Origin of the sequence: Zhongshania antarctica (assembly GCF_014202945.1) — a bacterium.
Lineage (GTDB): Bacteria > Pseudomonadota > Gammaproteobacteria > Pseudomonadales > Spongiibacteraceae > Spongiibacter > Spongiibacter antarcticus.
Genome location: NZ_JACHHW010000012.1, coordinates 1 through 57,671 on the forward strand (window position 1 = coordinate 1; position 57,671 = coordinate 57,671).

Consider the following 57,671-nt stretch of genomic DNA (forward strand, 5'->3'; position numbering starts at 1 on the left):
GTTTACAAAGCTACCGAGAATATCGGACGATGAGGAATTGCAGGCGCGGCTACCCAGGAATGCGTCGCTCGTATAGGGTGTGGTTAGCTGATCGCGGACATAAAAAGTCATTATATGTTGACATATATACTTACCACTGACACTATTGAGTGCAGCTCAGTTTTAAAAAAACAAAGTCTCGTATAAAAAACAGTCGTATCTTAGGTGCTGGATAGATCAGCATACTTATTTAGCCTCAAATATATACTGAGTAGAAATCAATAAGAGGGGTTCGCAACTTGAAAGCAGCAAGTAACACAATCAGCCTCACCGAAAACACCCAAACTCCGGATAGCGCTCTGATTGAAATCATTCTGCAGTGACAGCTTTCTAGAAGAAGGATATCCGAGCCTTCAGGTTCGTCTCGACCGCCTGGCCGGTCTACTGCAAGACAACATGTCAACGAAGTGACTTCAGCGCCTAAAAAATTACAATAGCTACACGCTGAGTTTTAAAGCAAAAGGGGGGCAGGACAAAAAGCAACCCCTCTAATTGACAACATGTTAGCTCCGCAGAGGTAGGGGGTGAAGTCTCATTTTAGTTTCGAATATTGCCACAGAGGAGAAGTACCATGCTAAAAATAAACGTAATTGGATTTGACCAGAGTAAGTACGTGATCGAAGTAGAGCCAGGCACATCCTTAATGCAGTGCATTGTGGATGAAGGCGTGCCGGGAATCGATGCCGACTGCGGAGGAGCATCCGCTTGCGGGACTTGTCATTGCTTTATAGGGGATGAGTGGATTGAGGCTACCGGGGCAGCAGGGGGAATAGAGGAGGAGATGCTGAGAATGAGGCCCGACCGCGCTAAAAATTCACGCCTCAGTTGCCAGATTGATATCACCAATGAGCTTGATGGCCTAGTAGTCAACATCCCAGAATTTCAAATGTAAAAAATAGGAAAATTTGAAAAATGAATCAGACTAAAAAGTTACTTGAAGCATTCGATGTCCCTCTAGCGAAAATAGATGTCAGCGATCCCCTGCTATATCAACAAGACGCGTGGCGCCCCTTCTTCAAACGGTTACGGGAGGAAGCTCCAGTACATTACCTCGATCAAAGTCCTTTTGGCCCTTTCTGGTCAGTTACAAAGTTTGCAGACATCGTTGCCGTGGATAGTAATCACCGAGACTTTTCTTCAGAACCAATTATTACGCTTGGTGATCAACCTGAGGATCTAGCGATAGAAAATTTTATTGCAATGGATCCACCCAAACATGATGAGCATAGAGCCGCAGTTCAATCTGCCGTTTCCCCGAAAAATTTGTCAGACATGGAGTCTCAAATTCGCGCTCGTGCGGTGAAAATATTAGAAAGCTTACCTGTAGGTGAAACTTTTGATTGGGTTGATAAAGTTTCTATCGAATATACAACTCAGATGCTTGTCACGCTGTTCGATTTCCCGTTTGAGAGCCGACATAAACTAACTTACTGGTCTGACCTCGTTACAGGGGACCCAGGAATGACTGGGGGCACGTGCAGTGAGGAAGAACGAAAAGCCGGCCTGATGGACTGTATTGCAACCTTTGCTTCTCTCTGGGAAAAACGTAAGCAGGAGGGTTCTAAGGATAAATTTGACCTGATATCGCTCTTGCAGTCAAATCCAAATACCGCCAATATGATAGATAACCCTATGCAGTTTCTTGGAACGCTTGCACTATTAATCGTAGGCGGTAACGATACAACCCGTAACTCTAGCACAGGGGGAGTATTAGCCTTAAATGAGAATCCAGTCGAGTACAACAAGCTTCGCAATAACCCCAGCCTGATATCTAGCATGGTCCCTGAAATCATCCGCTGGCAAACACCACTTACTTATATGCGTCGTGTAGCAACGAGAGACGTAGAGCTAGGTGGGGAACTGATCAAAAAGGGTGATAAAGTTGTCATGTGGTATATCTCTGGCAACAGAGATGAAAGCGTTATTGAAAAAGCGGATGATTTTATTATCGACCGAAAGAACCCCCGCCATCACCTATCATTTGGATTTGGCGTGCATCGCTGTATGGGCAACCGTTTAGCTGAAATGCAATTGCGCATTCTGTGGGAAGAAATCCTGCAGCGGTTCTCTTTTGTTGAGGTCGTTGGCTCACCAGAACGCGTGCACTCGAATATCGTCAGAGGCTACTCCTCGTTACCGGTTAAGCTTCACCCTCTTTAAGGGCCGCCAGAGGTATTTATAACAGGAACAGCGTGAGCTTTACTTTTTAAGAAAACATGTCAGATCAGGTCTGGAGCTCTAGAGCTAATAACCCAGGCCTGAATTCAGTTTGTAATGGATCCGCTTAATGCTAGACCACGAGCCAGTCGTGGTCACCGATCGCCAAATGAGTTATTTATGGGGCAGCGAGAAGACTTACTCGCTGCGTGAAAGGATTGCACTTATTGCTTGGAACCGCGCCGCGCTATCATCGTATAGTCTTAATATTGCTGCGATGAAGTGTTTTGGTTGCATTCTACCAGTAAGCGATCAATAAACACCATTTAATAGTTTTCCGCTGCGGCTTTACTCTTCAGTTTTTAACTGGAGAGCTATTCATGAGCACAATAAATAAAGCACAATTCTGGCAAGACCACATCGCCGCCTGGCAAGGCAGTGGACTATCTCAAGCCGCGTATTGTAAACAGCACGAAATCAAATTCCACAACTTTGCCTATTGGCGTAATCGTTTAAGTCCCGCAAAAACGCAGTCAGCAAAATTAATGAAACTGGGCGCCATGCCAGCTTCATCCCGAGTGGTGATGAATTTACCGCTGGGCGTCAGGTTAGAGTTATCCGTCAGTGATTTGCCTGTCGTGTTGCCCGCGGTTCCGTATATCATTCGGGAGTCAAGCTGATACTACGACCGACATCCAATGTTGAGGTCTATTTGTACATGGCCCCAGTGGATATGCGCAAGTCTATTAACGGCTTGGCCGCGCTGGTTGAAAACGAGCTGGCGCTCTCGCCGATGATGGAGGTGTTATTTGTATTTTGTAATCGTGGCCGAATTAAAATCAAACTCCTGTATTGGGAGCGAAACGGTTTTGTCGTCTGGTATAAGCGCTTAGAAAAGCAGCATCTGTTTGATAAGCGTGACCTGATGGCTCTCCTAAGGGGGGATCCATCTAATGACAGGCTGCCTGATATTAATCAGTTGAAGCTCATATGAAATTTAACGAGACAGCAGTGAGATGGGGTATATTGATCGTTTACGCGTTTTGACGGGCATCCATGCCCTTGGTGTTTGCTAAAACATCAAGGGCATCCATGCCCTTGGTGTTTGCTAAAACATCAATATTCTAGACCCATTTAACATACGGATTTAATTATTTTTCCCATCGCGACGGGGGATATACTATAAAACATAGCTGCTGGGTCAGATGCAATGGCTATACAAATTGCGTCTTGCTTTTCTTCGCTGACGTCCCAACGTTTGAAGTTGGTAGTACAGCCGATGCGTTGTTGGAAGTCCTTTAGAAATTTAATGCAGTTCCTTACCAGCTCTTGATCGCTGCCGTTTTGAGGTAAATTCAGTGCTTTGGCAAGCCGCTGTCCTTTACCCGCGTAAAATTCAGGGCATGCTTCCATCACTATAGGAAGCAGTGCTGCATTGGCGTCGCCGTGGGGAATGTGGAACATCCCGCCAAAAGCGTGAGCGCAGTTATGTATTGGTATTGCGTTCAGGCTGCCACCAAAGGCATCGATTGCTAGGCTGCTCGCCTGTAACATATTTGAGCGCGCAACAACGTCCTTGCCATTATCGATTACCTTGGGTAGATTTTCGACAATCATCTGCGCAGCCTGAAATGCGTGGGCGTCGGTCATTGCGTTCGGGGTTGGGGATGCGACTGCTTCTATCGCGTGGGTTAGTGCATCCATACCAGTGGCTGCAGTGAGAAAATCAGGAAGTCCTAAGCATAAATTACCATCTAAAACAGCCATGTCTGGCTCAAGAAAGGGCGCTACTAGGTTAGTTTTAATGCCTAATGCTTCATTGTAAAAGACCGCTACCGGAGAAACCTCCGCCCCTGTACCTGCTGTTGTGGGTACACCTATATGAGGGATGCCTGAGTGCTGGCTACTTGGCCAAGCGTCGATTTTTATTCCATTCTGTAGTAAATCTGTTATATCAGTTGCCCCGTGCTGCAGAGAGTATTTGACACCCTTTGATGCGTCAAGAACACTGCCGCCACCGACCGCGAGTATTGCATCAGCGGCTACCGATCGAGCGTAGGCAGTTGCGGCATTTACGGACTGGCAGGCTGCGTCTTGGCTAATGCCGGTGTAGACGCCTACCAGCATTGCCTTATTGCTAGAGCAACTGGCAAATACCGCTTTTATTTGGTCGACGATGCCGGCTTGTTCAAGGCCAATATCGCTGAATAACACAACTCGTTTGGCGCCCATGCCTTCGAATAATGCGGGTATACGAATCACGGATCCCGCGGCACAATGGATCGTGCTGCGCATATTGTATTGATAATAATGTGAACTAGACATACTGGTATCCTATTAATAATTGACGTTCAGTTAGCTGGGGCGCGGGGTTCAAAACGTATGGACCAATTGATATGTTGACTTCTTCCTCGGGTCGCGCTCGAAAGCCGTGGAAATCGATTTCAATTCTGTATATGAGTTCAGGCTGTTATGACTCATTTCCCGACCATAGCCACTCTGCTTCATTCCGCCAAAAGGTGCGTCGGTACGCATCATGTGCCAATCATTAATCCAAATCGAGCCGGCCTCGAGTTGGCGAGCAACCGCTTGAGCGCCAATGACGTCCTCGGTCCAAATACCTGCCGATAGTCCGTATATTGAATCGTTTGCGATGTTTATGGCTTCGTCTAGCTCGGTAAATTTAATAATAGATACAACTGGGCCGAAGATTTCTTCACAAGCGTGTTTCATGTCATTCTGGCAATTGCTGACAATGGTTGGCTCAAGAAAATAACCATTTTCGAAGCCGGCAACAATTTTCCGTTTTCCTCCGGTAACGATGTTGGCACCTTGTTCTTGAGCTGATTTAAGATAGGCCTTGATTCGATTAAACTGCTGCTCGGAAATAATAGGGCCCATGCCGGTTGCGAGATCGAGCGGATTGCCGACAACTATTTTCTCGGCTAAGATCTTCATCTTGGCGATGAGTTCATCGTGAATGTCGACATGGACAATTAATCGACTACTTGATTCACAAGCCTGTCCAGAGTTCATCATAATGCCGAAGAGGGCGCCATGCGCCACCAAGTCGATATTGGCGTCAGGCATTACGATTGCCGCGCCTTTGCCTCCAAGCTCAAGGGTTACTCGTTTTAATGTCGCAGCCGCTGCAATCTGAATATTTCTGCCAGTTTGCGTGGATCCGGTAAAAGAAATTTTGTTGACTTTGGGGTGTTTTACAAGCGCATCACCTACGTCCACACCGGTACCGCTTACTAGGTTCAGCACGCCAGCGGGTAGGAAGGTATTAAGTAGCTGGATTAGACGAAATGTTGATGTTGGTGTTAATTCGGATGCTTTAACTACTATAGTGTTTCCCGCCGCTAAAGCAGGTGCGATTTTCCACGAAAGTAAAAGGAGTGGAAAATTCCAGGCAGTAATAATGCCACACACGCCAACTGGCTCTTTTACCACCATAGTATGAACTTGTTCTGGCAATATTTTTGGGGGTAGGTTTTCGATAAATGGATAGGTTTTTATCGATTCGGCAAGAGTAAAGAATAAATCTGCAACGGCCAGAATATCTAAACCCATTACTCGCTTGATTGTTCCGCCAGATGCTTGAACTTCCAAAATAGCAAGTTCTTGAGCATTCGCTAATACCGTGTTTCCTATTTGATACAGAATCTTTGAGCGCGCTAAAACGCTGATACCTTTCCAATCATTACTTTTAAAAGCAGAGCTGGCAGCATTTACAGCTAGGTCAACGTCAGTTGCGTTGCCGTCGGCAGTCTTAGCAATTAGATTTCCGGTAGCTGGGCTATATACATCGATATATCGTCCGGAGCTAGGTTCTACGATATTTCCGTTAATGATATTATTATAAATCGGTAATTCATTGGCGTCGTTCATTTAATGTCCTTGATATTAGGTTGTATGGATTTAAATGGGTTTTATTTTTTTCGATATATAGATAGCTAAATATGTGAATACAGATGTACATTGTTTATTGATTTTTTTCAACATATTTTTAATGTTCGCGATCTCGGCCAAGATTACAAAATACAAATAGCACCTCCATCATCGGCGAGAGCGCCAGCTCGTTTTCAACCAGCGCGGCCAAGCCGTTAATGGACTCGCGCATATCCACTGGGGCCATGTACAATTAGACCTCAACATTGGATGTCGGCCGCAGCATTAGTTTGATTCTCGAAGGATATGCAGCACCGCGGGAAATACGACAGGCAAATCACTGGCAGATAATTCTAACCTGACACCGAGCGGTAAATTCATCACCAATCAGCACTGCTGTCCCGTTAACTTTCATATGAGCTTCAACTGATTGATATCGGGTAGCCTGTCATTAGATGGGTCTCCCCTTAAGAGAGCCATCAGGTCACGTTTATCAAACAAATTAAGCTGCAGTAGCCGTAATATCTGCTGCATACTTTTTGTAAGCTCTGACTGAAACGCAAGAAATGCAATGAGCAGATAAACGCACATGGCTATCCATATTTGTGTCATTACCGCATTCTTGCTCGTGCCTACAAATGATTTGATTTTCAGGTTTTGTTTTATCCATTTGAAGAACAACTCGACTTGCCACCGAGCTTTGTAGATATCGGCAATCGTCTTGGCGGCTAGCTTGAAATTGTTCGTTAAAAACACATAGTGTTTGCCCGTATCCGCGTCTTTATAGCCTACCCGACGCAATTGAACGGGAAATTTTTTAGAGACCTGCGGGTCGGTGAATTCTATCGTTTGATCACACGTTAAGCCTTTGTTTTTCAACACGGCTCGACGATCAATAATACGGTATTTTGCATTGTCCTTAAGCAGGGTAACGAAGAAAATATCCTTTTCTGTCAATTGCTTATACCAAACATAATCATTGTACGCCTTATCAATGGCAACCATGCTCCCTTTAGGGAAGTTGAGCATGCGACCCACGGTCACATCGTGTTTCTTTCCCTCCGTAATGGTCACAAACTCCGGTAAATAACCGGCATGATTCAAGCCGACGTGCAACTTAATCGCGCCCTTAGTGGTGCGAAAATCAGCCCAGGGAAACGCAGACAAGCACAAGTCGATAGTAGAGGCATCCAGCGAATACAAGGGGTGGTTAAACTTGAAATTATGATCAGGCGCTACGCCTTGGCAGCGCATTAACAGCTTTCCAAACAACGCTTCGTACAGGGCATAGGGTTTGTCTTCATTGATGCGCGACAGGTTAGATCGCGATAGTTTGGCGCTGCCCAAGTGGTAGAGGCGATGCATTTGCGCCGACATATTATCAACGATGTCACGCAAGCTGTTTCTCCCAGACAATTGAGCCATCGTCAGTGACACGAACTGCGACCAACGGGAGGCTGTACGAAAGGCACTACCTGAATGGTGTTGTTTTGCAAGGGTCTCAAATTCATGTCTCGGAACAAGTTTTAGTATTTGTGAAAGAATGGTATTACAATGTGCCACGGCCTGATACCCTCTATTAATACAGTGTTTTCTAGATAATCTCATTGTATCAATTGTGGTGGAATCAGGCTTTTTTATTTCTCCTTAACGGGACAGCAGTGACCAATCAGGATGAAAATGGCATGGCGCCCAGTTTCATTGATTTCGCTGACGGCGCTTTTGCGGGACTTAAACGATTACGCTAATAGGCAAAGTTGTGGAATTTGATTTCGCGCTGTTTGCAATGCATGGTTTGATAAAGGCGGCTGCCTTGCCAGGCAATGATGTGGTCTTGCCCGAATTGTGCTTTATTGACTGTGCTCATGGATGGCTCTCCAGTTAAAACCTGAAGAGTAACGCCGCAGCGGAAAGATTATTAGGTAGGGTTTATTGATCGTTTACGAATGCCGCGGCTTCCTTTGCAATATCTCTCGCTTCAGTAATCCTGCGTAGCTGGGCTTTTAGTCGTCGCATTTCTTCTTGTTGCTCAGTAATAGTTTGGTGCTGAGAGCCAGGTTAACCGAATTTTTTGCCCCCGTCGTGAAGACTCTTTGCCTCTCGGCTACTTCGCATTTTTTGCGCTAATTATACTGCCATCAGGCCTCTACAGTAATAGAGGCTTGCCATTTCGGCCTTTCGTGACGGGAAAACAGGGGGCGTTAGAGGGGTGTTTGTTGAGCGCTATCTTGTTGACTATGGGTCAGTAAGCTATGCCTTTTGCTCTGCAAGGTTGTTTTTGGTTGGGTGTAAATTATATATCTTAGTGTAATTTGCCCTAAATATGTTGCTTGTTATGATTGGTTGTTTTAGTCTTGGCGGTGCCGCAGTTAGTTGAGCGTTGGTCAATAGGTGGTCTGTTTCGGCGATTGAAGAGCTTTTTGAAAAATATCGCTCTGACTATGTATTTAAAGAATTAAATATTATAAGCGATGGCTAATTACTTATTAAGTAATAGAAGAATAATTAGGGAGAGTGTTAATGCGACAGATGTTGAAACTAGTTTTAGTTGGGGCAAGCCTTGTGGCTAGCTCAGTCACCTACGCAGAGGGCGAAGAGGACCGAAATGCTGGTGGCAAAAAAAAGAGTACAAGTCGATTACTTGAGGAGGTAATGGTTACCGCTCAACGGCGCGAAGAAAATATGCAAGAAGTCCCCATTTCTATTCAGGCGTTTAGTAATGAAAAACTAGATGCTATGGGTGTCGAAAGTGTAGCGTCTTTGCCAAAAATCGTTCCAGGTTTAACTGTGACCACTCAGGTGGGTTTTACGGTAACTTACTTGCGGGGGTTAGGCTCTGATGCATTTTTATTTGCTGACCCGAGTGTGGTGAATTACACCGACGGTGTTTATTCCCCGTATTCTTTAGGGCAAACGACTAATTTTGGTGATGTCGAACGTATTGAAGTTCTTAAGGGCCCGCAAGGTACTTTGTTTGGTCGAAATGCCATTGGTGGTGCCGTTAGTATTACTACTAAGAAGCCTTCGCTGGAGGGAGTGGATGCGACGTTCCGGGTTTCTCGGGAGTCTTATGACAAAGATAGTGCGCGAGGTACAGTCAGTTTTCCGCTTATTGAAGATAAGTTGGGGGTAAGCCTTTCCGGCATTTATAGCGATGCACTTGGCCATATTGACGGTAGAGTTAACACTAGTGAATTCCCGGACGGGGAGGAGTTACCTCGTGAAGAGACGAATGCATATCGAGGCAAGGTACTTTGGGTGCCTACTGATTGGATGGAGATTCAACTGAATGCCTATAAATTAGATCAGCGGGGAGCTGGCACTCTTTACTCCGTTAATGTTAATCCGAGTGATCTCGGCGAAGCTCTTGGAATCAAGCCGGAAGATCCATATAAAGGTGTCAATAATGAAGATACCGCTTTTGAGCAGACTGCAGATACTTACTATGGCCACGTAAGTATGTTTTTTGATCAATTCGATCTTAAGTTTTTTGGTAGCGATCAGTATATTGAAGTATATCAACGTTATGATTTTGATGGGTCGGCTCAGCCGATAGTATACTTTGAAATTGAGCCTGGGAGTTCTGATGCTCAGACTGGAGAAATTCAGATTATTTCTAATGATAGTTCTTGGGGGTCAGATTGGCTTGAGTGGATTGTTGGTATGTACTATTTCGAATCGGTAGCCGGCTTTGATGTGTTAAAACTTAGGTTTACCGGCACCAACCTTGATAATGGAGACGTGGTGGGTTTACCACTTGTACCGGGTGAGCTTGCTGGCCTGCTTGCTACCTTGCCACTACCAACGGGTGATCTTGAGACGAATTCAATGTTGGGTACGGAGTCCTATTCTTACTATAGTCAGGTGACCGTGGATTTTGACGAGCAATTTTCATTGACTCTCGGTGGTCGTTATCAGGAAGAGCAGCGTAGAGTAATTAGGTCGAGGGCTGGGTTGCGACAGACTGATGGAGGCTTGCTCGTCTATCAAGATCAATCTTTTGAGACAAATCCAGAGTTAGAAACTACGACATACGCATTTAGTCCCAAGGTAACCTTCAATTATCGACCAGCTGGCGAGTGGGCGGGAACTGACGCGTTAATATTTGCCACATGGCAGCAATCAACCAAGAGTGCGGCTTATAACGTAATAAATTTCTTGGATTTCGAAGCGGAGAAAGTTCTTGCTGAGGAAATTGACGCTTATGAAATTGGTGTGAAAACTTTGCTTTTCGATGACACTCTTACGTTAAATGCGTCGGCTTTCCATTACACTGTAGAAAATCCTCAGGTCCAGATCGTCTCTGTGCTGGAAGGTGGTGTGGTTAATTTCGAAAATGCAGGGGAGTCAGTGATTCAAGGATTTGATATCGATATTCTGGCGCAAATTCTACCGAGTTTCTTTAATAGCTTGGTACTCACAGCAAACATGGCATATCTGGATACGGTGTACACTGATTATAAAAACGGCACGGGATTTGATGAAGATACGGGAGCTCTTGAAAAAGGTCAAGATTACTCAGGGAGTGAGGTTGTGCGCTCTCCTAACTATTCGGGATCCGTCGGCTTGACCCAAACATTCATGACCAATTCTGGGCCACTGGAGCTTAGCGTGGATTATTATTATAACGATGGATTCTATTATCTCGCAAGCAATGCATCGACTTCTCGTGAGGAGAGCTACGGAGAGATAGGTGCGCGTGCAAGTTATCTTTTGGAAGATCAAAATTTAAGAATAAGTGCCTTTGGTAGAAATATTGGTAATGCGGAATATAACATTAGTCGCTTTATGACCGACTTTGGTGCATTGGATTCGAGAGCGCCGCTAGCAAATTACGGCCTTAGCCTAGAGTGGAGTTTTGGTCGCTAGCATTCCATTGTTTGGTTTTGGTGCCGGAGGTAATAAATGATGAATTCGTCGCGAGAGCAATGGACAGTTTTATTACGCTGTGTCACAACGAAAAGTGAGTTTTTGCGTTTGTAATTAGATTGTTAATCTTGTTGGAGTTGGATATGAATAAATATTTTCTTGTGCTTTGCCTATGCTTGTTTTCCTTGTCGGGTAGTATTCATGCTCAAAATTTCGTGAGTGCTCTTTCTATTGATGGGCGCGCTCTAGGTGGTGGATTGCCTTATGCTGGTGACGGTGATCTGGCGTCCCGGGTTGAACCGCTTTCACGCTTAGGCAGTTCGCTCTTGGGGGTTGACGAAATTTCATCAGTGGTGAACGGTATTGCCCTGCCAGTTGCAGAAAGCGCGGTTCCGGTATTGACGGTTTTAATGAACAATCCTGGTGAGGTCGGCGACTATTTTTCTAATGGAGGCGTAATTCTTATTCCCGCTATAACGTTAGTTCCAGCTATTCCCCTGGTGAATGAACCTTTATAGGGACCCTAGTATTAGAATGTATCGAAAGCAATTTCACGTCCTAAAGTATTGGTAGTGCCTTTATATAACGCGGATTTGAATCCGCGTTATATATTTTTAATAAGGAGATCCGTTGTGGTTAGCGGAAATAAATTAACTTAAAGAGTTCGGCTTTATTCTGGTCATCGGGAAAAAGTGCTGTTGGGTGCTGCCTGTTCTGGTTTTTAGGGGATGCAATCGGCGATCCTATCTCAAGAAGCTGATTTTATGCCCGATAAATCACTAGGGATAACTGGGTAGAGCTCACACACACTTCGGCTTCATTAAAAAGCTCGGTCTGACCATCCGGCTTCTCACTGCTGGCAGCAAAGCGTTTATGCTTTAACAAACACACCTGCTCTTCCAATAACGAGATGCGTTTATCCTTCTCGTTGAGGCATCGACCTTCTCCAAGAGCAAAGCTTTGAGGCTGTGGATATCGTCGGAAGAAGGGGTTGTTCAGTGCAACACCCGAGGCGCCCACGCCAGCGCCGCTATTTATAGTTTGATCGAAACCGCGAAGGCGAATGGCCTTGAATCTTACGCGTATTTGCGGGAAGTGTTTACAAGACTGCCAAGCATATCCAGTGATGACGAATTGCAGGCCTTGCTACCCTGGGGCGTGTCGCTAGTATAGGGTGTGGTTTGTTGGTCGCTTACGGTTAATATTGATGTAAACTCAATATTAACCCAAAAGGAAAAATATTTTCCAAAAAAGTCATTGTTAGTAACACAATCATAATTGATTGTAGCTCAATAGTGTTGTAATCTATTTTGAGCTAGAATCCCTCAAAGACAAATAATAGCGGCAATGATTCAAGTCTGCTCATAAAGTAAATAGCTTGTCCGGCCAATAATACCAAGCTATTGATATATGGAAAAAATTTGAATTTAATGTGAAGCACTTATATAAGGAATAAGTATGAGCAATGAACTTCAAACGGTTCTCGATAGCGTCGGAGTTTTTACAATAACTATGAATCGTCCGCATGTTCACAATGCCTTCGATGATAAGCAGATAATAAGGCTCACAAAGGCCTTAATCGAAGCTCAAAATTCAGAAAAAGCCAGGATTGTCGTTATTCAATCGCAGGGAAGTAGCTTCTCCGCTGGTGGTGACTTGAATTATATGAAGCGCATGGGTATGAATAGTTACCAGGATAATCTCGAAGACGGAAAGCAGCTCGCGGCCTTGATGAAAGCCCTTTACTTTCATCCACTTCCAACAATCGCAAAAGTTCAAGGCGCTGCATTCGGTGGCGGAGTGGGGCTAGTTTGTTGTTGTGATTACGCGATAGGCACACCAAAAGCCAGATTCGCTCTGTCCGAAGTAAAGCTTGGCATGGCACCGGCGACGATCGCCCCCTATGTGGTCCGCGCAATCGGCGCACGCGCCTCTCGGCAAATGTTTATGTCGGGTAGGCGAACCGATGCTCAAAGAGCACTTCAGATAGGCCTCATAAGTGACCTTGTCGAAACTGACAAGTTAGACGCAGCGGTCGATGATCTTGTGAGCGATTTGCTCAACAACGCCCCCAATGCGATTAAAATTTGTAAAAGGGTAGTACAGGAGGTATCCGGTGGTGGTATTACAGAAGACATGATTGGACACACTATAAAAATGATAGCCGAAATACGTGAGTCAGAGGAAGCACAAGAAGGCCTTTCTGCATTTCTGGCAAAGCGCCCCCCAAATTGGTGAATGCAAGATTTTGTTAACATACTTAGTGAAATTCAGATTCTAGATAAAGCTATGTAACTGTTTATCACTGAGTGACCGTATTCGCTTGTGGATTCAAATAGGCAGTTGGATTTTGATACTATGAATACTGAGGAAGAATTAATCGATTTAAATAAATAGGCTGCTCGTATTGCTTTAAGTTATATGGGAAGAGTAGCTTGGCTGACATAGCGCTAACATGTTTTGTCTTTAGTCGTTTTTGTTCTCGGCCTGACGCTTTTTTCAAATATTGAGAAAAAATAATTTAATTTTCGTCTAAGCGAAATAAGAAAGGGACCGATACGTGCCGTGTTGACAAAGCTTTGGTTCTTTTATGCGCAAAATGCTTTTTTTTGTAAAAAATAAGTAAGCAATGGGATGGACTCCTCCTCACCCTAGCAATTCGGCGTTATTGCGCCAGAATGGTAAGTGTCAACTAGCCATTCAGATGATGAGGAGAAACCCAAGATGAACATTACAAGAGTTGGAGTAGATATCGGTCGTGAGGATACGCCGGATCCACCGCTAAACTTGATGGATGATTACGCAGGCTGTAGTCACTTTCTGGTGATGGGTATGCTGGCTGCTTTGCTAAAGGCAAAAACTTCTGGTGTGGGGCAGATGATTGACGCTGCCATTACCGATGGCTCCGCGAGTCTGATGCCGATGCTTTACTCGATGGACAAGCTTGGCGCCTGGGGACCAAAGCGCGCTAGTAATTTGCTTGACGGTACGACGCACTTTTATGATGTGTATGAAATACTCGATGGTGATTTTGTTTCCATCGGCTCAAACGAGCCACAGTTTTATGCGCTGTTGATTGAGAAACGGGAACTTGATCCCGCTGCCTTTGCCGGGCCGATGAGTGGCCGCTGCTGAAAGAGACATTGGCGGCCGTATTTAAAACCAAAACTCAGGCACAGTGGAGTGGTGCGAGACTATGGAAGGCAGTGACGTTTGCTATGCGCCGGTATTGGATTATCACGAGGCGCCCAAGCACCCACACAATGTCGCCCGCAAAACCGATATTGAGTTTGCCGGTCAGGTTCAACCGGCACCTGCACCCCCGATTCAGCCGCACCGTGTTAGAGCTGCAGCAACTGAATGAGTAAGGCGTGTTAACGTAATCGACGGATGACGGTCACTGGCGGACCTGCTAGTTATACCGTTCAGGGAGAACGTATTTTTTTTGCAAAGAAGGAGCTTTAATAATTACAGGATTCTTATATGCTAGAAAAATATGCGGACTTTCCCGGCTTGCATCTAGATCTTAGTGAACTTCAGCGGTTGAGCTTTCTCACGTTGTCGCGAGTTGGCGTTGTCTGCACAAAGTGCCACGGGGAATGGCCATCCAGTGATAGTGATACCACCGTTCACCGCGGCGGATTGGTCAGCCACGGTGTTGCGAAAATACCTTAAGAATATTGGTTGTCAGAGTTATTGCTGGGAGCGGGGTGTTAATGTATTTAAAACTCTATAGCTTCAGCGACGCGAGGGCTGATAGTAGCAAGAATTGAGCGTGGTTAAGATGCTCCTTTGTATACGTAAGGTCGATGTGACTTGTGAGGAAATGTTGACGTGCATTGTAGCCACGGTGTCGGGATTATTATAGTCTCAATTGCGGCCAGCCGAGGGCCGAGAATTTTCGAGTTGGCACCAGTCATATTGGATTTGGCGCCAACCCAGAAATATTCTGATTGTCAGCACATAGATTCTGTGTCGATGGGGCTGATTTTTAACAGCAGGCAGTATCATGCTCCTGTATTCTTAAAATAAAAGAGAAGTATTTAGTCATGCATATTAGTCAGATTGTTTTCCGCGCGGCACAGCAGCGCGGCACCGCCGAAGCCATAGAGTATCAGGGCAATGTGCGTAATTGGACGCAAACTGAGCAGCGCATGTGTGCGATGGCGGGAGCGCTTGCTCAACAGGGACTGGGTATCAACGACAAGGTGGCAATACTTAGTTTGAATAGTGATGTTTACCTAGAGTCGCTGTTTGCCATTCCCCATATGGGAGGCGTGATGGTGCCGCTAAATACGCGCTGGGCCCTTCCTGAGTTTCAATACCCACTGAGTGACTCCGATAGTAAGGGGCTATTGTTTGATAGCAATTTCATCGCCGTGGTTGAGCAACTGCGCAGTGAAGACACCGCGATTGAGCACTACTTTTATATGGGCGCGGCAGAAGATTGTCCCGCTTGGGCGCAGTGTTTAGAAAGTTTGATGCAAGAAGCCGAGCCTCTGCTGGATAGCGTATTGGCTGATCGGGAACTCGCCGGCATCTTTTACACCGGTGGCACAACCGGCTACCCCAAAGGAGTGATGCAAAGTCACGTAGCATTGTTTACTAGCGGCCTCAGTCTTGCTGCGGCCTCAAATGCCGATGAAAATAGAACCGTGCTGCACTGTGCGCCAATGTTTCACATGGCGGATTTGGCGACGGTGTTTATGTATTCAATACTAGGTAGCAAGCACGTTATTGTGCCGGCCTTTGAGCCGCTGGCCGTCATTGATGCGATTGCGGAGCTGGGGGTGAGTGACACCTTAATGGTACCGGCCATGTTGCAAATGATGCTTGATCACCCTGAGTTTGATGCTGGCAAGTTACAGGGATTAAAGGCGCTGTTGTATGGTGCGTCGCCGATGCCCGAGGGCCTGCTGCGCAAGATTTTGACAACCCTGCCGAATTTGGAGATAACCCAGGCCTATGGCCAAACAGAAATGGCACCGCTAATAACTATCTTGTCGGCGGAAGACCATCGGGCTGCGATCCGTGGCGATGAAAAATCCGCGCGCCTACTGCGGTCTGCAGGCAAATCTGGCTACTCGGTACAAATTAAAACAGTCGATGAGCAGGGCAAAACTTTGCCGCTGGGCAGTGTCGGTGAGATCTGCACCCGCGGGCCAAATGCGATGTCGGGGTATTGGAATAAACCTGAGCAAACAGCGGCAGCCCTTAAAGACAATTGGGTACACACCGGCGACGCCGGTTATATCGACGAAGAGGGTTATTTGTTTATTGTCGACCGGGTTAAGGATATGATCGTTACCGGCGGTGAAAATGTATTTTCCTCCGAAGTGGAAAGCGCGCTGTCTACCCACCCCGCTGTGGCGCAAGTTGCGGTAGTGGGTATACCCCATGACGATTGGGGTGAGGCGGTGCACGCGATCGTGGTTGCCCGCCCCGGCGTAGCATGTACGGAGGCGGATATTATCGCTCATGCCCGAGAGAAAATTGCGCACTACAAGTGTCCCAAATCGGTGAGTTTCCGCGATGAGCCACTGCCGCACTCGGGCGCTGGTAAGGTACTTAAGCGCGAACTTCGGGCGCCTTACTGGGAGGGCCGAGAGCGTCAGGTGAATTAGCCGCGGCCGGGCTAGTTGAGTATTTCTTGCGACGCTGCGAGCTGATCGCTCTCCTGCTTGGTGGTGGCGGTCATCGCTGTCACCTCATTATGCATTTTTCCCACTGCGACTTGAGTAAGGCGCGTGGGCCAGCTTCATCGGTGGGAATGCCTTCTGCCTTTACCAGCCAGTAGCGTAGACGCACCGTGGTGTTCATCCAACTGCCGTTAAATAGACTGGCAAAGTCAGCTGATCCTTCAAAACCGGTGTGGGCAAAAAATAATAAATCCTTATGGGGTGTCGCCTTTTTTACGCAGTATATCTAGAACACGCTCGTGTTTTTGCGATGAAAAGCGCGTGCCGCCCCATGTAGATTGCCAGCGCCGTTTCGTCATTGCTGCCTGCCTTTGCCGAGGTGTCATTAAGCCGATCATGAGCTCATCAGGTAAGGGGCAAAGCTTGGTGCGTCGTCCCGCCGAAGTTGACGATTCTTTGATCCACGCTCAAGAAAGCGGTCGCGCCGGTGCGGGCCGTGTGATCGTAGAAGGTTTTGTCGATTTCGATTATGAAATTACCCAGCTCGCCATTGGCCATCGCGGCGCCGACGGCGAAGACACGGCAACAAGTTTTTGTGCGCCGATTGGTCATTTGCAAAAAAAACGGCGATTATCAAGAGTCGTGGCAGCCGCAAGCTATGCCTGAAATTGCATTACAGCGCGCGCAGCAGATGGCGGAGCAAGTTACAGCAGCGGTGGGCGGCTGGGGGCTGTTTGGCGTAGAGCTATTTGTAAAAGGCGACGAGGTAATCTATAGCGAAGTCTCGCCCCGTCCCCACGATACTGGTTCGGTGAGCTTAATCCCCCAAGACCTTTCCGAGTTTGTGCTGCATGTGCGCACCATACTTGGCTTGCCTGTTCTGGTTGAATGAACCGGACACTTTAATAAGAGACAATACCCGTCAATTATTGGAGTGTCATCATGGTACAGAAACGCAGTTACAAGCAGTACTCTAAAGAATTCAAAGAAGAAGCTGTAGCGTTGATTCGTGATCAAAGCTATTCGGTGGCTGAAGCGTCTAAATCATTAGGTGTGGCCAGCAATATGCTGTATCGCTGGAAAAAGATCAACAAGAGCAATTGTCGGCAGGTACGTAAGCAATGGGATGGACTCCTCCTCACCCTAGCAATTCGGCGTCGTTGCGCAAAAATGGTAAGTGTCAACTTAGTTGTATTTATGTCTCTTTTAGAGTGTTAACTAAGTATAATTCGTGTAACTTTTCAGCGGGGTAATGGCATTGGATTTCGAAGAACTTAACTGTTTCATTGAGACTATTCTTGCCGCCAATGACGGGGACCATTTTACGACGCTGGGGATTCGTCCTGAGTATGTTGAGCGTCACAGGGCTGGCCTGTCGATGCCTTATGATAAAGCCTTGGTGGGGGATCCGGATACCGGTGTGATTCACGGTGGTGCCATCACTGCCTTATTGGATACCTGCTGTGGCTTTGCTGCCGCGACTGCATTAGATGATTTGGGGCTAACCCCAACAATTGATTTGCGTATTGATTATATGCGTCCAGCAACGCCCGGCTTAACCGTGTACGCCGATGCTGAAGTTTATCGCGTTACTGAAAGTGTAATCTTTACCCGCGCCATTGCTCATCATGGTGATACTGAGCGTGCCATTGCATCGGTGGTGGGCAATTTTTTCCGTATGGAGTTGGATTTGTTTGCAGGTATGCGCCGAGATTTTCGCGCAGCACAGGTATTGAAAAATTCAGAGCTAAAGGCAGGCGGTAGTGGAAATGAATGATGTGGAATTACAGCAGCTTATTAACCGAGTTCCCTATGCGCGCACCCTAGGAATTGAAATAGGCGAGGAGGCGGGCTGTTTTTTGTTACCGGTAAAAAAGAGTAATATTGGTAATCCGACTCTTCCGGCTCTGCACGGCGGTGCTATCGCTGGCTTTATGGAGCTGTCTGCAATGATTCATGTCCTGCAGCATAGTCATAGTGAGAAAATTCCTAAGGTCGTTGATTTCGCCGTGGACTATGTGCGCGCTGGGAAATACGTGACAACTTACTCGCGCTGCAAGCTGGTTTACCTTGGTCGGCGGATGATTAACGTGAGCATTAGTGCTTGGCAAGATGATGAGGCGGCCCCTATTACGATGGCGCGAGCACAGTTTTTAGTCAAGGATTAGCGTGCTGAAGTAAGCCTAGTGTTTGTTTTTCAGGTATTGCTTTGGGGTCATTTCAAACCAGCGTTTAAATGCCCTGTTGAATGAGCTTTGTTCATTGTATCCCAGTAACCCAGCTATTTGTGACATTGGTATGGCTTCATGTGCAAGGAGTTTTTTGGCCTCTGTAATTCTTATTTCGTCAACAAGCGATTCAAAGGTGCAGCCCTCAGCTTGCAATTTCCGATGAAGAGCGCGCTCGTGAAGGTTCATGTTTTGTGCGATGACTGGTCTTGAAAGCTGGCCGGTTGGCAGGAGTTTTTGGATTAGATGGCGGGCTTGATCGCTAGCTAGTAAGTTCGGTTTGCTGGTGGAACTCGATTTAAACTCTACCATCGACAGATAGTTGGACACTAAACCATGTAGCTGCGGGTTGTGAGAGCTTAGTTCAATATCTAAAAAGTCAGTATCAAGTTCAATTGAATCATATTTTTGATTGAATACTGTCGGGCAGTTAAACGCGCTTTGGTATTGCTTTTCAAGAGCGATTTTTGAGTGGCGGAAATGCACGGCCCGCGCTTTAAATTTTCCTTCAGTAAGTAGATGGATAATGTGGAGTGTACAGCCCACGGCGTGCTCAACTGCCTGTTGACAGTCATTTGGGTTTACGTCAATTAGATCTAAGCAGGCGTAGCTAGGTTGATTGTCGCTTTCTTTAAGTGTAAGGGAAATTGCAGGGGTAAAGTGGTACAGAAATTTACCTACGCTTGTTAACGCGGATCTTACGTCGTGCGCCGATAGTGCTAAAAATGCAACTGGACCGAGAATGGATTGGTCCTGCCGCATTGCTAACCTTAGTCCAATGTCAGGGAGATCAAGGCTAGCTGCACTCAATTCAAGTAGGTTGATAAAACTTTGATAAGGGAAAGAATAATCCTCATCCTCTAATTGCTTGTAATCGATGCCGGCTTTTAAAAATAAATTTTCTGGATTTCCTTGCAGTTCTTCGACGAGAGCTACGAAGTTGTTCAAGCAGGTAAGAAAGAATTTCCGCCTGGCCGGGGTAACGCTCGGTCCAGTTCCACTCCTGCTGCAGCTCGTTGTCGAACTGATAGGAATATTCTAGGCTTTCAACATCACATCTAGCACCAGGGTAACAGTTCCAGTACCGGGTCCTGCCCTTTTTCGAGAACAACAACTTTTCCCCATGCCTCGAAACTTATATAATGCATATAAGCCGGCGAACCCTGCTCCGATCACTACGACGTCGATTTCCAGTGCTGAGTCGATAGCCGTTTTATTATGTTGTTGTACTTCCGAACTATCCATATTTAGTACCTTTTAGTAGTATAATCAACATTCAATTCACTGAATTACGGCGTCGATGTAATCGCCATTTACGTATTTTTCGCGAAGCATGAACTTTTGAATTTTGCCTGAGCCGGTAAGGGGCCAGTCGGAGACGCCAACCCAGATCGCTGGCATTTTCTGCGCAGAAATTCGTTCTCTACAAAAGATTACAAGGTCCGATCGAGTTAGCGCAGCTCCAGGCGTAGAGCGGAAAAAACACGCTACAACTTCACCAAATTTTTCATCTGGAATACCAACAACAGCAACTTCCACTAAATCCGAATGCTCGAGCATGGTGTTTTCGATCTCAGCCGGGAACAGATTTTCGCCCCCTCGAATAATCATCTCTTTTAACCGCCCCGATATGTGGAGGTATCCGCGATTATCCAGCATCCCTAGGTCGCCAGTATGCAACCATTGTTCTTTGTCTATGGTCTTTGCCGTTGCTTCTTTCTGGCGGAAGTACCCCAACATATTCATCGGGCCTCTTGCACAAACTTCTCCGACCTCGTTAACAGCAAGTGTCTGGCCCGTTTCCGTGTCCAGCACTGCTAGCTCTACATGAGGCAAAGGCTGACCTACAGATTCAGTCACGTCTTCGATCTCATCGGAATCCCAAACCATTGTGAGGACTGGAGATGTTTCGGTCTGTCCAAATATGATTTGAAATTCTGCATCAAAGGTTTTTTTAGCTGCGCGAACCATTTCCGGGGCGACCATCGCGCCTCCAGCAATAACATTTTTCACTGTAGACATGTCACAGCCGAGAGTCTTCTGTACATCTACCAGAGCTGTCAGCATCGTAGGTACACCGAATACACAGGTAATTCCCTCAGATTCAATTGCCTTAAGCGTATGCTCCGGATCAAATTGCGCGAACAGCACTACCGTGGCTCTAGCAGCTAGCGGCCCTAACGTAAGTACGGCACACCCCGCTGTATGGAACAAAGGCATCACATTCATGATGACGTCGCCCTTTCGCATACCACCTCGTTCAGCATGGAATCTAGCATTCTCCGCCAATCCCATGTGATGCAACAGCACCCCCTTTGGCATTCCTGTCGTACCAGAGGTGTACTGGATTTGCGCGGGATCATTAGACTCAACTTCTGGAAGGACGGCCATCTCTGACGACCTCTTATAGAGCTCTTCAATACATGTCATGTCTATTATGGATTGAACCTGCGGAAGCTCGGATTTAATCTCTTTAGCAATAGCTTCAATTGGATTACCACGCACTGAGGGCACGTAGTAAATTGCTGTCGACTCGGATTGCTCAACGATATATTTTGCTTCTCGCAGCTGAAACGACGGATTTACCGTCACGATAGTCAGCCCTGCGTAGGCTGCCGCATATTCGAGCAACACCCACTCTGGGATATTGTTTCCCCATATCGCTATATTGGAGCGAGGAGGATGACGATTGACGAGAATCTCCGCCAGCCGCCTCGCGTCAGATTGTAGTTCTACGTAAGTCCACTTTCGAGCAACATTACCTTCTATAGTGACTTCTGTCAGAGCTAGCGAGTTTTTAGAATCGCGTGCAGCCTCATCAAGCCTCTGGCCGATCGATTCGCGCTGAATATCGCTATCGCACACTGGGCTCCAATACGATTTATTTAAAGTCCTACTGTAAGAATTATCTTGTGAATTATTAGCTAAACTCATTTATCAACCTATAACAGCAATCGGGAATGATTATTTTTACAATCTTAATAATTAAAATTATATTCGAGGCTAATACCGTAATTTGCTAGCGGTGCACGTGCATCTAGTGAACCTAAGTCTGTTACAAAACGACTATAGTTGTATTCTGTATCAGTCAGGTTACGGCCATATCCCGATATCAATTCCAAGGCTCGATTAAGTAACTTTGGCTTTATTGAAACTTACTGAGTCAAACTACTATAATGGAAAATAGGCGGTATAGTCACATGCATGTCAGATGGGATCCGGCAGCGCACACGGGCTGCTCTTGCAATAAGAGAAATCAGCGCCACCCCATAGATAGCCATCAGCTGAAAGCTCTTGAATAAGATATGAATCCGACATGAGGCCCCTCAATGTTTTATTTCGACAAAAGTTGAGGCACCGGCCACGATAAGGTCAGGAGTGGAAATCAGTGCCTGTATTGAATTTAACTCAATATCTACGATAATTCAACTCCCATTATGGACTATAAAACAGTCGCGCAATGTAAGGACATGACAGCTTCAGGATTAATGCAATAGAAATAACCACTGATTAATAAAAAGTCATTACCTAGTACTATTTTTAGAAGACTTCTGAAAAGAATCAAAGTATAAAACTGCACTCATCGAACAATGATTTATCGCCGATTCAGTATGAGAAATTAGCAAATTAATGTGTCCGGTTTTGTTGACCAGAACATTCGGCACTGGCTGCTGCGAGTGGTTCTAGCGCGGCCATTCCACTAGCTGCGGGTGAATTCGTGCGTAAAATACGGGGAGATCCGTTAGGGCCATTTTTCCGGTTTGGTTCGTCGTTTCGAGAAGCATTCCGTGCGCGTGCTTGGCAAATGTATCTAAGTCCGGAGCGCACTCGGCAGGCACGTGAGCAACCTTGCTGGCAAGGGCATGTCGACAAAGTCGCTACATTTCCCAGTGACGCTTTGCGCCTAAAACATGGAGACAAGCTGCCAGGGTTCGACGACTGGTCTGTTATTCACACGCCGGGACATACATGGGATTCGATCTGTTTTTGGCATGCCGAAAGTGGCAGCCTCGTGACAGGAGATACGTTGCTTGGTAGTGGTGAAAACGCGGTGCCGCCGGCAATTTACGCTAATCCTTTTCAAACTCGGCGCACCCTTAGGCGTATTAATGATCTCGGTGTAAGTAAATTGTATCCGGGACACGGCAGTGTCATTTCTATGCATACAACAGGTCAACTTAATGCCATATAGCAGACGAGCTAGAATTCAAACTAGAAGCCAGAAGTTATTGTATTGCGCGCTGCTCAGTGCATCGCTGTGTTCTTTCAGTTCGGTAATTGCGGCTGAGAAATCCACCGCAGTGAGTGTCACGATGCCTGAGCGTCAAACCTTACGTCAAACTGCCAAAGCCTTGGGAGTGATAGAAACCGAGGACTCGCCGTCGATCGCGGCGGAAATTTCGGGTCGTATCGTTAAGATCACTGTAGACGAAGGCGCGAAAGTGACGCGTGGTGATGTAATGGTTGAATTAGATAACCGGCAGCAACAATTAGAGCTTGCTTCATCTGAGGCTCAGTTGCGTCGCTTTCAGGTACTCGCGGACAACCAAGAGCGCAAGTATGGGCGACTTCAGGCGCTCGCCAGAAGTCAATCTGTCTCAAATGAAACGCTTCAGGATGCGGCAGCTCAATTGCGAACCTATGAAACAGAAGTAGATATAGCGACACAACAACTTGCGCTATCGCGCTTGCAATTGACGCGGACAAAAATTCTTTCCCCGCTGGATGCCCAAGTATCAGCTCGACATCGGAGTGTTGGTGACTACGTGAATCCAGGTACCACTTTGCTAGATCTTGTGGCAACCGACCGACTCCGTGCGCGTTTGTACTTACCAGAACGTCATGCGGCTTTAGTGAAACAGGGACAGCCCGTCGAGCTTTTCAGCCCGGCCTCACAGCAACGGATTCAGGGCACTGTGATCGGCACCAACCCCACAGTCGCGGGAGCCAGTCGAGTGGTTGCTGTGTTGGTCGGGTTTTCAAATAGCGCCGGCTGGATGCCCGGCGCAAGTGTGGATGCCACTATTGTGCTCGACGAGCGTAGCAATGTGCTCGTCGTTCCGAAGCTTTCTATCGCCTCAAGGCACGGTGCGCAAGTCGTTTTCGTTGAGGAGGGTGGTGTTGCAGAGGAGCGGCAAATAGATACAGGCTGGCAGGAAGGTCAATGGGTGCAAGTACTATCAGGTCTTGATGAAGAGGATCGTGTCATCGTAGACGGCACCTACCAGATATCCGATAAATCGACGGTCACTGTTGTGGCCGAGCAAGCGCCGTGAATATCGCGGAACTTTTTGTACGCAACCGTGTTGCCTCCTGCATGCTTAGTGGGGCGATCGCATTGTTCGGACTGATCGGTATCGCCAGTGTTGGTTTGGGCAAGTTGCCGAATATTGATGTGCCACTGATCACAATCGCTACAGTGCACCCTGGGGCCAGCCCAGAAGCGGTGGACAGTAGTATTAGCGGAGTAATTGAATCGGCTGTGAATACGGTGTCGGGGATCGACTATTTGGAATCCTCATCGCTACCCGGTTACTCACTAGTACGGGTTAAGTTTAAAACCGGGCTAGACCCCGATGTTGCGTTCAATGAAATCCAATCCAAGGTCAACCAGATAGCTAACCGTCTTCCCCGCGAAGCGCAGACGCCGGTTATCGCTAAGCTCGATGTGAACGCTACACCGGTGGTTTGGGTTGTGCTGCGTGGTGACCGTAGTCAGGAGCAAATGCACGCCATTGCTCGACATCATATCAAGCGGCAGTTAGAAACTATCAATGGCGTAGGGCAGGTCGCGTTCGGTGGGGGAATGGAGCGTAAGATCCAGATCAAGCTAGATCTCGTGCGATTATCGTCGTTTAACATGACTGTATCAGACGTAATTGCGGCCATCTCGCGCCAACACGCACAGCGTCCTGGCGGCTTTATCGCGACTGGCGATGACGAGCGAATGCTGCATCTGGATATGGAGCATCACAGTATCGAAGCGCTCCGCGGACTGCTTTTAAATCAGGGTAGCAATGGGCGAATTACCCTTGGCGATGTTGCCCAGGTGAGCGACGGCTTGGATGATGAGCGCACACAGGTTAGCTATGACGGCGAATCTGTTATAGCTATCGCTGTTCAGAAGCTACCCAACGCCAATACGGTTTTAGTCGTGAGGGAAGTCGAACGTCGCTTAAAGGAAACTATTCAACCATCGCTACCTGTGGGTGTCAGGGTTGAGCTTGCGATCAATGAAGCCAACGTGATTGGCGAAACAGTGTTGGCCCTACGCGACCACCTGACGACGGGACTATTGTTGGCAATTCTGGTTGTCTGGGGTTTTGTACTCAATATACGTTCTACCTTAATCGTCGCTATAGCGATTCCGATTTCACTGCTTGGCGCGGTAGTGGTTATGTATTTCAACAACTACTCGTTCAATATTATGTCCATGTCCGCGTTGCTATTATTGATTGGTGTGGTTGTCGATGATGCCATTGTTGTGGTGGAGAACATACATCGTAAGTTTGAGGCGGGCGAACAGGATCCGGATACTGCGGCGATTGAGGGCACTACTGAAGTTGTCGCTCCAGTTGTAGCTGCATCGCTAACCTTAGTGTGTATTTTTGCCACCGTTGTATTTATGGAGGGTATGGCCGGCATATTTCTACGATCGTTTGCTGTAATCACTACAGTCGGTGTTTTAGTCTCATTGTTCATCTCACTTAGCCTGACACCCGCTTTAGGCGCGATACTATTGAGGCCAGAAGGGCAGAGAAGTAGTGTTATTCAGTTTATCGATAAATTTCATGGATGGGTCGAACACCTGTATCGACAAGGACTGATTATCGCCATCCGAAACCGATTACTTATTTTGCTGGTCACATTCGCACTTGTTGGCGCGAGTTTTTGGCTCATGACGCGCATGGGTACGGAATTTATTCCAGCAGATGACGAATCTCGACTACAAGTTAAAGTGACGGCGCCCGCAGGGAGTTCACTCGACTACATGAAACGGAAAGTCGGGGAGATTGAGTTCGTATTAGCCAGTCATGTGGAGGTGAAACATTTTTTGACCACCATTGGCGACGTGAATCAGGGCAATGTTAACGAAGCTTTAATCAGTGTGATACTGACGCCCAAGCAGGAACGGCAGATTGGGCAGCAGTTGATCATGAGTGAGCTTACCACCGCATTGCGAAGGGTGGCGGGAGTTGAAAGTTTTGTTAATGCCTTTCCGATACTTAACGGATTGCGTGCCGAAACTATGGAGTTACATCTGAGTGGCACGAATCTTCACGCCGTTGCGGAAATTGCGCAAATGCTACATGAGCGTATGCGATCAATCCCTGAACTGGGGAATGTGCAGCTGTCATTGAAGCTTAATCAGCCGATGGTCAGTGTTTCTATAGATCGCGAACGTGCAGCTAGATTGGGATTGAGTGTTACGGCTATTGGCGAGACTCTAAGCCTGCTGTCGGCTGGCATTGATGTAGCCTATTTTAATGACTTGCCCTCAGACGGTGAGCGTTATGATGTCCACCTTAGCGCCGATAGAGACAGTTTTAATTTAAGCGAGGGCTTTGAAAAGGTTTATTTGCGCAACGCCACCGGCGGACTTATCCGCTTAGATACTGTGGCTGGGATAGAAAATACCTATGGACCGTCAATTATTAATCGTCGCAATCTCACTTACTCCGCAGCATTTTATTCAACGCCAACAGTTTCGCTGGGTGAAGCATTAGCGCTCGTTAATGAGTTGGCAGTTGACGTACTTTCCCCCGGATACGAATTAAGCCCTGGAGGACAGGCCGACGAACTAGAAAAGACCGTTTACTATATCACCTTCGTTTTTCTAACAGGGATGCTGATGGTCTATATGGTGCTTGCCAGCCAATTCAACTCACTGCTACAACCGTTGCTGGTAATGTTAGCGCAGCCGCTCGCAATAATTGGTGGAGTTGCCGCACTATGGCTCGCCGGACATACGCTAAATATCTATTCCATGATTGGGCTAGTATTACTCGTTGGCCTAGTATCTAAGAATTCGATTTTACTGATTGATCGTATCAACAATCGTAGGCTCTCGGGCATGGACGCCCATGAAGCGATTCTGGAAGCCTGCCCTTTGCGACTAAGGCCTGTGCTGATGACCTCACTCACCGTAGTGCTAGCAATGCTCCCAGCCGCACTTGGTCACGGCCCTGGATCGGGACAATACGGGCCCTTAGCGGTAGCTGTGCTTGGTGGCGTTATTAGCTCAACACTTCTGACCTTGTTCGTGGTTCCTGTAGCCTACTCCCTATTGGAACAATGGCTTGTAGTGCGGCGTACATGAATCGTTAATATTGAATGGCTTCTAATGCTGGCCCGGTAATTATATTCAAATATGATGCTACGGTTACGCAGGTTCGGTGCTGGATGAAATGCGTATGGCTGGCTATTTGGATCAAGCTACGTACGCGCAAAAAAAGATGGCGTGAACGGAGCAAGTGTATTTGCAATCCAACACCACCGGTCATAATCGGTGGTGCGTTCACACTTTTCTGCTAATTAGAATCTGGTGGTAATCTCGAGGCGTTGTCCCATATCAGCGCCACAGTGGACTTCCATCTAGTTCGGGATTTTTGACCGTCCGCTTTTTACCCAGACTGTGTGAAAACTATTTTCAAGTCATAATTTAGACAAGAACTGATGTGAATATGTGTCTTACATCAAAATCTGATCAAGTTTTCTAGCCAATCAAATAAACATTTCACGTAGCATTGCGTGATTAATTTGGTCGTCGGAGTTTTCACACAGCCTGTACCAATCTCAGATATTTATCAAGTGATTGATCTGACCTCTAGGGCCAAGAAAACAATTTCTTTATTTGAAAAAGCCTGATGTAAATGAAGTGATTAAGCTTAAATATAAGTAAGCGGTCAATTAACCACATCTAATAATCTACCCGCTGCGGCTTTATTCTTCAGTTTTTAACTGAGGAGCTATCCATGACCACCATCAACAAAGCCCAATTCTGGCAAGACCATGTCACCGCATGGCAGGGCAGCGGTCTATCCCAAGCCGCGTATTGCAAGCAGCATGAGATCAAATTTCATAACTTCGCGTATTGGCGCAATCGTTTAAGTCCTGCAAAAGCGCCCTCAGCAAAATTATTAAAACTGGGCGGCATGCCAGCTTCATCTCGTATGATAATGAATTTGCCGCTGGGCGTTCGACTGGAATTATCCGCCAGCGATTTGCCTGTCGTGTTGCCCGCTGTGCTGCATATCCTTCGGGAATCGAACTGATGCTTCGGCCCTCGCCAAACATTGACGTGTATTTGTACATGGCGCCAGTCGATATGCGCAAGTCCATTAATGGCTTGGCCGCGCTGGTTGAAAACGAACTAGCGCTCTCACCGATGATGGAAGTGCTATTTGTATTTTGTAATCGTGGCCGAGATAAAATCAAACTTCTGTATTGGGAGCGAAATGGCTTTGTTGTCTGGTATAAGCGCCTAGAAAAGCAGCGCTTTAAGTGGCCTCGCCAATGCGAGTCAGGCTATGAATTACGCGATGGCCGCGACTTAAACCTCTTGCTCGATAGCTTGGATATTTGGCGCAATAAACCGCATGAAACCTTGTATTTTGACTCGGTTAGCTAAAGCTCTTTTGGTATAATACGCGTCATGACGACGCGACTTTCACCCCCTTCGTCGGACGATATCCACAGCCTCAAAGCTTTTCTTTTGGAGAAGGATAAACGCATCTCGTTACTCGAAGAACAAGTGCGTTTACTCAGGCATAAACGCTTTGCGGCCAGCAGCGAGAAGTCGGATGGGCAGACGGAGCTGTTTAATGAAGCAGAGGCGGCTGAGCCTGTCCCAGAAGAAGACCTTAACGAAAACACGGATGACGCTGAAACCGAAACGATCCAATACGAGCGTCGCAAATCCCGTGGTCGTAAATCGTTACCCGCTGACTTGCCACACGTTCGTATCGAACATGATCTGGCTGATGCCGACAAAGTCTGTGAATGCGGTTGTGCGCTAACGCATATTGGCGAAGACACCAGCGAGCAGCTGGATATCATTCCCGCAACCGTCCAAGTCTTAGTACACGCCCGACTGAAATACGCCTGCAAAGCGTGTGAATTGACGGTACGTACCGCCGCTTTACCGGCGCAGCCCATTCCAAAAAGCAATGCGAGTGCAGGCCTACTGGCGTATATCGCTACCGCAGAATACCAAGATGCGCTGCCACTGCACCGCCAAGAAGCCATCTTCAAACGGATGGAGATTGATATCCCCCGCAACACCCTCGCCAATTGGATGATGCGCAGTGGCGAACTAATCGCGCCACTCATCACCCAGCTTGATCACGAGCTCCGCCGCGGCAAGATCATCCAGTGCGACGAAACACCGCTTCAGGTATTAAACGAACCGGACAGGCCCGCGAGTAGCCAATCGTATATGGGGGTCAGGCGCAGTGGCGCCCCAGATCACCCCATTGTGTTATATGACTATGCACCGAGTCGCGCTGGCAGCGTGGCGGAGAATTTACTAAAGGGTTTTAGTGGTTACCTGCAAACCGACGACTATGCGGGCTACCATGCGGTCGGCCGCCAAGACGGCATTAGCCATGTGGGTTGCTGGGCACACGCGCGCCGTAAGTTCGTTGACGCCCAGAAGGCGGCGACCTCCAAAGACAAAAAGACCGCCCGCACCGGCAAAGCCGATGTGGCCATTAACTACATTGCCAAGCTGTACGCCATCGAAAAGCAGGCGAAAGACGCGAGCAGCAAAGCTCGTCGCCAGCTACGACAAGATAAAAGCGTTCCGATCCTAAACGCCCTTAGGGAGTGGTTAGATAAAACCTTACACAGCACCTTGCCCAAAGGCCTGCTCGGTACGGCGCTGGGTTATCTCAATAAAAACTGGGAAAAACTGATTCGCTACATAGAAGACGGCGACGTCAATATCGACAATAACCTTGCTGAGGACGCACGATCGACGGGCGCCAGACAGGCCGCGGCGTGCGAGGTTGTTGGCATTAGCGCCAAGACCTATCAGCGCTGGGATCGGCGCGACAATGTTGGCGACAGTCGGCAAAATGCCGTGCACACACCCGCGAAGAAGCTGTCGGCACTGGAACGACAGCGCATTATCAAACTGGTGAACGAGCCGGAGTACGCTGACTTGGCACCGAGCCAAATTGTCCCCACGCTGGCCGATGAAGGCCGCTACAATGGTTCTGAATCGACGTTATACCGCATTCTGAAAGACGAGAAGCAACTTAACCACCGCCAGAAGTCCAGGCTGGCAGCCGCCATTAAAAAGCCCAAAGCCCCAACAGCGACTGGCGCTAATCAAATTTACACTTGGGACATTACCTATCCGCCCACGCGGGCTCGAGGCGTATTTTTATACCTTTATGTCGTGATGGACATTTACAGCCGGAAAATAGTTGGCTGGCAGGTGCATGACGAGGAGCGCAGCGTCTTGGCGGTGGAATTAATGACCGATATCTGTCAGCGAGAAGGTGTCAAACGTCATCAAGTCACACTTCATTCGGACAATGGCAGCCCAATGAAAGGGGCGACGATGCTCGCAACATTGCAGCAGCTGGGGATCATGTCGTCGTTCAGCCTACCATCGGTGAGCAATGACAACCCTTATTCTGAATCCCTGTTTCGCACCTTGAAATATCGCCCCAGCTATCCTGCACAACCGTTTACGTACTTACATGCCGCGCGGGTCTGAGTACACGATTTTGTCGAATGGTATAACAAGAAACACCGGCATAGCGCGATTAAGTTTGTTATGCCAGTCCAGCGCCATGCAGGAGAAAACGCCAAAATACTGGCTTACCGGAAACAGGTGTACGAACAAGCCCGATTAGAGAATCCAATGCGCTGGAGCGGTCATATTAGAAATTGGGAGCTGATAAAAGACGTTTATCTTAACCCGGAAAAGCCAGCGGTTGTGGGCGAGGAAAATAAGGCGGCATAAATCAATCTGAGGCGACAACCACCTTGAAAAACGCCGCTCTGCAGGCCGCAAGAAAATCAAGTAGCAGCAGGGAGCGAAGCGATGCACCGACTTGATTTGGTAGCAAACTCAATCACTAAAGCCCTATCCCGTCCTACTTTTACTCGCGCTAAAATATACCAACGCACAACAACATTAACCCAAACACATTGCAAGACGCCGTCACTCTAACCGATGTTGGCCTGGGCCTGCGTTCGGAGCTAGGCGCCTGATCAGTGAACTTCCAAGCTCGCAATGTCACCAAGAAACAAGATGCAATTCTGATCCCCGATCAGCCGCTCAATCCAGGTAACCATACGAACCCCCCATCCAGAGCAAACCACCTATCAGATAGAAGCTAGAGTTGACTTCTGTTTAGAAAAATGGGGCACACTCCGAGCCCCTGCTGTTAGCAAGAGCTCGGCATGTAAAGATGGGGGTAATTAAATAAGTACGAAAATATAGAACCGTGTACAGCGACTCTATATTATTTAGAAAGTTCTTTTAACAAAAATACTCTGGTCTGCCCTGCAGCCACAAGTCACCCCACAGCTGGCCACCGCCATCTATGGTGAGCACTTCACCAGTAATGAACCTGCCACTTGGGCCGCCAAGATAGACACAGGCTTGCGCAATGTCCCACGGTGTGCCAAACCGCTTCATCGGATTTGATTTATCAAATTCACTAAGTGCCTCTGGAGAATAAGCACCCATACCCTCGCTAAAAATAACCCCTGGGGCAACACAGTTCACACGGATATTATATTCTGACCATTCCACCGCCACCGTCTTCGACAAATGGATTACGCCGGCACGAGCAGCACAGGTGTGCGCGCCGCCATTCATACCTCTAGCCACCACGGTAACGATATTAACAATACTGCCCTGCTGCTTGCGATCTCGCCATTGGCGAGCAATATGCTGCATCATATACCAGCTGCCATTGAGATTATTATTGACCACGGCATCCCAGCCGTTTTTAGAAAAATCGATAGCCGACTGCGGAAACTGGCCACCCGCGTTATTCACTAAAATATCGAGACGCCCGTGCTCTTCAAAAATTGCCGCATACATTGCGGAAATTCCGTCGTAGTCACGGATATCTTGAAGTTTGTAACTTGCGAGTAAATTTGCATTGGTTAGCGCCGCAATCGTCTCAATCAGTTTCTCTTCTGTACGGCCCGTTATAATTACGTGGGCACCAAGGCGGGCGAAACACCACGCGGTGGCTCTACCAATGCCACTGCCGCCGCCACTAACAAGGACTACCTGCCCTTTAAACGCCCCCCCGCCAAACGGCAGGGGAGCCGCAGAAAATTCAGCGTCACTGGGTACAATCATCCGTAATTCCATTATTATTCGCTCAACCGAAAGACTTAGCGCAGTAGCTCACCGGCAATAATCAGCTTACGAACTTCAGTTGTTCCTGCACCAATCTCTAATAGTTTGGTAGCACGGAACAAGCGGTTTATTTCAGATTCCCAAATATAACCACTACCGCCATGCACTTGCACACCATCATCAAGAACTTTGTTCAAAGTGTTAGAAACAAACATAATTGCCGCGGCCGTCACCTTGTGAATTTCCCCGCGTCCAGCCTCGCCGTGCGCAACTCCTTGGCAAGCAGACAACGCACGGTAGGTCATTAATTTCATGGTCTCAACATTGGCGTACATATCTGCCAAGCGACTCTGCACCATTTGAAAACTGGCGATAGGCTTACCGAATTGCTGACGGGTTTTAGCGTAGTCCACTGCCAACTCCAATGCGCGCTCAGCGATGCCAACACAAATTGGGCTCACCATGGCGCGCTCGAGATCAAGTCCGCTCATCACAACGCGGTGGCCCTGTCCTAGCTCACCAACGATATTCTCTGAGGGTACACGACATTCTTCAAAAACCAATTCAGCAGTTTGGCTGCCACGGAAACCCATTTTGATCAGCTTCTGCGCCACTTTAAAACCGGGGAAATCTTTCTCAACCAAGAATGCAGTAATACCTTTTGAGCCTGCATCTTTCTCCGTTTTTGCATATACCAACACCACATCTGCGACAGCACCATTGGTGATATATATTTTACTGCCATTTAAAACGTAATGGTCGCCATCTTTACGGGCCGTTGTATGCATAGACCCTAATGCATCAGAACCCGCTCCCGGCTCAGTTAAACCAAGCGCACCAATCTTTGTACCGGCACAAACATCCGGTAAATACTTCTTTTTCAGAAACTCGCTACCATTTGCATAAACATTATTGGCGAATAAGTTATCGTGCGCGACCCAGCTCAAAGCTAGAGCGTGGTTCCAGCGAGAAAAAGCTTGCAAAATCACACCGCTAGACAAAAAGTCCATACCTGCGCCGCCGTACTCAGAGCCAACGGTAACACCTAACAAACCAAGCTCACCCAGCCTCGGGAAAACCTCAGATGGCCACCATTCTTCGTTATCCATACGTCCAGATAACGGGTACAACACATCACGCCCGATTCGATCGCAATGATCCAGTAACCCTTGTTGCTCATCACTCAATTCAAATAAATTTGTCATCACTTATCTCTCTTCTTTTGGAAAAATTTTATATGCGCAGAACGCCATAACGGGGATCTTCTATCGGCGTGTTCATCGAGGCGGCTATCGCCATACCCAGTGCATTGCGGGTATCGGCTGGGTCAATAATGCCGTCATCCCAAATTAACGATGAAGTGTAGTAAGCGCTACTTTGATGCTCGTAATCGTCAGTTACATCGCTGTAAATTTTTGCACGCTCTTCATCGCTCAGGGTTTTGCCTTCGCGCTCAAGCTGAGTGGTTTTAATGGTCGCCAAAGTTTTTGCTGCTTGCTCGCCACCCATTACCGAAATTTCGCTATTGGGCCAGCTGAACAAGAAGCGACTGTCAAAGGCGCGACCACACATGCCGTAGTTACCAGCGCCATAGGAGCCATTGGTCATTATGGTGAATTTGGGCACCTCACTGCAGGCCTGTGCCATAATCATTTTCGCGCCGTCTTTGGTTATACCTTCGCGCTCGTATTCGCGACCCACCATATAGCCGGTAATGTTCTGCAAAAATACCAACGGCGTTTTATTTTGGTTACAAAGCTGAATAAAGTGCGCCGCTTTTTTGGAACTATCGTTAAATAGTATGCCGTTATTACCGATGATGCCGACCTTGTAACCCCAAATATGAGCAAAACCGCAGATCAGGGTCTTACCGTAGGCGGGCTGGTACTCATGGAAACGACTACCGTCGACTACACGGGCAATGACTTCCATCATGTCAAACTGAGTTTTGATGTTAACTGGAATAATACCGTATAACTCTTTCGGGTCGTAATAGGGCGCTTCTGGCGCCTGCTGCTGGGCATCCCATTTTTTCTTTTTGCTCCACTGACCAACAATTTCACGACCAATAGCAATAGCTTGTTCTTCGGTATCTGCAGCGTAATCGCAGGTACCGCTGACCGAGGTGTGCATGTCTGCGCCACCCAGTTCTTCAACAGTTACCTCTTCGCCGGTCGCCGCTTTTACGAGTGGCGGACCACCGAGGAATACTGCACCCGTGCCACGAACAATAACATTGTAATCACTCAGCGCGGGCACATAAGCACCACCCGCCGTACAGTGACCAAATACTAGCGATAATTGCTTACAACCCATTTTGCTTAGAATGGTTTGATTGCGAAAAATACGACCTGCAAAATATTTATCGCCAAACAATTCTGATTGTAGAGCCAAGAAACCGCCAGCGCTGTCGCACAGGTGAATGACTGGCAGGTGATTTTCAATAGCGATATCCATGGCGCGAACAATCTTTTTGATTGTTATCGGATACCAAGCACCACCTTTCACCGTGCTGTCATTCGCATGAATCAATACCTCACGACCACTGACAATACCAATGCCGGTAATGCAGCTCGCCGACGGGGAATCACCATCGTAGTGCTCGCCCGCTGCCAGAGTAGACAACTCTAAAAATGGCGTACCCGGATCGAGCAGCATTTCTAAGCGCTCGCGTGGCAACATCTTACCTTGGCGGGCCAAGCGATCTAGATCCCGCTGAGGACGTTCGTGGCGAGCTGCATTTTGGCGGCGATGAAATTCACCCAAACGTGCTTCGTTTGCTTTAAGATATTCTAGGTACTCTGGCGAGTTAATGTTCACTCGCGATTGAATTCTACGCATTGCGATAGTCCAGCCGATTTTTGTGAATGTCCAAGGATTTAATCGTCGTTTTCGAATTCAACAAGAACATCGTCCTTGTTGAATTCGGAACCCACACTAACATGTATGCGTCCAACGACACCGTCGCAGGCGGCCCTAATAGTCGATTGTAATTTCATACTTTCAATCGTCAATAATTTATCTCCATCAACGACACTATCACCCTCCCGCACCAGCATTTCAACAACAACACCCGGCATAGGCGCACTAATCGCGCCGGCACCGGCACTGGCACCCGCAGCCGCGGCACAGGGGTCTATGGCGGCGACCTTGAAATAACTGCCAGACATTTTTATGTAAATGTCATCACCATCACGAGCCATCCAATAATCATAAGATTTGCCATCTAGCGTCACATTGCAGCGTCCTCCTTTACCGTGCTCAAATTCAACACGACACTCTGCATCACCAATCGTTAAAACTAGCTCGTCGGCCAAACTACGCGGTGCAACTTTATGCAGTTCATCACCAATTTTGAATGTGTATCTCAACTCAGTTTCTCCATTCTTTCATGAGACGATATGGGTACGGCACATCATCCATCATCGCCACAAACTGGTGATCACTCAGCGCGGCGGCGGCCAATACGGCAGCCTCCAGGTCATCACTAAGTTCCGACGGCCCCAAATCCGCTGCATGCTCTTTTATGAAACCGGTGTTAGTCTCACCTGCTTTAAACGCCTGATGACGAAGCAAGCGCCCCAAATAGTCTGCGTTTGTTTCCACGCCCAGTAACACGAATTGATCCAGCGCCTCACAGGCCCGCTCAATAGCGGCATCGCGGTCCTCAGCGTGAACAATAAGTTTTGCAATCATAGAGTCGAAAGCGGTACCGACTTTTTGACCTTCGTAACTACCACTGTCAAAGCGCATGCCTTCGCCAACTGGCGGACGCAACATGAGGACCTTGCCAGCAGCAGGCGCAAAGTCGTCGTCGGGAATTTCTGCGCAAATACGGCATTCAATAGCATGACCGACCTGCTTAATCTCTTCTTGGCTGTAGCTCAGAGGATGGCCCATGGCGATCCGCACTTGCTCTGCAACCAGGTCAACACCAGTAACCATTTCGGTAATGGGGTGCTCTACCTGAATACGGGTATTCATTTCCAAGAAGTAGTAATCGCCATTGGGGGCGAAAATAAACTCGATGGTACCGGCACCGGTGTAATTGGTTGCCTTGGCGATACCCACTGCTGATTCGCAAATATCTTTGCGCAGCTCTGGGGTCAGCGCTGGGGACGGCGTCTCTTCAATTACCTTTTGAAAACGGCGCTGAATCGAGCACTCGCGCTCCCACAAGTGCACGCAATTACCGTGCTCATCGCCCAATACCTGCACTTCGATATGGCGTGGGCTTTCGATGTAGCGCTCTGCGTATACACGCGGATCACCAAAGTAACGTTGGGCTTCTACTTTTGCGGTCGCAACGATGTCTCGCAGGCCATCAGCCTCGCGAACGATCTGCATTCCCTTACCACCACCACCAGCAGAGGCTTTAATCAATACGGGAAAGCCTATTTCGATAACCCCAGCAATGAATTTGTCATCGTCACCATCATCAATCACCGACGGAGCTATAGGGAAGTCACGCTCAGCGACAAACTCACGCGAACCAATTTTATCGCCCATAAGATTCATCACTTCGGGACGCGGGCCAATAAAACACACTCCAGCCCCATCCAGAGCGCGGACAAAACTGGCGTTTTCAGCCAAAAATCCGTAACCCGGATGCACCGCATCAACCCCGTGTTCTTTACACAAACCAACAATTTGGGGAATATCAAGATAAGCACTAACAGGCGTGTCGCCAAATACCTCGTAGGCTTCGTCGGCAAGGCTTAACGCCGGGCTTTCGATCTCTTGACGGTGATAAAGAACTGCGGATGGCAGCCCCAGGTCTTTTAGCGTGCGCAATATTCGCATCGCAATTTCGCCGCGGTTAGCGACAAGTACTTTTTTAAAACTTCGTACAGCTGACATTGAATTTTCCAGTGTGCTTAGTTGACTACTATATTTATACAGCACAATTGAGCTGTGCTCAATAAAAACTTGGGTTAATCTAAGCCCCACGCTGAGCGCGCCTAAAATTACCAATAAATACCTACAGAACCGTTAAAAACGACATTTACTACAAACGCCTTTATTTTATTATTTCGCGTTTTCAATAATACAGAATATTAAGCATTTAATGAGCAGAGTCCCGCAGTGATCTCGCCCAGAACAAAAAACCCGCCTGTTACAGCGGGAAAGGACCGCACTTAGAAGGGAACCTGTTTCGTATTTCGGACACGCGAAATTCTAACCCAATTAAAGGCTCGGTGTAAACCACTATTGAGTGCTGGTCAGCCCAGCAAGTAATGACAAACATGTCAATACAGATGCTTTATAAGCACACAACAAAAGCGCCGGTAATGTCACGACCAGCATTGAACGAACGGCGGGGCAAGGCACCAATAAATCACAACCAAACTCCCCAATACGGTAAGTACCGTATTTAAAGAAAGTACCCATAATGGTGAATCGCCTTTATCTCCAGCGGCATCAATCTAGGCATCGCCAAATCTTTAGCCAAGCTTGGCACCAAAGTCACCGTAATTGGTCGTGACCCAGACAAGGCCCAAAAAAGCCGTGACGGGAATCAGTGAAGCTGGCTCACACAAAGCTCTGGCGTTCAGCGCATATGTGCGTGACTACGCAGCGGTGAATGACGCGATCGCAGCCAGGTCCGACCGATTCAGCAGCTTAGATATCGTGGTTGCGGGTACAGCCGGTAACTTTTTTGCCCCCGCGGTAAACTCAGCCTCAATGGCTTCAAAACCATCATCGACATCGACATCGACCTGATCGGCAGCAACCACGTCTGCCGAGCAGCCTTCGACTATCGTACCAAACTGGGAGCGTGCTTTATTTCCGCGCCGCAAGCGGTCAACCCGACACCATTACAAGCGAATTTTTGCACTGCTAAAAACCAGGGCAATGAAATGGGGCCCTGCGGGCATTACTGTTAACGGTATTGCTTCGGGCCTTACCGCAGAAATTTAAGCCTTAAAACGCTTATTTGCCACCGAGCCCGCAGCGGGCGAAAAATTACTTAAGGCCCTGCCTATGCGCCACTTAGGCCCGGTAGATGATATTGGTGCTACGGCGGCCTATTTAAGCAGCCATCTAGGTAAATACATTACTGGCACGATTCTCGACATCGACGCCGACTACCAGATAGGCGACGCAAGCATCGACTGCCTAACATCCAACAAAAAACCGTAAGGACAGACCATGGTCCACACCAGCTACAATAACTACGTACGCACAATTGCCCTAAATGATCCCGCAACATTCAACAGCATTACCGAAGATTCGGCAAATGCCTTATTGGATACTCTACGCGGTGCCGTCGCCGACGAAAAAATTTGCGCGGCGTTATTAACCGGCACTGGCAAGTTTTTTAGTTCGGGCGGCAATCTTACAACCTTTATGCCTGGGGGATTAAACGGATCGATGTAACACATGCGTTAAATCTATCAACTGGCGTCTCGTAGTCCAATGTTTTCCTGGGACGTTCCTTGAGCTGTCTGGTAATCGAGTTTAGTTTTTGCTGTGAGTGAGCGGATAGGTCTGTTCCCTTCGGAAGATAATCCCTCAATAGACGATTGGTATTTTCATTCGTGCCACGCTGCCAAGGGCTATAGGGATCACAGAAATACACTTGGATATCGGTCGCCAATGTAAATTTCTTATGACTTTTCATTTCTGCACCTCGATCCCAGGTGAGAGATTTATAAAGTTCATCCGGCAATTTTTTCGCTTATCTTATTAATGCGTTAACAACCGTTTCCGACTTTTTATCTTTGACCTTAACTAATATGACATAGCGAGAATGGCGCTCAACTAATGTGGCAATATAGGTGTTTTTTGAGCCTTCGATCAAGTCGCCTTCCCAATGCCCAGGGACGGCCCGATCTTCTACTGACGCCGGCCTTTCGCGGATCGAGATAGTGTCAGGTACCTTGCCAATTCCTGTGCCTTTCAAGCTGACTTTTTTCGGCCTTCGCGATGATCTCCGCGTTCGTAGGCAGGCCAACAGTTCTTTTTTAAGAACCCCTCGAGTCTGTATAAATAGGCTTTTATAGATAGTTTAGTGAGGCACGTGATAGCACTCATCATCGGGGTATTGTCGCTTTAACCAGCCCGATATTTGCTCTGGCGACCACTGTTTAATCAGTTTTGCAGTAATCTCCCGTATTAAGTAGGGGCTGCCTGCCAGCTTACAGGACTTAGGCCTTCGTGCCCGCTCCCAGGCGTCAGTATCAGCCTTGCTTGCTCGATATGATTCAGCACCGCCATTGCGCTGAATTTCCCGACTCACCATGGAAGGTGCTCGATCAATCTGAGCGGCAATTGATCGTATCGACTGTTGGCTAGCTTAGCCCCTTGAAATAGTTTCTCGCTCTATCAACGTCAAAGAGATGGGAGCGCGTTTTCTCACCGCAGGACGAATACCGCCATTCTGGGTGAGAATATTACTTACGGAGCTATGATAGCGATCAAACGCTATTGCTATAGCATGCATGGAATCACCCTGTTACCAGCGCTCCCACATTTCGGCCTTCTGCGCTTCTGAGTAGTAGATTCGCTTTCGTTGCTTCATGGACGACACTCCTGTTCTGCTTCTACAGATTAGAGCGTTGCGTTGACCATTTGAATCCACATTAAGCCACTACATCTATCTACGTTAAAGAGACAGGAGCGCGTTTTCTCACCGCAGGACAAATACCGCCATTCTGGGCGAGGATATTACTTACGGAGCCATGATAGCGATCAAACGCTTCACCTATTGCGTGCATAGAATCACCCTTTTGCCAACGCTCCCACATTTCGGCTTCCCGCGCCTCTGAGTAGTTGATTCATTTCCTTTGCTTCATGGACGACACTCCTGTTCTGCTTCTACAGATTGGAGCGTTGCATTGACCATTTGAAACCACACTCAAGAAGGGCCATTAGACGACTACGTTAACAAGGCGATTGAAAATACATACAACCTACTCGCGGAATATATGATGACAATACCCTTCCCAGTGGCATCAACGATTAATGCCCCGCTATTGGCGCAGGCGTCGACCTCGGACTAAACGCTGATATCGTATTGCCCGCAAAATTTGCCTATTTTCACCAGCATTTGCACCCAAACCCAGTCTTATTCCAGACATGGGCTGCTCCTGGCTCGTCACCTGCGGTCTGATTTAGAATCAGGCGCTCACGATATTTTAACAGGTGATACACTTACACAATAGGATGCGACGCACAGCGGAATGATTTATAATTGTGTTGACGATAGAGAGCCCATGAATGAGACTGAAAACTTAGCGAAGCTCTTCCTGTGGAAGTAAACCTCAACACCCAGCTAAAACTGCGAGCTTCGGCGGAAAAGGCCTTACAGAAGGGCTTAACTTTTTTAAAGAGCGACGCGAAGCTGATATTACCGCACACGGGACGATTAACTTATTCTCCTGAGATTTGTAAGCAAGAGAAAATAACATGGAACTTAAAACAAAAAACGCTGGCACACGCACACGACTGCCGCGGCGACTCCGCGAAAAGGAAATCGTCACCGCCGCCCGAAAAGTATTTATTCATCGCGGCTATGAGCTGGCTACCATCGCGGAAATTGCTAACTCCATTAGCGTGGTCGAAGGTACCATATTACATTATTTTAAAAGTAAACGCGCTTTGATGGCGAAGGTCATCGAAGACTTCTACGAAGAAATTACGGTCACAATGGAGTCCGGTGTCAACGCAATTTCAGGCACGCAAAACAAGCTGCGCTATATTATCCACACCCACATGTCGCTCTTGCATAACAATAGTGATCTTTGCACCGTAATCCTTAAAGAGTCTCGCGGTTCGCAAACCGAGCTACTAGAAAAAGTTCACACTTTTAATCGACAATACAGCAATATTGTTATTAACGTTGTTCGCGAAGGAAAACTAAATGACGAAATTTCAGAATCCACCTCGCCAGCACTTGTCCGCAATGCTGTCTTTGGCACCATAGAGCACTATCTGTGGAATACCGTCGTTGGCACAGCACGTGAAGACCCCACGCTTATTGCCGACCAGCTCACCCGGATGATCTTTAACGGCATTACACAACAACCGAATAATTCACGCGGTGAAATAAGCCACCTGATTTCCAAGCTCAACCAGCTCATCGACTAATAATGCGAACGAAGGAGAAATTGGACTTCCCTGCCTAACATAGACACTTAGCGCGCCAATTTTGAGGCTGTTTCAAATGCCTCTGGACTGACGCCACCGAGGTGACTGTGGCGTCGGGTTTGATTGTAGAACATCTCAATATAATCGAACACGTCGCTGCGTGCTATATCGCGTGTTTTATAGATTCTTTTCTTAATACGCTCCTTTTTTAAACTGCTGAAGAAGGACTCCGCGACGGCATTGTCCCAGCAATTTCCCCGGCGACTCATACTCGGTTGTAAGTTATGGGTTTTACAAAAACGTTGCCAGGCATCGCTGCCGTATTGTGAACCCTGATCTGAATGTACGAGTACACGCTGTTTTGGGCGTCGGCGCCAGACGGCCATAAGTAATGCATCTAGGACGATTTCTTTTGCCAGGCTAGGCTTCATTGACCATCCGACTACCTTTCGAGAATACAGGTCAACGACAACGGCAAGATAAAGCCAGCCCTGCCACGTTCGCAAATAAGTAATATCGGTTACCCACACCTGATCCGGATGCGCGACCGTAAACTCTCGCTTGAGGTGGTTGGGCGCAATAATTGACGGACGGCCCACAATCGCACGAGGTGTCTTATAGCCCCGAATAGCCTTGATTTGATGGCGGCGCATGATTTTCGCTACGCGATGGACACCACAACTTTCGCCCACTTCTCTGAGATCTTGAAACACTCTTGGCGAGCCATAGACGCCCGCGCTAGCGGCGTAAGATGCCCGTATTAGAGACAGTAATCGCAGGTCTTCAATAGCGCGAGCAGACAATGGTTTATGCAGCCACGCGTAATATCCGGCTCGTGCAACATCCAGCAATCGACACATTGAGAGAACACTGAATCGCGTTTTATGCTCGTTAATAAATTGGTACTTCACTCTGGCTGGCTTGCAAAGTACCTTGCCGCCTTTTTTAGAATATCTCGCTCTTCCTCAGTACGGCGGAGCTGGGCGCGCAATTTAAGGACTTCAGTTTTGGCTTCTCGAAGCTCATTCGCGTGAACTTCTGATTGATCCGGTTTGACAGCATTAACCCACTTATAAAGGCTGTGGGCAGAGACCCCTAAACGCTCTGCTACTTCAGCGACAGAATAACCCCGCTCGACAACTTGCCGAACGGCTTCGTCTTTAAATTCTGGTGTGTAACGTTGATTACTCATAGACTTCCTCCTGTGCTCACAGAATAGCGCTGAGTTGTCTACTTTACTCGGGGAAGTCCACAGAATAGCGCTGAGTTGTCTACTTTACTCGGGGAAGTCCAGTGGTTACCTTAGGTGGCGTCATTTGGAGGTGACCGCCAGTTTCCTATTTGGTGTGCTTTAGTACAAGTTTGGCTGTTGGCTCGCGCATTGAGTGCGCATGTTAGCTGGTCTCGAGTCATAGCTGCTCGGGGCTAAGCTTATTATTGCTGCAGTAGTAGCGTGGTGACCGAAGGTCACAGAGGCAGTTGCTCAGCGCGGGTCTAAATTCAAAAGTGTCACGGAAAACGTCACGGAGTGTCACGGGGGCCTAAAAGCAACAGGCGAAAAAAAACGGCAAGCCAGTAAGTTACTGATTTGCCGTTCTTTAATGTGGTAGCGGGGGCAGGATTCGAACCTACGACCTTCGGGTTATGAGCCCGACGAGCTACCAGACTGCTCCACCCCGCAACTGATCTGCTGTCGTTTTCTCTATGACAGGGCGCGCATTATAGGAGCGGAAATTAATTCTTGCAAGCCCTATCGCCGAATAAGTTTAAATTAATGTGAATTAGATTTGGAGGGTACGGTTTTGCCGGTATTTATAGGCTTTCTGTTTAGCCTTGCAGCGGCTGCGCAAGTATCCATAAGCCCACGCCGGTGAAGATCACCATTAATAGCAGCATGGGTAGTTGGCTGAGGCTGGCTTTGCGTTGGCTGGGGAAGCTGCGCAGTGCTTCGGCGTGAGCGAGGTATACGCTGGCGACGTGACCGATAAGAATGAGCCACACTTGGCTGTTCCAGATCAGGCCCATGTCGGGGAGTATCGGCAGTCGGCCGCTGATCGCGGTGCCGAATAGATCCCAGCCCCAGCCGAATGGGTCGGAGATGAGTCCGCGTACTTTAAGGCCTTGGCTGAGTAGCAGAGTGTAGTAGTGGGTAATGTGGTAGACCAAGGCGATGGGCAGCAGGCTGTAGCCAAAGCGCAGTGATAGTTCAGTGACACTCAGCTCGCTGCGGGTTAGGCGCTTACCTGCCCACAGGAAGAATAGAAATAAATATAAATAGATAAAAGGCGACAGCAGTAAGCAGACAACTTCAAAGGCTAAGTACCAGGGGCGAAGGGTGACGTAGGCATAGAGCGGGTGCTTACCAAGCAAGGGTTCCAAAATATGCAGGGGGTCGGTCCAAAACAGATTGAACCACAGCGTCGTTTCTCGCAGACCATCGTAGGCGGTAGACGACAGCATAAAAAGAAGAAAGACCAGCAGACTGCGGTGCTCTAGGCGCTGGTGTAATAAGCCGCTGAAGGGCATGCACAGGCTGAGCTTGGCTCGCCCCTTGGCGCTGGGGTCATAATGTATAGGCGCCATTTTGGCGATTAGCTGAAACATCACCGAGAACAGCTCGCCATAGCGAAACCAGCTTTGGCTGCCAAAACGCCATACCGCTAGGGTGTTAATGAGTGTGTAAGCGATGAGCGCCAAGGACAGTGAGAAGGGCTTGGTATTGCCAAATAGCTCTAACAAAATAAAGGCCATATACAGTGCTACGGCGGGCCAGTAAGCCAATTGCTTGGGGTAGGCTTGGCGACCTTGGCAAAAGTGTTTTAGCGGACTCAATATCACGCGCCAGGGATTAAGGTAGTGATACCAGTTGCCGAATACCGCACTGAGGTAGCTTGCGCCTAATGCAAAGCTAATCCAGAAAAAGGTCATATTGAAATTGCGGTAGCTGTCTTGGTTGCCAATAAAGCCGCTAACAATGGCAAGCCCAAAACAGAGCAAGATAAGTCCTTTTAGCAATGCGCCAAGCCGTATTGTGTTAAATGCCTGAAGCAGTCGGGGGTGGCCGATGGGCCAATTCCGTGCTGGGCGGTTGGCTTGGTCCGCGTTGTAAAAGTAAGCCAAGACGATAAAAGACAAAATTAACGCGGCCATCGCCCCATAGATATACATCCAATAGGGCATGGGCAGAATATAGGGCTCGCCAAAGGAGTGGGCCTGCGCCAAGCCGGACGCAAGCAGTCCGGCGAGGTATAGGCTTATTCTTGTTGTGCACTGCTGCATTGCTGGCACGCGCCTAGACGCGCGGCATAGGTAGTGCAGGTTTATTTGGCACTGCTCAGGTTCGCGTTGCGATTGTAAGCGCGCTCCCACATTTTCACGTAGCCTTCGGCCGAGTTGTACAGCGCGTCAAGGGCTTCTTTGCCACCTTCTAGGCGCACTTCTTCAACGAAGTCGGCAACAAGGCCGTAGTGCGACATGCCGGTTTCGTCGATATGCCAGTATTTACCACTATCGGGAATCAACAGCATGTTGACGGTAACGGGCTTGAAACCGCTAAATTGTGGGCCCCAGTCGTCGCCGCTAAATAGGGTGAATGGGTAGCGAACTGGTTCTGAGTCGCCGCCACGAGGTCCTGGGTGGCCGCCAAAGCCGTTGGCATCGGCGCCGTAGCCTAGACCTAACACTTGATCGGTGTCGCTAATGCCTGCTTTTGCACGCCAGAATTTTAACTTCTCTAAAAACTCCTTGTGCTTAATACCATTGCCTTTGTAGGGATAAATAACGCCGCCGTTTTTCAGCATTTTTGCGGCTTGGTCGCTGGTTAAGCCGCCGTGAGCGTCGTGCGAGGAAGACAGCGGGTATTTGGGCACTTCTTGCTCAGCGAGTTCAATCATAATGTCTTTGCTGTGGTAGGCGGCATGGTCAATATCAATCACCATGCCGCGCTTCATCAGTGCGCGCAGCGCGTATTCACCTAAATCGGTGACCGTGCGTGCGTTGCAGCGAACACCGGCGGGGTAGAGTGGTGAGGCGCCGGCGCTGACTTCAAAAAAGGCCTGTGATATAGGGTCGTCGCCAGTGCCGGGAATGCCGGTAGCCATCTCTGTGCCGGGAGAGCGAACTAAGGGCTCGTCTACGGGGTAGTCGCGGCAGGTGGTGGTTTTAAAGAAGGCTTTGGTGTCCAAGAAATTAAGCAGGTTCATGGTGCTGCCATTAAAAAGACCGGCGCCGCCCAGTGAGCTGTTTATGTCGTGGAAGGGATAAACATGGCGAACACCAAGATCCCATAAGCGCTGAATTTCAGAATCAATTTGAGCTTCGTCACAATTACGTTGTTCGATCCCACCGAGCAAAAAGGTGACGCCACAGTCAAATACCTGCGCTACTTCAACGCCGAGGACCACGGCCATTTTGCCGTCGTTAATCACGGTACGCGCTTCTTGAGGCGATTTTACAATGCGATACCAGCCTTTGCCTGGGCCGCCGTACTGGGCGTCGATATAGTCTTGCACTTCATAGAGGTATTCAACTTGTTTAACGGCAACACTCATATCGTCGCAGTCGGCGTTGGGGTTGGCTGCAATCACCTTGCCGACGTTACACAAGCCCGCGATGTTAGTGCCGTGGTTAACCATCAGGCGCAAGCCAGACAAATAGGCGCGCTCGACCCATTTGTAATACATTACTTGGTGAGTTAAGTAGTCGCGGCGCGGCCAGTCTACAAACGTGGGCCAGCCTTTGGTTTCATGACTGTCGGTGGGGTTTTCGCTAATTACATTATTGCCGTCGCGAATACCGTTGGGGCCATGCAGCTCTTCGCAGTCTTCTAGGGCGTGGTCTACGCCAAAGCGGTGGATAGGCCCACCGTATAAAACGCCGCCAGCCGAGGGACCAACGTCTCCGGCATAAGACATTTCATTCGACATACCCATGTGAGTGTGAATATCGGCAAAGCCGATAATAGGCTTGTCTACGCCCCTGCCTTTATAGGTTTCGCCGCTTATTGATGTCGGCATTTCTGGGTAGCTGGTGCAGTTGGTCGTGGGGGCGAATTTAAATTGGGCTGCGGGCTCCGTACTGGCTGGTCCAGCGATAAGCGCACCGCTGTCATTTACCTGCATAGTCTGGCTGGTGCTGTCAGACACAATACTAAAGCTGGCGTTACTGGTATTCAGGTTTATGGTCCAAATAGCTGCGTCTGTTGCAGCCTCTTCACCACTAATAGTGTCGGCAGCGGCAGTTAGGAGGCGTTTGTCCGTGGTGTAAAACAGATACTTGCCCAGTGTGGCTGGCTGCATGAAGAATGCTTCTGCCCCGCTAGTGCTCGCGGCAGTAGTGGCATAGCCAGCTTCTGCGCTGGCAACGACGTACTTTGCGGTTTTTACCGATTGCAGCGCATAACAGCCATTGGCCATGGCAAAGCGGGTTTGCGGTACTTCAGAACTGGGCTTGGGGGTGCTGTGACTACTGGTGCTGCTGGAGCCGCCGCAGGCACTAATCAATGTGAAGGATAGAAAAACGAGGGGCAATAGACGAGCATTCATAAAATTGACCGTAAGTAGTGGTTACGAAGTAGCAAAGCTTTTTGGCGACCGAATATTATTTTTGTGTAGTTATATGTAATCAGCGCATACAGCCTACCGTAAATTAACGGAATCGATAATAGCAATGTGGCAAATTTGTGACATTGTCTGTGCCGTTAGTATGGGGCGTAGGCCGTATATTCACCCAAGATGCCAAATTTTGTACTGGGAGGCGTTCTGACAACGTCTTTAAGCTATTGATAATTAATAATAAGAATGGAGTGTGGTGATGAAAATTGATGGGCCCTTCTATGCGCAGCTAAATAATGCCGCCAGTGAGGCTCGGCGTCTCGCCGACATTGGCTTTGACGGAATTTACACCTTAGAAGGAAGTTCAGACCCATTTTTGCCCCTCGTCTTGGCCAGCGAACACGCGCCAGAGCTTGATATAGCAACGGCGATTGCGGTGGCGTTTCCCCGCAACCCGTCTCATATAGCCTACCAAGCATGGGATTTACAGACGTATTCTAAGGGCAAATTTAGCTTGGGAGTTGGCTCGCAAATAAAACCCTACATTGAAAAACGATTTGGCCTCGCCTTTGACCCGCCAGCGGCGCGAATGCGCGAGTATATTTTAGCGGTAAAGGCATTTTTTGCTTGTTGGCAGCATGGCGCGGCGCTGAATTTTGAGGGTGATTACTACCGCCATACCCTGATGACACCAATGTTTAATCCAGGCCCTAACCCCTACGGTATACCGCCTATTATGCTCGGCGCGTTTGGCCCAAAAATGACCGAGGTGGCGGGCGAGGTTGCCGACGGCTTTATTGTCCACCCGTTCAATACGCGGCCTTTTCTCCGTGAGCTCGCCTTGCCTGCGGTAACGCGCGGTTTAGAAAAATCGGCGCGCGCTCGGAGTGACTTTTGCTTGCAGGTTAATGCCATTGTTATTACGGGCAGCAGCGATGAGGAATACCACGCGGCTGAGGCGAGCGTAAAGGGCCTGCTTGGCTTCTACGGTTCGACGCCGGCCTATCGCCCGGCAATGGATGCGGTGGGGCTCGGACATTTACAGCCAACGCTCAACGCACTCTCTAAACAGGGCAAGTGGGAGGAATTGGCCGATTATATTAACGATGATTTTTTGGATGCGTTTACTACTCGCGGGCGCCCAGCAGACATTGCTGGCTTGTTAAAAACGAAGTACGCAGGTTTGGCAGACCGCTTGGCAATCTATTCACCGTATGCGGCAAGCGATGATATGTGGCGCGCCATTGTGGCTGACTTGCATACTTAAAATAGAAGGTGGCGGCCTTAAGCGAATAGCGTAAGGCCCAACGTCGCCTACTGGATAGTTGCGCAAGTGAGCATAAGGAGGCTGTGCATTGCTTATTTTATTCCTATAAATTGCTGCATGGTTGTCTGCCACGCGCTGCTGCGGGTCACCTCTAGCAAACTGCGGTTAAGGTTTTCGCGCTGTTCAAAGCCTGAGCGCAAACCCAGTGCATAATCCTGCTTGCTTCCAGAAAAGCTCAAGACCTGAATGTTGGCGTCGTCATTGCGCAGTAAATAGCGCAGCACGGCCTCGTCGTATACCAGCGCGTCAGCTTGGCCGCTTTTTAGGGTGTTTAGCCCAGCTTCTGGATCGGTGACGGTGTTTGCTCTAATCCCTCTGTTTGCAAGGCTTTGCTCGCCAGTAGAACCGGCGACCACCAGGGTGCGAACGCGGTCTAAGTCGTCAACACCATTCACCGCAGTACGCATTTGGTTTAGGGTCACCGACGAGGCAATGGCGGCGGTAAAGCTGGAAATCGTGATGACGCTGACAAACATCCACACTGTTGCGAGCAGGCGTCCGGCTCGGGTGATTGGCGCCTTGTCGCCGTAGCCAACGGTGGTCATGGTCACGGCAGACCACCAAAAGCCGTTGCCAATGCCGTCGGCGACACTGCCACCAAACTGCTCGGGATTGCGCTTGTGTTCCACTAGCCACAACAGCGCGCCGACCGCGAGTAGCAGCACGGCAAGAATGCCGACCGCGCTGAGAAAGGCGGGGGATATGAGTTGCACTAAGAGGGTGGTCCAGCCGCTGCTTTTTACTGGTGTGGCAATACCTAGGCCGGTTGAGAAAAAGGAGTAGCTAAAGTCGATGAGCTGCTCGCGCTCGGGGGTCATCGACAGCGCGCCCACTGCCACATCAATCTTGTCATTGGCAGCCATTGGGTTTCCCAGTTTTGCTGCCGGGCAATATTATTCCAGAGTTCAACCGAGATCCCAGTCCATTCGCCGGATTCAGTTTGCATTGCAAACGGTGGTACCGATTTTACGCCAACGCGCATTGTCTGCTGGGCCTGCGCCAGGGAGCTGAAGAAGATCAGAATAAGAAGTGTCTGCCAAAGCGCTCTCATTTTTCCTCCAAAATATCGACTTAATTGGACGGTGCAATCGGTGTTGCCTAAGTTCTTGGCCGGGGTATACGCAAAATGCGCAGCGAATAGATCATCTTCGTGAATGTACGGCGAAGTCGACGTGGCTAAACACTAAAACAATAGCACACAGGCGCAATTTAACTATTTTGGGCTGATTTTTTGTTGAAAATTGGGGCGTACTGACGGGCAGGCGGAGTGAACTTGCGAAATATGCGCGGGAACTTACTCGGTGTCGTTTTCTAGTAGATTGTTATTAATCAGTGTGTACAGTTGTTCAGCGAGGGCTTTAAGTTGCTGGGCATCCTCTGGCGCCATGGCAATTTGGCGGGTGATATTGTCGGGTGTTTTCCGGGCGCGATCGGCGAGGGCTTTTCCCTGTGGTGTTAACACAATGACTTTTTGCCGGGAATCGCCACTGGATTTAGCAATGGTGACCAAGGCTTTGCTTTCTAAGCGCTTGAGTATCGGGGTAAGGGTGCCAGCGTCAAAACGAGTGCGTTGCACCAAATTTTTAATAATAACGGTGTCTTCATCCCATAGCGCCAACATGACTAAGTATTGCGCATAGGTTAGGCCAAGCCGATCTAGCACCGGCCGATAAGCCCGAATTAGGGCGTTGGTGGCCGAATACAGCGAGTGGCAAACTTGATTCTTGAGCTTGAGGGCGGGTATGTCAGTCAATGTTGTTCTCCAAAGTCCAAAATATTTTGCGCGCAAATCATTGACAGGTCAATGTTTGCCTGCCATTATTTTGCGCACAAAGTAATTTGCCTGGCGCAAGGTTGTCTTGCCTAGCGGGGAGGCTTAGGGCTAATAAGAGGAATAAAACCATGAAAATCGCCTTGTCAGTTATTGGCGTTCTTGTTGTGTTGTTTTTGGCTAGGGTAATTATTCAAGGCAATCAGGTGCCCGAGCTGGGCGTGACAGACGGCAAGTTAGCGGCATTAAGCAGCAAGCCTAATAATGTGTCTAGCCAAGCGAAAGACCCAGAGAAGCGGGTTGCTACTTTGCCCTTTAAAGATTCGCAAGCCAGCACCTTGACTGCATTGAAAAAGGCCGTTGCGGCTTATGGCGGGGCTAAGATTCAAACTGAATCGGACGATTACCTCTATGTGGTGTTTACCACATCCCTAATGCGTTACCGCGATGACGTGGAGTTTTGGCTCGACACTGACAGCCAGCACGTGCATTACCGCTCATCTAGTCGAGCGGGTTATTCGGACATGGGCTTGAATCGCAAGCGTTACGACAAAATAGCCGAGTTGTATCGAGACCTATAAGCATTAGTGGCTTAAACCAAACCTATTTACCTGCTGTCGGCGCACCACGGGTGCCACGCGGCGCAAATCCAAAGGAGCAAACTATGTTAAAAGCACAATACACCGAGCGCGGGCCAATTCCACAGAACTCAATTACTGCCGTGGAGTTTGAGGCCCCCGCGCTGGCCGAAGACGAGGCCCTAGTAGAGTTAATCGCCTCGCCAATTAACCCCTCAGACGTACTCACTCTTACTGGCGAATACGGCATATTGCCACCTATGCCGGCCACTGGCGGTAATGAGGGCGTGGGTAAAATCGTGAAGCTAGGCGGCAAAGGCCCAGCTGTAGGTCAAAACGTGATGTTGCCCGTGGGTATTGGCACTTGGTCTACCCACATAGTGTGTAAGACCGCTCAGCTTATACCGGTACCAAATGAGGCCGATCCGAAGCAGCTGGCAATGATGAGCATTAATCCGCCAACGGCATTGCTGATGCTTGAGCAGTTTGTAGACTTAGAAGCTGGTGATTGGGTCATTCAAAATGCAGCTAACTCAGGGGTAGGTAGCTACCTTGTTCAGCTCGCCAAAATTAAAGGCCTGAAAACCATTAATATTGTTCGCCGCGAATCTGCCATCGAAGGTGTAAAGGCCCAGGGTGGCGACGTGGTGCTGGTCGACGGCCCAGGCCTCGCTAAAGAGGTCGCTAAAATTACCGGCGATAAACTACCAAAGCTGGCGATTGACGCCATTGGCGGCGCGGCAACAGATCGCATTGGCGCCTGTCTTGCGGTGGGCGGCACTTTGGTGAATTACGGTTTGATGAGTGGTGAGCCCTGCCATTTGTCTGCAAAATCCTTGGTGTTTAGCGATGTTACCCTCAAAGGTTTCTGGCTGGCACGCTGGTTCCGCACCGCGACACCTGAGCAGCAAATGGCGGTATTTGGTAAGATCACTAAATACATAATTGAAGGTAAATTGCATACCCCAATCCATGCTGAATACCCCGTTAGCGAAATTAAGCAGGCTGTTGCTGCGGCGGCCGAGGGTGGTCGAGATGGTAAGGTATTAGTTGTCGGCTAATAATGGTGTAGTGCCGGTGATAGGGAGGAGGCGAGCTAGTATTGGCTCGCCTTTTTTTATGTGTAATTCAACGCTTCGTAAGAATAACGAGCAATACCCAATATTCTGTCATTATTTAAAATGGTCTATGTAATGGCGGTGCGCAAACGGGTTTATCCCCTGTGGTTAGCTATTCAGCCAAATGCTATTCTGCCGCGAATTGAGCGATAAAAGTAGCGAGAGTAAATGACAATCAAGCAGAATATTATTTATATCTCTCACGGGGCTGGGCCAATGCCGCTATTGGGCGACCCTGGACACCGTGACATGGTGGCTACCTTGCAGGCGTTTGCCAAGCGGATTGGCAAACCAAGTGCAGTGCTGGTGATTAGCGCTCATTGGGAGGCGCGCGAACCGAGTATTACTGCTGGCAATACGCCGCAACTTATTTATGATTACGGTGGTTTCCCCGCTGAGGCCTACCAGATTCAATACCCCTGTTCGGGAGAACCTGCGCTTGCCGATCAGGTTTATCAATCCTTCGCGAATGCGGGTATTGACGCTGCGCTCGACTCGTCGCGAGGCTTTGATCACGGTATGTTTGTACCCTTAAAAATTATGTATCCAGACGCGGATGTCCCCTGTGTGCAAATCTCCTTAAAGCAATCATTAAATGCTGCCGAACATCTCGCAATGGGGCAGGCCTTGCGTGCACTGCAATGGGATAATTTATTAGTGATCGGGTCGGGCGCGTCGTTTCACAATATACCGGCGTTTTTTTCTGCAGAGCAAAATGAGCTTGATCAGAAAAATGCGGCCTTTGAACAATGGTTAGCCGAAACCCTCGCCAGTGGGGATATAAGCGAAACGGATCGACGGGAGCGTTTAGTGCAATGGGAGGCTGCGCCCTTTGCCCGTTTTTGCCATCCAAGAGAAGAGCATCTACTCCCGCTCCACGTATGTTATGGCATGGCTGGCGATGTCTGTGAAGAAACTATTCCAACAACGATTATGGGCAAGCAGGCGCTAATGTTCCATTGGATAGTGCCCGGAGAACAAGCTTTCACCGGCTTAGAAAAGCAAAATTAATCCGCCCGTCAACAGTGCAAAAAAAATCGACAAGCCAATTAATGTTCGCCAGGGAAAGGGCTGTGCAGGGGGCTCGGTTGCAAGTTGCTCTTCCAGGTAGCTTTTCAGTAAATGTGTATTACGGGTGTTGGCCTTAAATATGGCATCGAAGGCATCACCTACTACCGGCAGCAGGCCCCCCACAAAGTCGATAATTATATTGCGCAACATTCGGAGTTTTACCTCCTTCGTTGCACCTACGCGTTGTGCTTCGACTAATACATAAGAAGACAAGACCAGACCGGCTATGTCGCCTACTACGGGTAACATACCGATCACAGATTCTGCGCCGAGCTGAAATTTTGTAAAGGGTATGCCAATACTGCTGTCGGTAAAGTGGCTAAACTTTTCCAAGCGTTCAAGTACTTTTCGCTGCCGTGCTTCTTTGCTCTCCTTTATCGTGTTGTTCATCGCTAATCGGCTTCTCATCAATAGGGAGTTAATGGAGAGCCCCAAGGATTAGGGCAGTTATTCGTCCGCGCCAAAACGGACTCGTAAGGCTAGGGTCTTTACCTTCGCTTACTCACCGGGCTCAGGCACATCATGTTTACTGACGTTTTGCTCTTCAGCAATCTCTTTTGACCATTCATGGTCTGCAGCATCAGCCTGCAAGCCCTCTTGATTGTCACCGCGCTGTGGAACGAATAGTAGCTTAGTTAGCAGGGGGAAGTGATCAGAGCCTATTGAGGGCAAGCGTTTTATAGACATTAATACAAAATGCTGGCTATGAAACAAATGATCTAAAGGCCAGCGCAGTAAGGGATAGTCAACATGGAAGGTATTGTACATTCCCCTGCCCACACGGGGATCTAATAAACCACTGATTTTACGGAAAAGACGCGTTGTGGCGGACCAGGCAACGTCGTTAAGATCTCCGGTCACAATGATAGGTTGATCGCTATCGACGACACTTTTAGCGATCACGACCAACTCAGCATCCCGCTCAGCCGACTCAGGGTTTTCAGTCGGGCTGGGCGGCGCAGGATGGATGAAATGTACGCGAACCTTGTCGCCTGTTCTCAATACCACAGAGGCGTGTATCGATGGCACGCCTTGCTCGACCAGATAAGAGATCTCTCGCGCTTCCAGAGGAAGTTTTGAATAGACATGCATGCCATACAAATTATCCAGGGGGCATTTTACGCAATAGGGCATATCTGGTTCTAGAGCACTAAGTTGATTTTCCCACCATTGGTCCGATTCCAGTGTGACGAGAATATCTGGCTGATGCAGCTTGACCAGCTTGATCAGCGCGTCGGCGTTACGGTTGGGCGTCAGCACATTAGAGGTCAGAATGCTGAGCTGTCTCTCCGGGCTGCCGTCTGTGGCTGTCTTTACTTCTTTAGGCCATAACGGCGTATAAGGCAATATCCACCATAACTGCCATATCAAGCATAGTGCTGTCACGCTTATCAGCGCCCAAGTGACTGACGCGTGAAGATCCATAAAAATAAAATCGGCAAGCAATACAACGGCTGCAATAACGCCAATTTGCAAGCGGGGGAAGTCCATGCCTCTGACGATCCAGTGTGGATGTCGAGATATAGGCAGCAAGGTCGCTAAAACTATTAAAAAGCTAAAACAATTAAGCACTAGAAGCATAATTAAACCCAACGTTTACTCATTATTTTTAGAACATGCTTAAAAAGCGGGCTCGGCGAGCCCTTGGTCTATAGCTCTTTGCTTAGATGGTAGACTGATCCTTTTACTTTTAGCAAATCGAAGCCGTCTGCCAAGATAAAGCCGTGTTCGGCGTATCGAAACGCATCTTGGTATTCTGAAAAGTCACTGGCGCAAATGCAGGTGAACTCAATTCGAATAGCGATGCCTTTGAACGCTGGCTAAACCACACCATGAGCAGCTCAGATCTTACTGAGCGCGAGCGACACGAGTGTCTCGCCCATTGGGATACGGCACCGTTCGCCCACTTTTGCCATCCAAGAGAAGAGCATCTTTTGCCGTTTCATGTTTGTTATGGCTTGGCCGGTAGGGCGAGTGACGAATATTTACCCGCCATGATTATGGGCAAAAAGCTGGCGATGTTCTGCTGGTAAACCGCGTGTTAGTAATGCCCGCGCCTTTGTTAGGGTGTTGGCAAGCGCAGGCTGCCGATAAGGGCGTCGACTTGCGCAGTGCTGTTTTGGTCGCTATTGGGCACAAACGCCGCAGTCAGGGTATAGCCGCGACCATCGGCCAGCAGGTAGTAAAGTAGTAGTGTATTTTCTTGGGCGCCGAATTGAACGCTAGCCCGTAAACGCTGCGCGGGGTAACCCGCTAGGCTGCGGGTTTCGCGTTGATGAATTTCGCTGCGCCGCGCAAAACGCTGTAATTCGCTCAGGCGAAACTGACTGTAATCTTCTAGACTGTTGGTGGTAGCTTTCGCGTCATTCACATCGACACTCAGGTAGCGGAGCTTACCTGCCAGTGCCGAGTCGGCGCGTGGTTCTATTACCAGTGCGCTGCCCAAGTAGTCTTCGCGCCACTGCATATCGCTGGGCAGCTGCAAGCTAAAGTCGAAGCGGGCATTATGGTAGCGCTGGCTGTTATCGCTGCAACCAAGCAATGCCAATAAGCCTACCGCAAATAAGAATGCCTTCATGGTTGCTTCATCAACACCTGTTCAAACACCGGCAGTGGTCGTCCTTGGTCGTCGGCATTGTAAAAGCTGCCGTCTGGGTAGAGGGCGTAGGCCGCGCCTACCAAGCGGTCGTCGCGCAGCTCAATCCAAAAGAAGCCCCAGCTCATGCCCAGCTGAAAATAGGCATCGTTACGGGTGGCATCAAATACCTCACGGCTTTTTGCCCCCGCGCCAGAGACAATCTGCTGGGTTTTGCCGCAGCCAGCTTGCGGTTTAAACCAGTACAGCTCGTGATCGTGGCCGGTTATAAACAGGTCGACCTTGTCGCACACCGTCGCCTCCAAAAAGGCCTTGTAGTCAGCGCCACGGCAGCTGCTGCTGAGCATAACGTCGCCCACACCAAGACAGGGGTCGGGCGCGGTGCCCACATCATATTGGCCAGCATTGCCGTGTTGGCCATTCGAAATATAGGGGTGGTGGGCAAGGGCAATTTTCCATTTGGCTTTGCTGGTGGCCAGCTGCTCCTGCATAAAATTCGCCTGACTGAGAATATAGGCGTCTAGGGCATCGCCACTCCACTGCGAACTGGTGTCGTCAAAGAAGTGACTGATTGGGCTAGAGTCTAGCGTGAACAATTGCGCAAATACGTCGTCGCCAACGCTGCCAGTGAAGGTCTGGGTGTAAAAACGCTCTGGCATTTTCCACGTGCCCGACGGCGACACGTCGGTGTATTGAACTTGCACATCGCCTTTGGCGTTTTGTGAGCCCTCGCCAATTAGCGTAACCGAATTGTCGTGATTACCCAGCGCCACATAAAACGGAATGCCAATATCGCCGTAGGGTTGCTCAAAGGCATCGGCAAACAGCGGGTCGTCTGTGCCGTCGACACCGCTTTCGTACATATTGTCGCCAGCTAATACTGCAAAGTCGCAACCGCGCATTTCGCAAACCTGTTTCAGCATATCGGCCACTTGGTATTGCAGGTGAGTGGCGTCGCCATCATTGCCGGTGCCGGTATCGCCAATGGCAATAAATCGTAGGGTTTGCTCAGCCTGGGGCGCGGTTGGTGTGTTCGGTACGCCAGCATCTCGCGAGCTGGAACTGGAGCCGCCACCGCATGCGACTAAGAGCATTGGCGCAATAAAAACGCATAATTTATTCATAGCGGAATTCCCTCGTACGGTGCTGGTGCGGGTGGATTCGCTTTGGCCGCACTGGCCCCAGCTGCACTCTGCAGGCGATTTTCGCCACTGGCGGTAAAATGCGCCGCAGCCAAGCTTTCGCCTCGCGATGGCCCGTCAATGGCGTCGACAAACCAGTGTTCGCCCTGGCAGCGCTCAGGCGTTAGGTCTAATAATAAATAGCCGTGTTCGCGTAAATTGATGTACTTCATATGGGGGTTCACAATCTTCAGTCCCTCCTCACCAAGCTCGCGCACTTCGTCGAGCCCCGGTGACGACACCGACGTTGCCACAAACTCCACCGCCATCGAACCACTACCATCAAGCGGGTTGTAGGCTATCGGGTTGTTTGGGTCTTCATTAATGTCCATGCTCCACGCCGTGTGAATATCGCCGGTTAGCACCACCACATTGTCGACGGGTGCGCCGCCATTACCGCGAATCATCTTCCAAACCTCTTCCCTAGCGCGAGGGTAGCCATCCCATTGATCGGTATTTAAGAATATGCCGCCTTGGCCTCCGGGGTTCGCTACATTTAGCGCATTGGGCTCGCCAATGAGTTTTAACTGCCCAAACATCACCTGCTGGCCGAGGAATCGCCACTGCGCAGAACTGCTGCTCAGCGCAGTGCTTAAAAACTGAGTTTGCGCATCGCCAAGTAGTCCGCGATCTGCGCTGGCAATGTCGCCGGCGTCAATAAAGCCAAAGCCACCGAGGCCCGGTGTTTGCGCGGGAATGCTACCGGCTTGCTGCTGGTCGCGGCCGACAAAGCGCGTGTCGAGCATAATGAGGTCTAGCAAATCACCAAAGCGGAATTGCCGGTAAATGCGCGCGCGATTGCCCGGCTCCGGTAAGCGAATTGGCATCCACTCGCTATATGCTTGCAATGCGAAGGACGAGCGCTGGGTCCAGTCGCCTTCACCGTCGTTGTGGTTTTCAGCGCCACTCAACCAGGCATCGTTGGTAAATTCGTGGTCATCCCATACACAAATAAACGGATGCTGTTGATGGCAGCGCTGCAAATCTAAATCGCGCTTGTATTGGGCGTGGCGACGACGGTAGTCAGACAAACTCACCATTTCGTGGCCGGGTTTATAAATGCGGCCGCCAGCCTGCACATCGCTGCCATAGCCATCGTTACCGTACTCGTAAATGTAATCACCCAAGTGAATCACGCAATCGAGGTCAGGCCGCTCGGCAACACGGCGGTAAGCGTTAAAGAAGCCGTGGGGAATACTCGCGCAACTCAATACCGCCAAGC

General features: G+C 48.8%; 50 protein-coding genes, 1 tRNA gene and 5 pseudogenes (1 of these 56 running past the window's edge). 31 read left to right on the forward strand and 25 right to left on the reverse strand.

Annotation, left to right across the window (positions count from 1 at the left end; genetic code table 11):
• The first annotated feature begins 610 nt into the window (after window positions 1-610).
• The 5 genes and pseudogenes from HNQ57_RS16190 to tnpB (HNQ57_RS16205) all read left to right on the forward strand — a co-directional run bounded on the left by HNQ57_RS16190 (window position 611) and on the right by tnpB (HNQ57_RS16205) (window position 3,190).
• Complete coding sequence (locus tag HNQ57_RS16190; RefSeq protein WP_184464735.1) at window positions 611-931, forward strand: 2Fe-2S iron-sulfur cluster-binding protein; 321 nt, start codon at window positions 611-613, stop codon at window positions 929-931.
• A 20-nt stretch (window positions 932-951) separates the two neighbouring features.
• The gene (locus HNQ57_RS16195) at window positions 952-2,199 is read left to right on the forward strand and encodes a cytochrome P450 (RefSeq protein WP_184464737.1); all 1,248 of its coding nucleotides are present in this window, start codon (window positions 952-954) and stop codon (window positions 2,197-2,199) included.
• Between the two features lie 102 nt (window positions 2,200-2,301).
• Window positions 2,302-2,409: pseudogene (locus HNQ57_RS18260) on the forward strand (IS30 family transposase); the annotation flags it as partial.
• A gap of 167 nt (window positions 2,410-2,576) precedes the next feature.
• Entirely contained in the window at window positions 2,577-2,876 is a 300-nt protein-coding gene (gene tnpA, locus HNQ57_RS16200; RefSeq protein WP_184464739.1) for an IS66 family insertion sequence element accessory protein TnpA, read from the forward strand.
• A gap of 32 nt (window positions 2,877-2,908) precedes the next feature.
• Entirely contained in the window at window positions 2,909-3,190 is a 282-nt protein-coding gene (tnpB, locus tag HNQ57_RS16205; RefSeq protein ID WP_264299211.1) for an IS66 family insertion sequence element accessory protein TnpB, read from the forward strand.
• Window positions 3,191-3,330: 140 nt separating this feature from the next.
• Here the strand turns inward: tnpB (HNQ57_RS16205) and HNQ57_RS16210 are convergent, their stop codons facing one another.
• From HNQ57_RS16210 to HNQ57_RS18090, 5 genes are all read right to left on the reverse strand, one after another.
• Window positions 3,331-4,521, reverse strand: coding sequence for an iron-containing alcohol dehydrogenase (locus HNQ57_RS16210; RefSeq protein WP_184464743.1), 1,191 nt, complete (start codon window positions 4,519-4,521; stop codon window positions 3,331-3,333).
• A gap of 48 nt (window positions 4,522-4,569) precedes the next feature.
• Window positions 4,570-6,090: an aldehyde dehydrogenase family protein gene (locus HNQ57_RS16215; RefSeq protein WP_184464745.1), complete on the reverse strand. Its 1,521-nt coding sequence runs from the start codon at window positions 6,088-6,090 to the stop codon at window positions 4,570-4,572.
• A gap of 118 nt (window positions 6,091-6,208) precedes the next feature.
• Window positions 6,209-6,337, reverse strand: coding sequence for an IS66 family insertion sequence element accessory protein TnpB (gene tnpB / locus HNQ57_RS16220; protein WP_184464747.1), 129 nt, complete (start codon window positions 6,335-6,337; stop codon window positions 6,209-6,211).
• 164 nt (window positions 6,338-6,501) lie between these two features.
• Window positions 6,502-7,653 carry an IS4 family transposase gene (locus tag HNQ57_RS16225; protein WP_184464749.1) on the reverse strand — a complete coding sequence of 384 codons (1,152 nt, stop codon included), beginning with the start codon at window positions 7,651-7,653 and terminating at the stop codon, window positions 6,502-6,504.
• A gap of 181 nt (window positions 7,654-7,834) precedes the next feature.
• Window positions 7,835-7,957: a hypothetical protein gene (locus tag HNQ57_RS18090; protein WP_264299210.1), complete on the reverse strand. Its 123-nt coding sequence runs from the start codon at window positions 7,955-7,957 to the stop codon at window positions 7,835-7,837.
• Between the two features lie 653 nt (window positions 7,958-8,610).
• Here HNQ57_RS18090 and HNQ57_RS16230 point away from each other — a divergent pair.
• From HNQ57_RS16230 to HNQ57_RS16280, 12 genes and pseudogenes are all read left to right on the forward strand, one after another.
• Entirely contained in the window at window positions 8,611-10,959 is a 2,349-nt protein-coding gene (locus tag HNQ57_RS16230; protein WP_184464751.1) for a TonB-dependent receptor, read from the forward strand.
• A gap of 143 nt (window positions 10,960-11,102) precedes the next feature.
• Window positions 11,103-11,477 carry a hypothetical protein gene (locus HNQ57_RS16235; RefSeq protein WP_184464752.1) on the forward strand — a complete coding sequence of 125 codons (375 nt, stop codon included), beginning with the start codon at window positions 11,103-11,105 and terminating at the stop codon, window positions 11,475-11,477.
• Window positions 11,478-11,938: 461 nt separating this feature from the next.
• Window positions 11,939-12,132, forward strand: a pseudogene (locus HNQ57_RS16240) (transposase domain-containing protein); the annotation flags it as partial.
• Between the two features lie 285 nt (window positions 12,133-12,417).
• A complete protein-coding gene (locus HNQ57_RS16245; protein ID WP_184464753.1) occupies window positions 12,418-13,197 on the forward strand; it encodes an enoyl-CoA hydratase-related protein in 780 nt (259 codons plus the stop codon).
• Window positions 13,198-13,683: 486 nt separating this feature from the next.
• Window positions 13,684-14,094 carry a CoA transferase gene (locus HNQ57_RS16250; RefSeq protein WP_184464754.1) on the forward strand — a complete coding sequence of 137 codons (411 nt, stop codon included), beginning with the start codon at window positions 13,684-13,686 and terminating at the stop codon, window positions 14,092-14,094.
• A gap of 61 nt (window positions 14,095-14,155) precedes the next feature.
• The gene (locus HNQ57_RS16255; RefSeq protein WP_184464755.1) at window positions 14,156-14,323 is read left to right on the forward strand and encodes a hypothetical protein; all 168 of its coding nucleotides are present in this window, start codon (window positions 14,156-14,158) and stop codon (window positions 14,321-14,323) included.
• 685 nt (window positions 14,324-15,008) lie between these two features.
• Window positions 15,009-16,583, forward strand: coding sequence for an acyl-CoA synthetase (locus HNQ57_RS16260; protein WP_184464756.1), 1,575 nt, complete (start codon window positions 15,009-15,011; stop codon window positions 16,581-16,583).
• Window positions 16,584-16,919: 336 nt separating this feature from the next.
• Window positions 16,920-17,264, forward strand: coding sequence for an ATP-grasp domain-containing protein (locus tag HNQ57_RS18095; RefSeq protein ID WP_264299209.1), 345 nt, complete (start codon window positions 16,920-16,922; stop codon window positions 17,262-17,264).
• Window positions 17,257-17,490 carry an ATP-grasp domain-containing protein gene (locus HNQ57_RS18100; protein WP_264299208.1) on the forward strand — a complete coding sequence of 78 codons (234 nt, stop codon included), beginning with the start codon at window positions 17,257-17,259 and terminating at the stop codon, window positions 17,488-17,490. Before HNQ57_RS18095 ends, HNQ57_RS18100 begins: the two co-directional genes overlap by 8 nt.
• 50 nt (window positions 17,491-17,540) lie before the next feature.
• The gene (locus tag HNQ57_RS16270; RefSeq protein WP_184464757.1) at window positions 17,541-17,816 is read left to right on the forward strand and encodes a transposase; all 276 of its coding nucleotides are present in this window, start codon (window positions 17,541-17,543) and stop codon (window positions 17,814-17,816) included.
• A 34-nt stretch (window positions 17,817-17,850) separates the two neighbouring features.
• Window positions 17,851-18,375, forward strand: a complete 525-nt coding sequence (locus HNQ57_RS16275; protein ID WP_184464758.1) for a PaaI family thioesterase — start codon at window positions 17,851-17,853, stop codon at window positions 18,373-18,375.
• Window positions 18,368-18,766, forward strand: coding sequence for a PaaI family thioesterase (locus tag HNQ57_RS16280; protein WP_184464760.1), 399 nt, complete (start codon window positions 18,368-18,370; stop codon window positions 18,764-18,766). The genes HNQ57_RS16275 and HNQ57_RS16280 overlap by 8 nt, the downstream gene beginning before the upstream one ends.
• Before the next feature lie 15 nt (window positions 18,767-18,781).
• Here the strand turns inward: HNQ57_RS16280 and HNQ57_RS16285 are convergent, their stop codons facing one another.
• Window positions 18,782-19,774, reverse strand: a complete 993-nt coding sequence (locus HNQ57_RS16285) for an AraC family transcriptional regulator (protein WP_184464762.1) — start codon at window positions 19,772-19,774, stop codon at window positions 18,782-18,784.
• Between the two features lie 333 nt (window positions 19,775-20,107).
• Window positions 20,108-21,760, reverse strand: a complete 1,653-nt coding sequence (locus tag HNQ57_RS16290) for a class I adenylate-forming enzyme family protein (RefSeq protein ID WP_184464764.1) — start codon at window positions 21,758-21,760, stop codon at window positions 20,108-20,110.
• An 871-nt stretch (window positions 21,761-22,631) separates the two neighbouring features.
• Here HNQ57_RS16290 and HNQ57_RS16295 point away from each other — a divergent pair.
• From HNQ57_RS16295 to tnpC, 6 genes and pseudogenes are all read left to right on the forward strand, one after another.
• Window positions 22,632-23,018, forward strand: a complete 387-nt coding sequence (locus tag HNQ57_RS16295) for an MBL fold metallo-hydrolase (RefSeq protein ID WP_184464835.1) — start codon at window positions 22,632-22,634, stop codon at window positions 23,016-23,018.
• Complete coding sequence (locus HNQ57_RS16300) at window positions 23,008-24,102, forward strand: efflux RND transporter periplasmic adaptor subunit (RefSeq protein WP_184464766.1); 1,095 nt, start codon at window positions 23,008-23,010, stop codon at window positions 24,100-24,102. Before HNQ57_RS16295 ends, HNQ57_RS16300 begins: the two co-directional genes overlap by 11 nt.
• Entirely contained in the window at window positions 24,099-27,146 is a 3,048-nt protein-coding gene (locus HNQ57_RS16305; protein WP_184464768.1) for an efflux RND transporter permease subunit, read from the forward strand. Before HNQ57_RS16300 ends, HNQ57_RS16305 begins: the two co-directional genes overlap by 4 nt.
• A 655-nt stretch (window positions 27,147-27,801) precedes the next feature.
• Window positions 27,802-28,101, forward strand: a complete 300-nt coding sequence (tnpA, locus tag HNQ57_RS16310) for an IS66 family insertion sequence element accessory protein TnpA (RefSeq protein ID WP_184464770.1) — start codon at window positions 27,802-27,804, stop codon at window positions 28,099-28,101.
• Complete coding sequence (tnpB, locus tag HNQ57_RS16315; protein ID WP_184464772.1) at window positions 28,101-28,457, forward strand: IS66 family insertion sequence element accessory protein TnpB; 357 nt, start codon at window positions 28,101-28,103, stop codon at window positions 28,455-28,457. Before tnpA (HNQ57_RS16310) ends, tnpB (HNQ57_RS16315) begins: the two co-directional genes overlap by 1 nt.
• Before the next feature lie 24 nt (window positions 28,458-28,481).
• Window positions 28,482-30,803 (forward strand): annotated as a pseudogene (gene tnpC / locus HNQ57_RS18105) (IS66 family transposase).
• 522 nt (window positions 30,804-31,325) lie between these two features.
• Here the strand turns inward: tnpC and HNQ57_RS16325 are convergent.
• The 6 genes from HNQ57_RS16325 to HNQ57_RS16350 form a co-directional block, all read right to left on the reverse strand.
• Window positions 31,326-32,162 carry an SDR family oxidoreductase gene (locus tag HNQ57_RS16325; protein ID WP_226968213.1) on the reverse strand — a complete coding sequence of 279 codons (837 nt, stop codon included), beginning with the start codon at window positions 32,160-32,162 and terminating at the stop codon, window positions 31,326-31,328.
• A 35-nt stretch (window positions 32,163-32,197) separates the two neighbouring features.
• Entirely contained in the window at window positions 32,198-33,367 is a 1,170-nt protein-coding gene (locus HNQ57_RS16330) for an acyl-CoA dehydrogenase family protein (RefSeq protein WP_184464777.1), read from the reverse strand.
• Window positions 33,368-33,395: 28 nt separating this feature from the next.
• Window positions 33,396-35,003, reverse strand: a complete 1,608-nt coding sequence (locus tag HNQ57_RS16335) for an acyl-CoA carboxylase subunit beta (RefSeq protein WP_184464779.1) — start codon at window positions 35,001-35,003, stop codon at window positions 33,396-33,398.
• A gap of 38 nt (window positions 35,004-35,041) precedes the next feature.
• Window positions 35,042-35,533, reverse strand: a complete 492-nt coding sequence (locus HNQ57_RS16340) for an acyl-CoA carboxylase biotin carboxyl carrier protein subunit (RefSeq protein WP_184464781.1) — start codon at window positions 35,531-35,533, stop codon at window positions 35,042-35,044.
• Between the two features lies 1 nt (window position 35,534).
• Window positions 35,535-37,022, reverse strand: a complete 1,488-nt coding sequence (locus HNQ57_RS16345; protein WP_184464783.1) for an acetyl-CoA carboxylase biotin carboxylase subunit — start codon at window positions 37,020-37,022, stop codon at window positions 35,535-35,537.
• Window positions 37,023-37,732: 710 nt separating this feature from the next.
• Window positions 37,733-37,963 (reverse strand): hypothetical protein, encoded by a 231-nt coding sequence (locus tag HNQ57_RS16350; RefSeq protein ID WP_184464785.1) that lies wholly within the window; start codon window positions 37,961-37,963, stop codon window positions 37,733-37,735.
• Window positions 37,964-38,147: 184 nt separating this feature from the next.
• On the opposite strand from HNQ57_RS16350, the gene HNQ57_RS16355 reads away from it, so the two are divergent.
• Window positions 38,148-38,306: a hypothetical protein gene (locus tag HNQ57_RS16355; RefSeq protein ID WP_184464787.1), complete on the forward strand. Its 159-nt coding sequence runs from the start codon at window positions 38,148-38,150 to the stop codon at window positions 38,304-38,306.
• Window positions 38,307-38,315: 9 nt separating this feature from the next.
• On the forward strand, window positions 38,316-38,543 hold the full coding sequence (locus tag HNQ57_RS16360) for an enoyl-CoA hydratase-related protein (RefSeq protein ID WP_184464789.1): 228 nt from the start codon (window positions 38,316-38,318) through the stop codon (window positions 38,541-38,543).
• Here HNQ57_RS16360 and HNQ57_RS16365 read toward each other — a convergent pair.
• Window positions 38,512-39,687 (reverse strand): annotated as a pseudogene (locus tag HNQ57_RS16365) (IS30 family transposase). The gene HNQ57_RS16360 and the pseudogene HNQ57_RS16365 overlap by 32 nt on opposite strands.
• A gap of 887 nt (window positions 39,688-40,574) precedes the next feature.
• Between HNQ57_RS16365 and HNQ57_RS16370 the strand changes: the two are divergent.
• Window positions 40,575-41,255 (forward strand): TetR/AcrR family transcriptional regulator, encoded by a 681-nt coding sequence (locus HNQ57_RS16370; RefSeq protein ID WP_184464791.1) that lies wholly within the window; start codon window positions 40,575-40,577, stop codon window positions 41,253-41,255.
• Window positions 41,256-41,302: 47 nt separating this feature from the next.
• Here the strand turns inward: HNQ57_RS16370 and HNQ57_RS16375 are convergent.
• The 4 genes from HNQ57_RS16375 to HNQ57_RS16395 form a co-directional block, all read right to left on the reverse strand.
• Window positions 41,303-42,447 (reverse strand): IS3 family transposase gene (locus HNQ57_RS16375; protein ID WP_221301769.1). Its coding sequence is split into 2 segments (ribosomal slippage): window positions 41,303-42,204 and window positions 42,204-42,447, totalling 1,146 coding nucleotides; the frame shifts between segments, so codons are not numbered across the junction.
• 412 nt (window positions 42,448-42,859) lie between these two features.
• Window positions 42,860-42,936: transfer RNA gene (locus HNQ57_RS16385), tRNA-Met, on the reverse strand.
• 146 nt (window positions 42,937-43,082) lie between these two features.
• Window positions 43,083-44,534 carry a hypothetical protein gene (locus HNQ57_RS16390; RefSeq protein WP_184464796.1) on the reverse strand — a complete coding sequence of 484 codons (1,452 nt, stop codon included), beginning with the start codon at window positions 44,532-44,534 and terminating at the stop codon, window positions 43,083-43,085.
• A 41-nt stretch (window positions 44,535-44,575) separates the two neighbouring features.
• Window positions 44,576-46,798 carry a peptidase M19 gene (locus HNQ57_RS16395; RefSeq protein WP_184464798.1) on the reverse strand — a complete coding sequence of 741 codons (2,223 nt, stop codon included), beginning with the start codon at window positions 46,796-46,798 and terminating at the stop codon, window positions 44,576-44,578.
• A 268-nt stretch (window positions 46,799-47,066) separates the two neighbouring features.
• On the opposite strand from HNQ57_RS16395, the gene HNQ57_RS16400 reads away from it, so the two are divergent.
• The gene (locus HNQ57_RS16400) at window positions 47,067-48,074 is read left to right on the forward strand and encodes a TIGR03617 family F420-dependent LLM class oxidoreductase (RefSeq protein WP_184464800.1); all 1,008 of its coding nucleotides are present in this window, start codon (window positions 47,067-47,069) and stop codon (window positions 48,072-48,074) included.
• A gap of 92 nt (window positions 48,075-48,166) precedes the next feature.
• On the opposite strand, the pseudogene HNQ57_RS16405 reads toward HNQ57_RS16400, so the two are convergent.
• Together HNQ57_RS16405 and HNQ57_RS16415 are read right to left on the reverse strand one after the other, a co-directional pair.
• Window positions 48,167-49,185, reverse strand: a pseudogene (locus HNQ57_RS16405) (transporter substrate-binding domain-containing protein).
• 243 nt (window positions 49,186-49,428) lie between these two features.
• On the reverse strand, window positions 49,429-49,887 hold the full coding sequence (locus HNQ57_RS16415; RefSeq protein ID WP_184464806.1) for a MarR family winged helix-turn-helix transcriptional regulator: 459 nt from the start codon (window positions 49,885-49,887) through the stop codon (window positions 49,429-49,431).
• A 149-nt stretch (window positions 49,888-50,036) separates the two neighbouring features.
• Here HNQ57_RS16415 and HNQ57_RS16420 point away from each other — a divergent pair, with 149 nt between their 5' ends.
• The 3 genes from HNQ57_RS16420 to HNQ57_RS16430 all read left to right on the forward strand — a co-directional run bounded on the left by HNQ57_RS16420 (window position 50,037) and on the right by HNQ57_RS16430 (window position 52,612).
• Window positions 50,037-50,486, forward strand: coding sequence for a DUF1499 domain-containing protein (locus HNQ57_RS16420; RefSeq protein ID WP_184464808.1), 450 nt, complete (start codon window positions 50,037-50,039; stop codon window positions 50,484-50,486).
• Window positions 50,487-50,569: 83 nt separating this feature from the next.
• Window positions 50,570-51,544 (forward strand): zinc-dependent alcohol dehydrogenase family protein, encoded by a 975-nt coding sequence (locus HNQ57_RS16425; RefSeq protein ID WP_184464810.1) that lies wholly within the window; start codon window positions 50,570-50,572, stop codon window positions 51,542-51,544.
• A gap of 225 nt (window positions 51,545-51,769) precedes the next feature.
• Entirely contained in the window at window positions 51,770-52,612 is an 843-nt protein-coding gene (locus HNQ57_RS16430; RefSeq protein ID WP_184464812.1) for a DODA-type extradiol aromatic ring-opening family dioxygenase, read from the forward strand.
• Here HNQ57_RS16430 and HNQ57_RS16435 read toward each other — a convergent pair.
• Both HNQ57_RS16435 and HNQ57_RS16440 read right to left on the reverse strand, forming a co-directional pair.
• On the reverse strand, window positions 52,595-53,062 hold the full coding sequence (locus HNQ57_RS16435) for a DUF4112 domain-containing protein (RefSeq protein ID WP_184464814.1): 468 nt from the start codon (window positions 53,060-53,062) through the stop codon (window positions 52,595-52,597). The genes HNQ57_RS16430 and HNQ57_RS16435 overlap by 18 nt on opposite strands.
• Window positions 53,063-53,170: 108 nt before the next feature.
• Complete coding sequence (locus HNQ57_RS16440; protein ID WP_226968212.1) at window positions 53,171-54,163, reverse strand: endonuclease/exonuclease/phosphatase family protein; 993 nt, start codon at window positions 54,161-54,163, stop codon at window positions 53,171-53,173.
• A gap of 341 nt (window positions 54,164-54,504) precedes the next feature.
• On the opposite strand from HNQ57_RS16440, the gene HNQ57_RS16445 reads away from it, so the two are divergent.
• Window positions 54,505-54,705, forward strand: a complete 201-nt coding sequence (locus tag HNQ57_RS16445; RefSeq protein ID WP_184464818.1) for a class III extradiol ring-cleavage dioxygenase family protein — start codon at window positions 54,505-54,507, stop codon at window positions 54,703-54,705.
• Between the two features lie 29 nt (window positions 54,706-54,734).
• On the opposite strand, the gene HNQ57_RS16450 is transcribed toward HNQ57_RS16445, so the two are convergent.
• The 3 genes in view from HNQ57_RS16450 to HNQ57_RS16460 are tightly spaced (each overlapping or abutting the next) and all read right to left on the reverse strand, a layout consistent with a single transcriptional unit that may run on beyond the window.
• Window positions 54,735-55,250 carry a hypothetical protein gene (locus HNQ57_RS16450; protein WP_184464820.1) on the reverse strand — a complete coding sequence of 172 codons (516 nt, stop codon included), beginning with the start codon at window positions 55,248-55,250 and terminating at the stop codon, window positions 54,735-54,737.
• Window positions 55,247-56,392, reverse strand: a complete 1,146-nt coding sequence (locus HNQ57_RS16455; protein WP_184464822.1) for a metallophosphoesterase — start codon at window positions 56,390-56,392, stop codon at window positions 55,247-55,249. The genes HNQ57_RS16450 and HNQ57_RS16455 overlap by 4 nt, the downstream gene beginning before the upstream one ends.
• On the reverse strand, window positions 56,389-57,671 hold the 3' portion of the coding sequence (locus tag HNQ57_RS16460; protein ID WP_184464824.1) for an alkaline phosphatase D family protein. It continues 463 nt past the right edge of the window; the window shows 1,283 of its 1,746 coding nt (coding positions 464-1,746); its start codon lies beyond the right edge, outside the window; it ends in the stop codon at window positions 56,389-56,391. The genes HNQ57_RS16455 and HNQ57_RS16460 overlap by 4 nt, the downstream gene beginning before the upstream one ends.

Excerpts from the sequence above, each read along its gene's own strand:
- HNQ57_RS16190 (WP_184464735.1), top strand. The coding sequence starts at position 611 with ATGCTAAAAATAAACGTAATTGGATTTGACCAGAGTAAGTACGTGATC.
- HNQ57_RS16195 (WP_184464737.1), top strand. The coding sequence starts at position 952 with ATGAATCAGACTAAAAAGTTACTTGAAGCATTCGATGTCCCTCTAGCG.
- tnpA (WP_184464739.1), top strand. The coding sequence starts at position 2,577 with ATGAGCACAATAAATAAAGCACAATTCTGGCAAGACCACATCGCCGCC.
- HNQ57_RS16210 (WP_184464743.1), bottom strand. The coding sequence starts at position 4,521 with ATGTCTAGTTCACATTATTATCAATACAATATGCGCAGCACGATCCAT.
- HNQ57_RS16215 (WP_184464745.1), bottom strand. The coding sequence starts at position 6,090 with ATGAACGACGCCAATGAATTACCGATTTATAATAATATCATTAACGGA.
- tnpB (WP_184464747.1), bottom strand. The coding sequence starts at position 6,337 with ATGGCCCCAGTGGATATGCGCGAGTCCATTAACGGCTTGGCCGCGCTG.
- HNQ57_RS18090 (WP_264299210.1), bottom strand. The coding sequence starts at position 7,957 with ATGAGCACAGTCAATAAAGCACAATTCGGGCAAGACCACATCATTGCC.
- HNQ57_RS16230 (WP_184464751.1), top strand. The coding sequence starts at position 8,611 with ATGCGACAGATGTTGAAACTAGTTTTAGTTGGGGCAAGCCTTGTGGCT.
- HNQ57_RS16235 (WP_184464752.1), top strand. The coding sequence starts at position 11,103 with ATGAATAAATATTTTCTTGTGCTTTGCCTATGCTTGTTTTCCTTGTCG.
- HNQ57_RS16245 (WP_184464753.1), top strand. The coding sequence starts at position 12,418 with ATGAGCAATGAACTTCAAACGGTTCTCGATAGCGTCGGAGTTTTTACA.
- HNQ57_RS16250 (WP_184464754.1), top strand. The coding sequence starts at position 13,684 with ATGAACATTACAAGAGTTGGAGTAGATATCGGTCGTGAGGATACGCCG.
- HNQ57_RS16255 (WP_184464755.1), top strand. The coding sequence starts at position 14,156 with ATGGAAGGCAGTGACGTTTGCTATGCGCCGGTATTGGATTATCACGAG.
- HNQ57_RS16260 (WP_184464756.1), top strand. The coding sequence starts at position 15,009 with ATGCATATTAGTCAGATTGTTTTCCGCGCGGCACAGCAGCGCGGCACC.
- HNQ57_RS18100 (WP_264299208.1), top strand. The coding sequence starts at position 17,257 with ATGCCTGAAATTGCATTACAGCGCGCGCAGCAGATGGCGGAGCAAGTT.
- HNQ57_RS16270 (WP_184464757.1), top strand. The coding sequence starts at position 17,541 with ATGGTACAGAAACGCAGTTACAAGCAGTACTCTAAAGAATTCAAAGAA.
- HNQ57_RS16275 (WP_184464758.1), top strand. The coding sequence starts at position 17,851 with ATGGCATTGGATTTCGAAGAACTTAACTGTTTCATTGAGACTATTCTT.
- HNQ57_RS16280 (WP_184464760.1), top strand. The coding sequence starts at position 18,368 with ATGAATGATGTGGAATTACAGCAGCTTATTAACCGAGTTCCCTATGCG.
- HNQ57_RS16290 (WP_184464764.1), bottom strand. The coding sequence starts at position 21,760 with ATGAGTTTAGCTAATAATTCACAAGATAATTCTTACAGTAGGACTTTA.
- HNQ57_RS16295 (WP_184464835.1), top strand. The coding sequence starts at position 22,632 with ATGTATCTAAGTCCGGAGCGCACTCGGCAGGCACGTGAGCAACCTTGC.
- HNQ57_RS16300 (WP_184464766.1), top strand. The coding sequence starts at position 23,008 with ATGCCATATAGCAGACGAGCTAGAATTCAAACTAGAAGCCAGAAGTTA.
- tnpA (WP_184464770.1), top strand. The coding sequence starts at position 27,802 with ATGACCACCATCAACAAAGCCCAATTCTGGCAAGACCATGTCACCGCA.
- tnpB (WP_184464772.1), top strand. The coding sequence starts at position 28,101 with ATGCTTCGGCCCTCGCCAAACATTGACGTGTATTTGTACATGGCGCCA.
- HNQ57_RS16325 (WP_226968213.1), bottom strand. The coding sequence starts at position 32,162 with ATGATTGTACCCAGTGACGCTGAATTTTCTGCGGCTCCCCTGCCGTTT.
- HNQ57_RS16330 (WP_184464777.1), bottom strand. The coding sequence starts at position 33,367 with ATGACAAATTTATTTGAATTGAGTGATGAGCAACAAGGGTTACTGGAT.
- HNQ57_RS16335 (WP_184464779.1), bottom strand. The coding sequence starts at position 35,003 with ATGCGTAGAATTCAATCGCGAGTGAACATTAACTCGCCAGAGTACCTA.
- HNQ57_RS16345 (WP_184464783.1), bottom strand. The coding sequence starts at position 37,022 with ATGTCAGCTGTACGAAGTTTTAAAAAAGTACTTGTCGCTAACCGCGGC.
- HNQ57_RS16355 (WP_184464787.1), top strand. The coding sequence starts at position 38,148 with ATGCGCCACTTAGGCCCGGTAGATGATATTGGTGCTACGGCGGCCTAT.
- HNQ57_RS16360 (WP_184464789.1), top strand. The coding sequence starts at position 38,316 with ATGGTCCACACCAGCTACAATAACTACGTACGCACAATTGCCCTAAAT.
- HNQ57_RS16370 (WP_184464791.1), top strand. The coding sequence starts at position 40,575 with ATGGAACTTAAAACAAAAAACGCTGGCACACGCACACGACTGCCGCGG.
- HNQ57_RS16390 (WP_184464796.1), bottom strand. The coding sequence starts at position 44,534 with ATGCAGCAGTGCACAACAAGAATAAGCCTATACCTCGCCGGACTGCTT.
- HNQ57_RS16395 (WP_184464798.1), bottom strand. The coding sequence starts at position 46,798 with ATGAATGCTCGTCTATTGCCCCTCGTTTTTCTATCCTTCACATTGATT.
- HNQ57_RS16400 (WP_184464800.1), top strand. The coding sequence starts at position 47,067 with ATGAAAATTGATGGGCCCTTCTATGCGCAGCTAAATAATGCCGCCAGT.
- HNQ57_RS16420 (WP_184464808.1), top strand. The coding sequence starts at position 50,037 with ATGAAAATCGCCTTGTCAGTTATTGGCGTTCTTGTTGTGTTGTTTTTG.
- HNQ57_RS16425 (WP_184464810.1), top strand. The coding sequence starts at position 50,570 with ATGTTAAAAGCACAATACACCGAGCGCGGGCCAATTCCACAGAACTCA.
- HNQ57_RS16430 (WP_184464812.1), top strand. The coding sequence starts at position 51,770 with ATGACAATCAAGCAGAATATTATTTATATCTCTCACGGGGCTGGGCCA.
- HNQ57_RS16435 (WP_184464814.1), bottom strand. The coding sequence starts at position 53,062 with ATGAACAACACGATAAAGGAGAGCAAAGAAGCACGGCAGCGAAAAGTA.
- HNQ57_RS16440 (WP_226968212.1), bottom strand. The coding sequence starts at position 54,163 with ATGGACTTCCCCCGCTTGCAAATTGGCGTTATTGCAGCCGTTGTATTG.
- HNQ57_RS16445 (WP_184464818.1), top strand. The coding sequence starts at position 54,505 with ATGAGCAGCTCAGATCTTACTGAGCGCGAGCGACACGAGTGTCTCGCC.
- HNQ57_RS16450 (WP_184464820.1), bottom strand. The coding sequence starts at position 55,250 with ATGAAGGCATTCTTATTTGCGGTAGGCTTATTGGCATTGCTTGGTTGC.
- HNQ57_RS16455 (WP_184464822.1), bottom strand. The coding sequence starts at position 56,392 with ATGAATAAATTATGCGTTTTTATTGCGCCAATGCTCTTAGTCGCATGC.